The following is a 49,072-nucleotide window of genomic DNA, read 5'->3' as shown; positions in this document are numbered from 1 at the left end:
GCCTGCTTGTCTGGATCGCCGCGTTCGGCGGCGACGCCGCGCGCCGGCGCGATCGCGCCGCGGCCGGTGTCGCCGGCTTGCTGATGACATCGATGCACATGACGTTGCTGGGGGTGCTGCTCGCACTGGCCTCCCGCCCGCTGTACGGCGGCCATGGCGACGTGCTCACGCTGTCCGGCCTGTCGCCCCTGCAGGACCAGCACCTGGGTGGCGTGCTGATGCTGGTGTTCGGCGGCGTGTCCTACCTGGCCGGCGCACTGGTGCTGCTGGCGGGCCTGCTGCGCGACCGGCGCGGGGTGGTGGCCAATGGGTGAGCACGCACCGGCAAACCGGCCCGGCCGGCTGCGGCGGTTCTGGCGCTGGCTGGTCGGCGACGCGTGGCTTCAGTCGCTCGCGCGGCTGGCCGTGGTCGGGCTGGCGGTAGCGGTGGCGGCGCTGCTGTTCGTTTCCGCCGGCTTCGTACCCATCGCAGCCAGCCAGCCGCATTGGCCGATCACCCGCTTCCTGCTGCACTTCGCGATGATCCGCTCGGTCCAGACCCACGCGCTTGCGGTCAACGAGCCGCCGCCGGAGGAGCGTCCGCTCAGCCGGGACGCGATGGTGCTCAAGGGTGCCGGCCATTACGCCAGCGGCTGCCTCGCCTGCCACGGTGCGCCCGGCCACCCCCGCGCCGAGGTCGTGCGGCACATGGAGCCGGCGCCGCCGTACCTGCCCCCCAGGATCGACCGGTGGAGCGACGAAGAGTTGTTCTGGATCGCCAGGCACGGGATCAAATACACCGCGATGCCGGCGTGGCCGTCGCACCAGCGCGACGACGAGGTGTGGGCGATGGTCGCCTTCCTGCGGGAGCTGCCGGGGTTGGAGCCCCAGGCGTTCCGGCAGCTGGCCTACGGCGCTGGCGCCGCCCGGATGCCGACCGGGGGCGCATCGCTCGACCAGCTCGAGCGCGGTACCGGAGCCACCGGTGGAGCCGCTTCGCGCCTGGAGACGGTGGTGGCGGACTGCGCGCGTTGCCATGGTCGGGACGGTAACGGCCGCGGCACGGGCGCCTTCCCGGCGCTGGCCGGCCAGAGCGAGCACTACCTGCTCGCGAGCCTGCAGGCGTACGCGGCAGGCGAGCGGCACAGCGGCGTGATGCAGCCGGTGGCCGCCGGGCTGGATGCAAGCGAGATGCGTGCGCTGGCGGGGTACTACGCCAGGTTGGCGGGTGCGCGCGGGGATGGGGCACTCGCGGTGGATGGGGGGGCGATCGCGGCTGAAGCCGCTCCTACAGGTGGTCGTGGGGCCGGGGATGCGCGGCGACCGGGAATCGAGGCGTCGGCGGCGCGGGGGGAGCGGTTGGCGCGACAGGGCGATGCGGCTGCGCGGATCCCCTCGTGCGTGGAATGCCACGGGCCGGGCGACGACGCCCGCAATCCGCGCTATCCACGCCTGGCCGGCCTGCACCCCGATTACATCGCCCTGCAGCTGCAGCTGTTCCGGAAGGAGCAGCGCGGCGGCACCGGCTACGCACACATCATGCGGACCGTGGCCCGGTCGCTGGAACCGCAGGACACCCGCGACCTGGCGGCGTGGTACGGCTCGCTGCCGGCGGGCGCGGCAAGCGCCCGGTCCTCGTCGTCGTCAGTAACTGCCACGGCAACGTCGTCGCCGCCGTCGCGATCCCAGGGCGAGTTGGCGACCGAACCGCTTCGCTCCTCCGACCGGAATCCGTAGGAGCGACGTAAGTCGCGATCGCAACCCCGCTCGCCTTCGCGCGGGGCACCCGGCACGGCTGTCAGTGGCATCGCGACTTACGTCGCTCCTACGCGCGAGCTCCGGGCCGATCGTGCACCGCGAGGCGGGCCGATCGCGCACGGCGACGCCGGGCCGATCGACGGGGTGACCGCGGGCCTATCGCGCTTGGCGATGGCGGGCCGAACACCCGGGCGAGCGTGTCAGAATGCCGGCTTTCCGGCTCCAGAATCCCCCGCCATGCGCCTGTCGCAATTCCATCTCCACACCAGCAAGGAAATCCCCGCCGACGCCGAGATTGTCAGCCACAAGCTGATGCTCAAGGCCGGCATGATCCGCAAGCTCGCCTCCGGCCTGTACACCTGGACCCCGCTGGGCCTGCGCGTGCTGCGCAAGGTCGAGCGCGCGGTGCGCGAGGAGATGGACGCCGCCGGTGCGATCGAAATGCTGATGCCGTCGGTGCAGCCGCGCGAGCTGTGGGAAGAAACCGGGCGCTGGGAGAAATTCGGCGGTCAGTTGCTGAAAATCCAGGACCGCAAGGACGCCTGGTATTGCTACGGCCCGACCCACGAAGAGGTCGTAACCGATTTCGCCCGCAACGAGCTGGCCAGTTACAAGCAGTTGCCGGTGTGTTTCTACCAGATCCAGACCAAGTTCCGCGACGAGATCCGCCCGCGCTTCGGCGTGATGCGCTCGCGCGAGTTCCTGATGAAGGACGCGTATTCGTTCCACCTCAGCGACGAAGACCTGGACCGGCAGTACCGGGTGATGTACGACGCCTACAGCCGCATTTTCACCCGGCTCGGGCTGGGTTTCCGCGCGGTATTCGCCGATACCGGCGCGATCGGCGGCAGCGCCTCGCATGAATTCCACGTCCTGGCCGACTCGGGCGAGGACGCGATCGCCTATGCCATCGATGGAAACGGTGCGGAAGGTTCCGGCTACGCCGCCAACGTGGAATTGGCCGAGGCGCTCGCCCCGGGCCAGCGTGCCGCCGCCACCGAAACCATGCGCAAGGTGGAAACCCCGACCCAGAAAACCTGCGAGGCCGTGGCCGGGCTGCTGGGGGTCGATCTGCAGCGCACGGTGAAATCGGTCGCGCTGATGACCGCCGACGCCGCGGCGCCGGCGTTCGTGCTGGCGCTGGTGCGCGGCGACCACGTCGTCAACGAGATCAAGCTGGGCAAGCTGGACGGCATGGCAGGTTACCGCGCCGCCACCGAGGCCGAGATTCTCGAGCACCTCGGCAGCACGCCCGGCTTCCTCGGCCCGGTTGCGCCCAAGCGGGCGATCACGGTCATCGCCGACCGCAGCGTCGCGGCAATGGCCGATTTCGTGGTCGGTGCCAACGAGCCGGGTTTCCACCTGGCCGGCGTCAACTGGGGCCGGGACCTGCCAGAGCCGGAACGGGTGGCCGATATCCGCAACGTGGTCGCAGGCGACCGGTCGCCCGACGGCAGCGGCACCCTCGGCATCGCGCGCGGCATCGAGGTGGGGCATATCTTCCAGCTCGGCCGACAGTACGCGGCGGCGATGGGTTGCACCGTGCTGGACGATTCCGGCAAGGCCGCCACGCCGACCATGGGCTGCTACGGCATCGGCGTCTCGCGCATCGTCGCGGCCGCCATCGAACAGAACCACGACGACAACGGCATCGCCTGGCCGGAGGCGATGGCGCCGTGGCAGGTCGCGGTGTGCGTGATCAATCCCAAGAAGGACGCCGCCGTGTCCGACGCGGCCGCGGCGCTCTACCGCGAACTCGCCGACGCGGGGCTGGACGTCGTGCTCGACGACCGTGGCCTGCGCCCCGGCGCGATGTTTGCCGATATCGAGCTGATCGGTATTCCGCACCGCGTGGTGGTTTCCGAACGCGGCCTGGCTGCCGGCACGTTCGAATACCGCCACCGGCGCGCCAGCGAGGCGGAAAACCTCGAGCGGGCGGCGCTGGAGCAGCGCCTCGGGCTCGCCGGCCAGGCCTGATTGCCGGGGCCCGGTTCCGGCCCCGGTTGTTTCAATCCCGAAACAGGCGCAAACCCCTGATTCGGCATATTCATTTCATTTACTCTCAACGCGATCGTCATTACCATGCGCGGGCAACCGGCCGAACCGGCCGGGTATTCCACCCCCGGGAGACCCGCATGGCGATCGATATCAACACCCTTTCCGCGCGTGAGCTTGAAACCCTCATCAGCAAGGCGAAGAAGCGCAAGACCACGCTGAGCAAGCGCAAGCNCCCCCGGGAGACCCGCATGGCGATCGATATCAACACCCTTTCCGCGCGTGAGCTTGAAACCCTCATCAGCAAGGCGAAGAAGCGCAAGACCACGCTGAGCAAGCGCAAGCCGATCACCCAGGTCCGGCGGAAACTCGCCCAGCTGGCCAAGAACGAGGGTTACACCCTCAATGAGCTGTTCGGGGCCGGCGGTGGCGCCACCGCGGCATCCGGCGCCACCCGCGCGCCGCGCGGCACCGCCACCAAGAAGCCGCGCAAGTCGCTCGGCAAGGTCGCCCCTAAGTACCGGGATCCGTCCAACCCGGAAAACACCTGGACCGGACGCGGCAAGCAGCCCCGCTGGCTGGCCGCCTACACCAGCGAAGGCCGTGACCTGCAGGACTTCCTGATCAAGTAATCGCCGGCACGCGCCTGGCAAAACAGAAAACGCCGGCATCACGCCGGCGTTTTTTTTCGCACTTCCCGGCGACGCCTACAGGTTCCGCCGTGACGGCAGCAGCAGGTTGCCGAACAGCAGGCCGGCGATCAGCGCCAGCAGGATATTGAGCACCGCCAGCACCGCGATCTGTCCGGCGTTCACGTCCTGCTGCTGGATCAGGTTCAGCAGCCCGCGCAGGCTGGCGCTGCCCGGCACCAGCAGGATGATGCCGGGGACCCGCACGATCGCGCCCGGACGCTGGAACCACCGCGCGTAGCCATTGCCCGCCGCGGTCATCACCAGTGCGGCGAGGAATATCCCCGCCCCCGCGCCCCAGGCGGCGCCGGCAAACCGCGAGATCAGGTAACCGGCCGCGGCCGACAGAATCACCGCGGGGTAATCGCGCAACGCGGCGCGGAACAGCACCGCGAACGCGAGCGAGGCCGCCGCCAGTGCCAGCCATTCCATCCAGGCCGGCTGTGGCCGCAGCGCGCGCACCTCCGGCGCCAAGCCGATGAGGTTGGCGACATAGAGTGCGATCGCCGTGCCCAATGCGAGTTTCAGCACCGTCATGATCGCGCCGGCAAACCGCGCGGTGCCCGACACCAGGTGCTGGCTGGCCAGTTCGTTCATGGCGTTGGTCAGCGACAGGCCCGGGAGCAGCACGATCAGCGAACAGATGATCACGGTGTTCTGGTTCAACGGCGCGACGAAACTGGCCACCAGCACCGCCACGAGCGACGCGACCAGGGCCAGCACCGCGTCGGACGCCTCGCGCAGGCGCGGGCGGGTCTCGCCCAGCTGGGTCAGCACGCCGATCAGCACACCGTTGAAGCCGGCGATCGCGATGTCCAGCCACGGCAACCGCAGCAGCCCGCCGATCGCCGCCGCGACCAGCCCGAAGCCCAGCACCTGCATCACCCGCCAGCGCGCGGTCGGCGGCCGGTCGAGCGCGGCCATCGCCTCGAAGGCGTGGGCGAGATCGAGCTCGCCGGCGATCACCGCCTCGGCAATGCGGTCGGTCTCTGCCAGCTTGTAGAGGTCGTTGTCGCCGGGGGGCAGGCGGACCACGCGAGTGGTGTCGCTGGCGCCTGGCAACCGCTGCGGGTCACTGAAGCTCAGGATCAGCGCGGTCGGGCTGGACCACGGTTCGCACTCCAGCCGCAGGCGGTCGGCCACCATCAGCAGCGCCGCCTCCAGCCGCTGGGCGGTCGTGCCGTACAGGTGCAGGCGTTCGGCCAGCTCGACCATGAAGGCGATCCGGTCGGCGTAGCTGGCATTGGTGAGCGGTATCGGGCCGGAGGCAACGCCGGGCGCGACCAGCGGCGGGGACAGGGACGGGCTCGTCATCGGCAAAGCATCGCATGCGACGGTGGCGTGTCGACACGCTTCGCACAGGCGGCTGTATCCTGCGGCGACGAGGCCCCATGACCGCATCCGCCCCGCAACCACCACGCATCGAATCCGACGCCCGCGAGCCCGGCCGCCTGCTGCTGCGCGGGCATTGGACGCTGGAGCACGCCGGCACGCTGACCGAGTGCCTGAAATCCACCTCCGCCGACGTCACCGCGCTTGATGCGCGTGGGGTCGAACGGCTGGATTCGCTCGGCGCGCTGCAGCTGCTGCGGTTCTGCGAACTGCGCGGCCTGGGCATGGACTGCGTGACGTTCCGCGACGACCACCAGGCACTCGTCGCCGCGATCGACGACGTCGCCGACGGGCGCCCGCCGCGCAAGCGCGAGTACGGCGTGGCGGCGGCGCTGGCCCGCCTCGGCTTCGCGGTCACCGACAACTGGAAGGAATTCCTCGCCCTGCTGGGCTTCTTTGGCGAGGTGCTGGCCAAGCTGCTGCGCATGGCGAAGGAGCCGTCGCGCTTCCGGCCGACGTCCACCGTCTTCCACATGGAGCAGGTCGGCCTGGACGCGGTGCCGCTGGTGGCGCTGCTGTGCTACCTGGTCGGCGCGGTGGTCGCGTTCCTGGGCGCCAACGTGCTGCGCGACTTCGGCGCAACCATCTTCGTGGTCGAGCTCGTCAGCATCGCGTTCCTTCGCGAGTTCGGCGTGCTGCTGACCGCGATCATCCTCGCCGGCCGCACCGCCAGCGCGTTCACTGCGCAGATCGGCGCGATGGTCAGTCGCGAGGAGGTCGACGCGATGCGCACGCTGGGGCTGGATCCGGTGGACCAGCTGGTGATCCCGCGCGTGCTCGCGCTGGTGGTGATGCTGCCGCTGCTGACATTCATCGCCAACATCTTCGGCCTGCTCGGCGGCCTCACCGTCGGTGCCTACGGGCTGGACATCCCGCCGCAGCAATACCTCGGGCGGATGCAGGACACCATGGAGCTGCGCCACTTCTGGGTCGGGCTGGCCAAGGCGCCGGTGTTCGCGCTGGTAATCAGCCTGATCGGCTGCCTTGAGGGCCTGCAGGTCAAGGGCACCGCGCAGTCGGTCGGCGAGCGCACAACCTCGAGCGTGGTGCAGGCGATCTCGCTGGTGATCATCCTCGATGCCTTCGCGGCGATCTGGTTCATGGAGATGGACATCTGATGGCCGCCGACGCACCCGACATGCCCGCCGACCCGGTCGCACCGGTGGTGCGCGTGCGCGGGCTGGTCAACCGGTTCGGTGAGCAGGTCGTGCACGACGGGCTGGACCTGGACCTGATGCGCGGCGAGATCCTCGGCGTCGTTGGCGGCTCGGGCACCGGCAAGTCGGTGCTGATGCGGTCGATCCTCGGCCTGCGGCGACCGAACGAGGGCGAGATCGAGGTGCTGGGCGTCGACGCGCGCAGCGACGACGAGGACGACCGGCGGCTGATAGAACGCAGCACCGGCGTGCTGTTCCAGGACGGCGCGCTGTTTTCGTCGCTGACCGTTGGCGAGAACGTGCAGGTGCCGCTGAAGGAGCACTACCCCGAGCTGGCCGACTCGCTCCGCTACGAACTGGCGCTGCTCAAGGTCAAGCTGGCCGGGCTGCCTGCCGACGCGCTGGACAAGCTGCCCTCGCAATTGTCGGGCGGCATGCGCAAGCGCGCCGGCGTGGCGCGCGCGCTGGCACTGGACCCGCCGCTGCTGTTCCTGGACGAGCCCACCGCCGGCCTCGACCCGATCGGCGCCGCTGCGTTCGACCGCCTGATCCGCACCCTGCAGGAGGCGCTCGGACTGACCGTGTTCCTCATCACGCACGATCTCGACACGCTTTACGCTATCTGTGACCGGGTCGCGGTGCTGGCCGACCGCAAGGTGATCGCCTGCGCCCCGCTGGCCGAGGTCGAACAGCTCGACCACCCGTGGGTGCAGGAGTACTTCCACGGACCGCGCGCGAGAGCGGCCCAGACGGCGCGCGACCGCAACACGCAGGAGGCCGGCGCGCCTGCGCGCGCGGACCAGGCCGCAAACCCGGGCGCCGACCCGACGATCGAGGCAAGCCACTGATGGAAACCAAGGCCAACTACGTCCTGATCGGTGCATTCACGATCGTGGTCTCGCTGTTCCTGCTGCTGTTCGCGCTGTGGGCGGCCAAGTACTCCTCCGAAAAAAGCTGGCAGGAGTACATGGTGGTCTTCAACGAGCCGGTAACCGGCCTCAGCGAAGGCAGCAGCGTGCAGTACAACGGCATCTCGGTCGGCACCGTGCAGAAGCTCAGCCTCGCGCCCGACGACCCGCGCCGGGTCCGCGCGCTGCTGCGGCTGCAGGCCCGCGCGCCGGTCAAGACCGACACCCGCGCCAAGATGTCGATGACCGGCATCACCGGCAGCCCGATCATCCAGCTCACCGGCGGCGAGCCGTCCAGCCCGATGCTGGTCGACGTCGACCAGCGCCCGATCCCGGTCATCCAGACCGAGCCGTCGGCGCTGCAGAACATTGCCGACACCGCCAACCGGCTGGTCGCCCGGCTCGACCAGGTGCTGAGCGAGGAGAACGTCGAGCGTGTGGCGCAGACCCTGGAGAACATCGAAACGCTCACCGGCTCGATCGCCGACCAGCGCGAGGACCTGCGCGCGCTGGTGGTCAACGCGCGCGAATCCAGCGCCCACCTGAAGGCGACCCTGGCGCGCACCGAGAAGATCACCGCCGACGTCGACCGCGAACTCGTGCAGAAGCTGCCCGGGCTGGTCGACAAGCTCGACCACACCCTGGGCGAGCTCGACTCGGCCGCGGCGGGCGCCAACGGCCTGGTCAACGAGAACCGCGCGGCGATCAACAGCTTCGCCAACGACGGCCTGGCACAGCTGGGGCCGACGCTCGGCGAGCTGCGCGCGCTGGTGCGCGACCTGCGTCGGATCAGCGACCGCCTCGACAACAACCCCGCCGGTTACCTGCTCGGCCGCGACGCACCGAAGGAGTTCGAGCCCGAATGAACGATCCCGCCTCCGCCCACGTCCGCCATCGTCCGCACCGCGCGGCAGCGCCGGCACGCTTGCTCCCGACGCGCGCCACCGCCGTGGCCCTGCGCTGGTCGACGCTGCTCGCGGCTACCCTGCTCGCCGGCTGCTCCCTGCTGGGCGGTGGCGGGAAGGAGCGCGCCACCATCTATGCACCCGACCCGCGCGTCGAGGCGACCACTGGCTGGCCCAGCGTCGACTGGCAGCTGTCACTGTCGCGCGCCACCGCCTCGCAGATGAACGACAGCCTGCGAATCGCGGTGCGGCCCGCGCCCAACGAGCTGCAGGTGTACAAGGGCGCCGCATGGGCCAAGACGCCCTCGGACATGCTCGAGGACGCCGTGCTGCGGGCGCTGGAGGATTCCGAACGCATCCCCGCCGTCGCCCGCCAGGGCAGCGGCATCAGCGCCGACTACAAGCTGGTGCTCGACCTGCGGCGGTTCGAGTCCGACTACACCGGCGGCACCGGCGGATCCGTGCCGGCCGCGACGATCGAGGTCAACGCGAAACTGCTGCACGCCCCCGACCAGGAAGTCGTCGCGGCACGGACCTTCCTGCAGGCCGTGCCGGCCGCCAGCGTCGGCGTCGGCGACGTCGTCACCGCATTCGAGTCGGGGTTGGGCGCAGTGGCCGGCGACGTCGCCGGCTGGGTCCTCACCAGCGGCAACGCGCACGCCGCCGAGCATCCCTAGGTTCTCCGGGCAGCACGGCCCGCGGCGCTTTGCGGGACTGCGACGACTCCCCCCATGACGGGCGGGGCCATCAAGGAACGGTAGGAGCGACGTAAGTCGCGACCCACTGACGGCTGGCACCACCAGCGGTCGACGCGCTCTACGTGGCCGGAGCGCGAATTCCGTCCAATCACGACCACGCTCCGTGACCCGCATCGCGACTTACGTCGCTCCTACAAGACCCCGGGGCCGGCGGTTCGGCCAATGCTGCGAAACGTCAGGTTGATCCTTCCGCCGACCGGGCGCGCCGTACGCGGCAGCGCATGCCGGTAATTCCGCTGCGTGGCGCCCGCCATCACCAGCAGGCTGCCGGACGGAAGCTCGAGCGCGAGCTTGCGGTCCGGCTCGCGCCGGTGCTTCAGGACGAATCGCCGAGTCGCGCCCAGGCTGACCGAAGCGATCACCGGCGCCGGCCCCAGCTCGGGTTCGTCGTCGCTGTGCCAGCCCATCGCATCGCGACCATCGCGGTAAAGGTTGGCCAGCACGCTGTTGAAGCCGGTGCCGAGCTCGCGTTCGAGGCGGTCCCGCAGGCCGGACAGCGCCGCCGACCACGGGCGTGGCTCGAACCGCACCCCCGAGTACCGGTACGTCGCATCCGGATCGCCGATCCAGCAGCTCAACCGCGGGCTGTCGACCTCGCGGCCGAACAGCCGGATCCGGTGGACTTCCCACGGAATCGCCGCGCGCAACTCTGCGAACAGCGCCGCCGCCTCCCCGGCCGGCAGCCACTCCGGGTCGAACCCGAGTTCCGCACCCTCCAGCGGCAGTGGTTGCAGCGCCATGCGGCGACGCTAGCACGCCGTTTCCCCAGCTCCTGTAGGAGCGGCTTCAGCCGCGATCGTGGGACCGTCCGACCGCGTCACCGGCTCGATCGCGGCTGAAGCCGCTCCTACAACGCGCCAGCATCCCGCGCCCATTTGGCGCCCCGCCCCAAACCCGCGACAATCCACGGTCAGCAAGCAGGAGCCCGCCATGACCGACCCGACCACCGCCCCCGAGACCGAACGCGACGTGATGGAGTACGACGTCGTCATCGTCGGCGCCGGCCCGGCGGGACTGTCGGCGGCCATCCGGTTCAAACAGCTATCTGCGGAAACGACGGTCTGCGTCATCGAGAAGTCCTCGACCATCGGCGCCCATATCCTGTCGGGCGCGGTGATCGAGACCGGTCCGCTCGATGCCCTGCTGCCCGGCTGGCGCGACAACCCGCCGCCGATCTGCGTGCCGGCGACCGAGGACGAGTTCTGGCTGCTGTCGAAGGACGGCGGCCGCAAGCTGCCGGTGCCGCCGGGGATGGACAACCACGGCAACGTGATCGTCAGCCTCGGGGCGATGTGCGCCTGGCTGGCACCCCAGGCCGAGGCGCTGGGCGTGGAGATCTACCCCGGCTTCGCCGCCGACGAGACCCTGCACGACGACGCTGGCAAGGTCATCGGCGTGCGCATCGGCGACATGGGCGTGGCGAAGGACGGCTCGCACAAGCCCGGCTACACCCAGGGCATCGACATCCGCGCGAAGGTCACCGTGCTCGCCGAGGGCGCGCGTGGCCACCTGACCAAGCGGCTGGTGAAGCGGTTCGAACTCGACGCCGACAGCGACCCGCAGGGGTACTCGATCGGCATCAAGGAGCTCTGGCAGGTGCCGGAGGACCGCGTCAGCCCAGGCAAGATCGTGCACAGCTTCGGCTGGCCGGCCGACAACAGCACCTACGGCGGCAGCTTCGTCTACCACCTCGACAAGGGCCGGATCGCGCTGGGCTACGTCAGTGGCCTCGACTACAAGGACCCGCGCTACAAGCCGTGGGAGGCCTTCCAGCAGTGGAAGAACCACCCGATGGTCAAGCCGCTGCTCGAAGGCGGCGAGATCGTCTCGGCCGGCGCACGCGCGATCGTTACCGGCGGCTGGCAGTCGCTGCCCAGGGTCGAGATGCCCGGCGCGATCCTGATCGGCGACACCGCCGGCCTGCTCAACGTGCCCAAGGTGAAAGGCACGCACCAGGCGATCCGCAGCGGCATGCTCGCCGCCGAGCACCTGATCGCGACCTCGCTCGACCCCGCCGGTTTTGACGCGCGACTGCGCAGTTCCGACGCCATGGCCGAGCTGCGCAAGGTCCGCAACATCAAGCCCGGTTTCAAAAAGGGCCTGTGGCTGGGGATGCTCAACGCTGCGTGGGAAACCATCACCGGCGGCCGTTCGCCATGGACGCTCAAGAACACACCCGACTGGTGCAGCCTTGAGAAAATCGGCGAGTACGAGTCACCCGAACGCGACTACGTCGAACGCACCCTCGCCCCGCGCGACCGCCTTGCCGGCGTTTACTTCGCCGCGACCGAACACGACGAGGACCAGCCCGTCCACCTCAAGGTCGCCGACACCGACATCTGCGTGACCCGCTGCACCGAGGAATACGACAACCCCTGCACCCGCTTCTGCCCCGCCGGCGTCTACGAGATCGTCGAGGACGAAGCCGAGGGCCGGCGCCTGCAGATCAATGCCGCCAACTGCGTGCACTGCAAGACCTGCGACATCAAGGACCCGTACGAGATCATCACCTGGGTGACGCCGGAAGGCGGCTCGGGACCGAATTACCAGAACCTCTGACGCAAATGGAAAGGCCGCCCCAAGGCGGCCTTTCCAGTTCGGGATCGTCGTAACGGAAGCGGTCAGTCAGCCCCGAACAGATCGCGGCTGTAGACGATCGCGGCCACGTCCCGGATCTCGTCGGTGATGCGGTTGGCGACGATGACGTCAGCTTCGTGCTTGAAACGGGCAAGGTCGTTGACCACCCGCGACTTGTAGAACTCCGCGTCCTGCAACACCGGCTCGTACACGATCACCTCGATGCCCTTGGCCTTGATCCGCTTCATCACCCCCTGGATGCTGGAGGCGCGGAAGTTGTCGGAGCCGGCCTTCATCACAAGCCGGTAGATGCCAACAACCTTCGGATCGCGGCGGATGACTTCCTCGGCGATGAAGTCCTTGCGGGTGGTGTTGGAGTCGACAATCGCCCGCATCAGGTTCTGCGGCACGTCCCGATAGTTGGCAAGTAGCTGTTTGGTGTCCTTGGGCAGGCAATACCCGCCGTAGCCGAACGACGGGTTGTTGTAGTGGTTTCCGACCCGCGGATCGAGCCCCACGCCCTCGATGATCTGGCGCGTATCCAGCGCGTGGCGCGCGGCATAGGTGTCCAGTTCGTTGAAGAAGGCCACCCGCATCGCCAGGTAGGTGTTGGCGAAGAGCTTGATCGCCTCGGCCTCGGTCGAATCGGTGAACAACACCGGGACGTCCTGCTTGATCGCGCCCTGTTGCAACAGCTCCGCGAAGGTCTCGGCGCGCGCCGAGCGCTCGCCGACGATGATGCGCGACGGGTACAGGTTGTCATGCAGCGCCCGGCCCTCGCGCAGGAACTCGGGCGAGAAAATGATGTTGTCGACGCCGAAGCGCTGGCGCGCCTCGGCAGTGAAACCCACCGGTACCGTCGATTTGATGACCATCGTCGCCGCCGGATTGATCGCCAGTACGTCCTTGATGACGGATTCGACGGAGCTCGTGTTGAAGTGATTGGTGGCCGGGTCGTAGTCGGTCGGTGTTGCGATGACGACGAATGCCGCGCCCTCGTAAGCCTCGCGCGGGTTCAAGGTGGCGCGCAGGTGGAGCGGCTGCTCGGCCAGAAAGCGCCCGATATCGACATCTTCGACGGGCGACTCACGACCGTTTACCCGGGCGACCCTTCCTGGATCGATGTCCAGTACAACGACCTCGTCGCGCTGCGCCAGTAGCACGGCGTTGGACAGGCCGACATAGCCGGCGCCGACAATGGCGACTTTCATCGACAGGTTTCGCGAAGGCTCTATACGCTGACCTTAATGCGGCGATCCTTCATAAATGTGTCAGATCGCCAAGAGTGGCCACTGTAACTCAGGTGGTCCAAAGCCAGGCGCCTCGCTGGTTGACCGGCGGACTCTTCCCGTCCCTACCAATGTGGCGAGAGGAAGGACTGAGGCCATAAGATTTGCCTGGTATCCGACAATCTGGCCGGTCCCGGAAGCGCACCCCGTCGTTGACAGATGCCAGCACCCGCCCGGGATTGCCCCGTGCCGGCTGCACATCAGCATCAACAGGGAGCCACGTCCATGCGTAAGACAATCCTGAGCACGACCGCCACCGTCGCTTTGGCGGTCGCCTCGCTAGGGGCACCGGGCAGCGTCAATGCGGCCACTACGCGCACCAACTACGTCCATTCGACGGGGGTGTGCCAACCCTCCACACCCCTCGAGCTGGGGGGGCTACGGTTCCGTCCGCTGGGCATTTTCAACAACAGCTCACAAGCATCTACGTGTCGTGCACGCTCGAGACGGAGTTCGTCGGCGACGACGACACCACAGACATCCGGGTCTGGTTCGACAACCAAGGATCAACAGAGCAAACCGTGCAGTGCACTGCATCGGCGGTCGGCGCGGATTGGGGGCCACGTCCGTGGCGGGCGAGGTCATCCTGGCTCCGGACATTGAAGATACGATCACCTTCTCAGATTTGGATCGCGTTAGCACCTCGTACAGCGCATTCGGTATCTCATGTCTAGTTCCGCCCAAAGTGGAGATGGGCCTGATTCGAATTTTCGAAGAAGACGCGGGCGATGGCCTCTGATCGCCCGGTAGTCCGTCGAACAGGCGCAGCAGTGCTGGGGGCTGTGGCCATGATCGTCGGCTTGGCGGGCATTTACCTGTTGCCAACTGCCGGTCCGCGCGGGACGACCTCGGCTTCACGCGGATTGCCAATTGCCAGCACTGAAAACCGCGTGGCTGCACTGGAAGCTAGAGTGGAGCAGCTTTCCCTTCGCCTAGAACGGCTCTCCCGCTCGGGTTCGCCCGGGCGTGTGCCCTATGCGCTGTCCCCTGCTCCATACGAGGAGCCGGCGCCCGCCTCGGAGCATGCACACGCGCTGCGGCAAGCGGAACAGGAACTGTCCGCGCTGCTCAACGCCGAGGGCGTCGACCCGCGCTGGTCGACCGCCACAGAACAAGCCCTCCAACGCATCGGCAGATCCGACGCGATCCTCGCGATCGAGGCGCGGCCACCGGAGCGACAAATGGTCGACTGCCGCCACACCCGGTGCCGGATCGAGTTCGATTTCGCCGACCGGGCCGACGCCGAGGACTGGACGCTGGCCTACCTCACCAGCCTCGGCGGTACGTTGCCGCGCAGCCAGTACTTCGTGTCGAACACGCCCGGCGGCCGCACCCGCATCACGCTGTACGGCCAGCGCTGACCGGCGCGCCGGCGGGCCCGACGCGGGCGGATGCCCGGCCGGCGTGGCGGAAGGCGAGCATCCGCTGCGCATCCTGTGCGGCCACGCCGGAGACGTGGCCCAACGCGCCCAGTGGCCCTAGGTCGTCGACCTCCAACCCCGCCCGCCGCGCCGCCTCCGCATACGCGGGCAGCGGCCGCCACATGACCGGGAACCCCTGCCATCCGCCCGGCGCACGCTCGCCGACGTTGACGTTGGCGTACAGCACGCCGTCCGGCGCCAGGTGGCGGGCGGTGAACGCCAGCGCCTCGTCCAGGCGCGCATCGTCCATGTGGATGAGCACCGAGAACGCCCAGGCGACGTCGAAGGCATGCCCCAGCGCGAGGCCGGCCAAGCCGTCGACGGCCAGCAGCGTCGCCTCCTTGCCGGCCAGCCCGTGCTGGGCGAGCTCCGCGCGGGCTTCTGCGATGGCCTCCGCGCGCACGTCGATGCCCACGTAGCGACCCGCATCGAGGTAGCCGATCAGCGGGATGCCGCCGCGCAGCGTGCCGCAACCCAGGTCCAGCAGGCGGTGGGACGGCTGCAGGCCGCGCGCGCGCAGGAACTCGATCTGGAACCGGCGCTTCATTTGCCAAAGGGCCGGTGAGCCGACGAGTTTGTGCCTCTGTTCGGGGGTCTCGTCCATGGGTTCGCTCAGTCCGAATGCGGCGAGAGCTTACACTCGCAAACCCGATTGGACGCGCGGAAGGTCGCTTGCACAGAACGCTGGATATCCATGCCGAGCTGCGACGTCCCGTGCTGCTGGAGGGGTTGACCAGAGCGGTGCGGGAAACGCCCGCCGAGCGGCCGGTGCTCGCGTGCAGGGCCGAAGCGGGAGGCTGGCGTTACCGGCCCACGGATCCACTGCGCCCACTCTTCCAGATGCCGTCATGGGAGGTGCAGGAAGACGCCAACTGGCGTTGGCACCATCAGTCGTTGGCGCTTGTCAGCCTGTACACAGCGCTCCATCTGGACAGCGGCGATAAGCGAAGTCTCCACTTCGTCGATGAGATCGTCGCCGCATGGGCCAGCGAGTCCAACGATCCCGCTTTCACGTGGGGGGAGCACACCACGCCGTTGCGGCTTGAACGACTGGTTCGGGCATTCGGCTCCCTCTTTTCGCGACTTCCGGACGCAGCGAAGGTGCGGTGGGTGGCGCTGGTGGAGGACCACGTGGATCGCCTGCTCGGCGATGTAGCCGTCTCCCACCACAACCACGCACTCGACCAGATCTACGCACTGACCCTCGCCAAGCGCTACCTGCCGTTCCTGGATATCCCCGAGGACGTGCTGGCCGTGCGGCTGGAGGTCGAGCGCTGCCACCTGCTCTCGCGCGAGGGCGTGGTCACGGAGAACTCGCCCGGCTACCAGTCCTGGATCCCCGCGCGCATCGCCGAGTGCCAGCGCCTGCTGACGGGGGCCACCGACACCGCCCTGCCGGCGCAATCGGATGAATTCACCGCGTGGATCACGCGGCCGGACGGCACCTGGCCGGAGTTCGGCGATACCGCGCCGGGCAAGCCGGTGGAGCCGCTGCATGCAGCGCCCACGGGCCGCCGGGTGTTCACCCATGCCGGCTACGCCGTGCAACGCGATGCGGACAGCCATTTCGCCATCAAGTGCGGGTTCCTCTCGCACGCCCACCGCCATGCCGACGACGGCACATTCCTGTTGCACGCGGGCGGCGAGGACTGGTTCATCGAGGCGGGGATGTTCGGTTACGCCAGGGGCTGGGAGCGCGAGCACGCGCGCAGCCCGCAGGGCCACAACATCAGTTACCGCGCCGGCGCCAACGTCATCCGCAGCACCACCTCGCGCCGGTGGCAGCGCCGGCACACCCGTTGGGGCATGACGGAGACCGACGCCGGCGTGGCGTGCCGCAGTTTCATGTTCGACGACGCCGTGTACGAACGCCGGGTGGCGTTCCTGCCCGGACGCATCGTGCTGTACGACGCGTTCGACGCGCCCGGCACCATCCGCACCCGGTTCCACGTGCCGGCCGACAGGCACGTGCACGTCGAACCCGGCACCGTCACCCTCACCAGTGCGGCTACGGGAAACCGGCTGGTGCTGCGGCACGACCTGCCGCCGCCAGAGGTGGTGGCGGCCCACCACACCGTCGCCTACCTGCAGTACGGGCCGTGCCAAGCGGTGGAATTCGCCTGGCCGGCAACGCGCACTAGCGCGAGCTTCGCGCTTGACCTGCACATAAGACGGCAATGACCCACTTGTCGCGGCTCTAAAGTTCGCTGCAAAGTCTTATCGCTAGTTGACCCCCGCCAGAGGCAATCAACAGCCAAAGTGACTGGAGAGACCTTTAATGAAAGCCCGTCCGAGCGACTTCCGGCCGTGCAGAAGAAACAGAGATTCTTAGGCGGCCGACGCGAGAAGTCGTCTCATTGATAGCCGCCCCCCTGAGGCGCACACTCGTATAACCCTCGGCCGTCCCAGGCACTTCCTTGACTGAAATAATCTCGTAGCCATCTATAGACAGCGTCACCCGCACGCCATCTCGCATCAACCTGATTTCGTCACCGACTAGAGTTACAGACCCGTCGATTTCTAAGTTTGCATGGATAACTGAGGTGCCTGAAGTCAAGTCCACATAGTCCTCAACCTCCACTATCACTTCTGCGTCCGGTGTCTCATGACTGCGCACCCTCCAGTTTCGTCGACTGCGGTCAGAACCACTTAGAGCCACGGACGCGCTGCACGACCTGTCATCCGCTTCTGCGAGGAGTAGAGCGCCGTTAACTTTTCGAGGTTCGCAAGCGCCGGCTTCGCTGGAGAAACAGCCCGGGAGCTGGGATTGCAACTGGTCGGTCCAAGCGCCACTGTGCCTCAGGGCGGACCGGACCCGCCGTGCTTCCCCGTCAATCCGCTCCCCAACTAGAGGATGGCCGTCCAGTGCCAAATATATGGCCCCCAAGTCCCAATCCTTGTTGTGTGTCAGATGGGCACGAGTAGAGGACAGCCCTACCTGAATCCTTCCAAATGCTGTCTCAACGTCGGCTGCCGCTAGCCCAAGGTCACTTGAAAAACAACTCAAAGTTCCTGTACTTACCGGAGCCTGACGGCGATTGGGATTCAGATCCGCGAGTTGGAGGAGAGAGGCGCTACCCCCTGCCAACTTAGTCCCAGCTTCCAAGATTGGCGTCACGGCCGCGTTCTCAGTAGCGAGTACTGCGAGCATGTCCCGCCGCCAGCCGAGGCCACAGCAATCGCCGAATGGCAAGAGCATCTCTCCTGCAGGCCCCGTAACGAACGGAACAACCTCCGCCATATTCTCCAGCTGACCCTTTCCGTAAAGTTCAGAGAACGCCACTTCAAATGTTTCACCGAAGCATCTCTGTCGCATTGCGACAGCAGCCAAGGACTCCATAACGAACACTTGCATATAGCTGAATGACTCAACGTAGACGCCATCAACAAAGGAACCATTGGCGACGGTTCGGCATGAGCTCAGTAAGTTATTGGACAGCGCGCTTTCCTGACAATTGCTGCTCAGAAGCTCGGCGGCATAAGCGTTGCCAATTACGATCGCCCCATGGTTATTGGACCTTCTGACCCAGTGCGCCACATTCGCATGGTAGATGGGATCTTCAATATATGGGTAAAAAACGTCTTCAAATTTCTTACGCACGGCAATCGCGTTGCGGCCTGATTGCCAGTTGTCCGAAACAAAAGCAAAAGCCGCTGCCGCAAAGGGCATATAGCCATTGGCCCAGTTCCCCTTATCCCAATCAGCGACCCCCGCCGACACGGATGGATTAACCAGGGACTCGTCAAAGGTCCTCCAATTGGACCACTTCAGAATGTCATCCAACATAGAAGCAGCGACTCGGGGTGCTTCAGACCTTAACCGAGAGCACCCCACAGGATCTGCGGCGGAGTCGGACGCACAAGCCGCATATGCGCCCATGAAGCTTATAGATATGTGGTAAAGGCGCTTTGACAAGCCTTCCCACGCGAGCACGCCCCTCGGTGCCGCGATACTTTCAAATCTCGATCCGGGTTCCTTCAGCTCAAGTCGCCCTTCCCTATGTTGGGGATTGGCGAGGTAGACCTCAGAGTCGTGAGAGATTACTTCCACGGACTGCGGGCCAGAGGAAAGCTTGCGACAGGTCTCGCTTAGGCAAAACTCGATGCCGTCTTGACCTCGAGAAATTTCCATAGACCAAACACGGGAGGCGCTTTTGGAAGCGTCTATCGAAGCAATCTTTTCGCCCGTAAACTTGAGCGAGAGACCCTCGCCAGCCCTTTGCACCAAGTCCGCCACCTTGAGACCATCCAAGTAGACGGCCGCTACGCTACCGGACGCAGCCTCTGGCACGCCAATCTCCATGTAGGCACGACTCGCGCTATGAAACTTCAAGCTTTCATAAGCGCGAGCCTTGCGGCCAGGATTGGGCATTACGAGCCAATCAAGGCGCGTGGTATGGCCATGATAATCAACACGCGAGCGGCCATAGAAGTCATCAATGTTGGCCAGAGCCTCATTGAGCGCTCCACGCGCCACAGCGTCTTTGGCCTGCACACAGAGTGGATTTGCTGAAAACAGCACGACAAAAAAAAGTGCGACTAACCGCAAATACATTAAAAATCTCTCATGATTATTGACACTACGGAGTCCGCTAGATCCGATGCCTCCACTCTTCCCGCTTCCAGCGTGAGATCGGCAGCGAGGGGCGCTTCATAAGGAGAATCGATGCCCGTGAAGTTGCTGAGCTTGCCCGCGCGGGCCTTGGCGTAGAGGCCCTTGACGTCGCGCTGCTCGGCCACTTCCAGCGGCGTGTCGACGAACACTTCCAGGAACTCGCCGTCCTCGAACATCTCCCGCGCCATGCGCCGCTCGGCGCGGAACGGGGAGATGAAGCTGACCAGCACGATGAGGCCGGCATCGACCATCAGCCGGGCCACCTCCGCAACGCGGCGGATGTTCTCCACGCGGTCCTCGTCGGTGAACCCCAGGTCCTTGTTGAGGCCATGGCGGACGTTGTCGCCGTCGAGGATGTAGGTGTGGTGGCCCTGGGCCAGCAGCTTCTTCTCCACCAGGTTGGCGATGGTGGACTTGCCCGAGCCCGACAGGCCGGTGAACCACACGCAGCGCGGGGTCTGGTGCTTGATGCGCGCGCGCGCGCCCTTGTCCACGTCCACGTGTTGCCAGTGGATGTTGCCCGAGCGACGCAGCGCGAAGTCAATTGTGCCAGCGGCGACAGTTCCGTTGCTCTGGCGATCGATCAGAATGAAGGCGCCAAGGTCACGGTTCTCGTCGTACTGCTCAAACGGCACGGGCTGGTCAAGGTAAAGGTTAATCTGGGCAACTTCGTTCAACTCCAGATGCTTGGCCGCCAACTCTTCTTGAGTGTTAACGTCGACCTTGTGCTTGATCTCTGTGACTTGAGCGCCGACGGTGCGGCTGCCGATTTTCATCCAGTAAGGGCGACCTGGTAACAAAGGTTGCTCGCCGAGCCAGAGCACGTGCGCGGCAAACTGGTCGGCAACCTCAGCCGGATTTGAAGCGGCGACAATCACGTCCCCGCGGCTCGCGTCGATTTCATCGGTCAGGGTCAGGGTGATCGCTTGGCCTTGGACCGCGCGGTCGAGGTCACCATCGGCGGTGACGATCGCTTTGACCTTGGAACGCTGGCCGGCCGGCAATACGGCGATGTCGTCGCCAACGGTCACTGCGCCGGCCACGAGGGTGCCGGCGAAGCCACGGAAATTCTGGTTCGGCCGGCACACCCACTGTACTGGGAGGCGGAAGCCGCGGGTGCCCGTCTCGCGGGCCACTTCTACGGTCTCAAGGTGCTCCAGAAGCGCCGGCCCGTCGTACCACGGAGTTGCATCGGACTTTCCCAGCATGTTGTCGCCCCGCAGGGCCGATAACGGGATAGCAGTGACGTTCGGGATGCCAAGCTGGTCCGCCAGCGCCACGTAGCCGGCGACGATGTCGTCAAAGACTTTTCGGTCATAGTCGACGACGTCCATCTTGTTCACCGCCAACACAACGTGGCGGATCCCCAGCAACGACAGGATGTAGCTGTGGCGGCGGGTCTGGGTCAACAGACCCTTGCGCGCGTCGACGAGCACGATGGCAAGGTCGGCAGTCGAGGCGCCGGTCGCCATATTGCGGGTGTACTGCTCATGCCCGGGACAGTCGGCGACAATGAATTTACGCCGATCAGTCCCGAAGAAGCGGTAGGCGACGTCGATGGTGATGCCCTGCTCGCGCTCGGCAGCCAGACCGTCCACCAGCAGTGCGAAATCGATCTCACCGTTCTGGGTGCCGTGCCGCTTGCTGTCGGCCTCCAGCGCGGCCAGCTGGTCGTCCAACAACAGCTTGGTGTCGTGCAACAGGCGGCCGATCAGGGTGCTCTTGCCGTCATCCACGCTGCCGCAGGTGATAAAGCGCAGCAGGCTCTTCGTCTCATGTTGCTGCAGGTAGGCGGCAACCGCCGCGCGGGCGTTCGTGGTCATGTGGTTCATCAGAAGTAGCCCTCCTGCTTCTTTTTCTCCATGGATGCCGTCGGGTCATGGTCGATCACGCGACCCTGACGCTCGGACGTCGTCGAGATCAGCATCTCGGCGATGATTGCCTCGAGCGTCTCTGCCTCGGACTCGATCGCGCCTGTCAACGGGTAGCAGCCGAGGGTGCGGAAGCGGACCTTCCTCATCTGTGGTTTCTCACCGGCGCGCAGGGGGAGACGGTCGTCGTCGACCATGATCAGTGCGCCGTTGCGTTCGACCACCGGGCGCGGCTTGGCGAAATACAGAGACGGCACCGGAATGTTCTCGCGGAAGATGTAGAGCCAGACGTCCAACTCCGTCCAGTTTGAGATCGGGAACACGCGTACCGACTCGCCCTTGTGGATGCGAGTGTTGTACAAGCTCCAGAGTTCTGGACGCTGGTTCTTCGGATCCCAGCGATGTTGCTCGTTACGGAAGCTGAAGATGCGTTCCTTGGCGCGAGATTTTTCCTCATCGCGGCGGGCACCGCCGACGGCGGCATCGAAGCCCCATTTGTCCAACGCCTGCTTCAGCGCTTGGGTCTTCATAACGTCGGTATGCACCGTGGCACCGTGGCTAACCGGGCCGATGCCCTGTGAAAGGCCATCCGGGTTGGTATGGGTGCGCAGCTCGACGCCGGTTTCCTTCGCGCGGCGGTCACGAAAGGCGATCATCTCGCCGAACTTCCACGTGGTGTCCACATGCAACAGTGGAATCGGCGGCCGTGCAGGGTAGAACGCCTTGACCAGAAGGTGCAGCAACACCGAGCTGTCCTTGCCGACGGAATACATCATCACCGGGTTCTGGAATTCCGATGCCACCTCGCGGAGGATGTGTATGCTTTCGGCTTCGAGGCGGTCGAGGTGGGATAGCGTGTGCGTGTCCAGCATGGAGTGCTTCATTCCTGGCGGGAGGGGGGGGGGCAAGCGTCAAAACGGCCACAGGCGGGAGATCGCCCACAATACCGCGGTTCCGACACAGATTGAGAGCGGGAGGCCGACGCGGATGTAGTCGGTAAACCGGTAGCCACCGGGACCGTAGATCATCAGATTGGTCTGGTAGCCGATGGGAGTAATGAAACCGGCCGAGGCCCCCATCATGACCGCCATGATGAACGGCATCGGATCCGTGCCGAGCTGCCCGGCGGCGGCAAGTCCTATGGGAAACATCAACACGGCGGCAGCGTTGTTGGTCAACATCTCGGTGGCGACGACGGTCGTGATATAGACCAGAATCAGCGTGGTGAGTGGGTCCGCCGCGGACCATTGCCCTAGGGCGCTCGCCACAACGGTTGCCACGCCGCTGCGGTCCAGCGCAGCGCCCAAAGCAAAAGAAGAGCCGATCACCACCAGCAGACGGAGGTCCAGGCTGCGGCGCAGCTCCACGAGACTCACGCAACGGGCTAGCACGACCGCTACCGCTGCCGCGGTGGCGGACAACAGGATGTCCACGCCCAACAACGTATTAGCCACCACCATGAGCCCGAGCGCGCCCAGCACGCCCCAAGCCTTGCGGCGGTCCACGGCACCCGATCCATCTATCTCGTTGACCAGAAGGAAATCGGCCGAACCGCCATACCTTGCAAGGAACGCTGAGTCGGTCTCGACCAGCAGCGTGTCGCCCGCCTGCAGTTCCACCTCGCCGGGCTTCCCGTGCAGTCGTTGCCCACGGCGGGCAATCGCGATCACTGCTGCGTTGTAATGGCTCCGGAAGGCGGCAGCCACCAAGGTGCGCCCTATGGCGGGATGGAATGCCGACAGAACCACTTCCACGAGAGTGCGCTGTCCATCGCCGTGTTCGATCTTGAAGACCTGGTCTGTCGCCGGGCGTATACCTTCGAGCAGGTGCAGCTCACGGATGGCGTGGGTTCCGCAGACGAACACAAGTCGATCGCCTCCCTCCAGCTTCATCCCCGGTGCGACCGCCGGATGCACGTCATTTCCCCGAATCAACTCCAACAGGAACGAATCCTCAAGGTGGCGCAGCCCCGCCTCGCCGATGGTTAGACCGGCGACGGGGCCTTGCGGCTCGACAAGCATCTCCACGGTATATTCGCGCGCATCTGCTCGTGCTTGTTGGAAGGCGGAGCGCCGGTCAGGCAGAAGCCATCGCCCGATAGTCAGCAGGTAGGCCAGGCCAACCGCAGCCGCGACGATACCAACACCAAGGGGGGTGAACATGTTCATAGGCGGCAGGCCCGCCTGCAGCACAAGACCGGCCACGATCAGGTTGGTGCTCGTGCCCAAGAGCGTGCACATGCCGCCAAGAATCGTGGCGTAGTTCATCGGCAGGAGTAGGCGCGACGGCGGCAGCCCGGTGCGTCTGCTCCAGTGCTCCACTGCAGAGGTCATCATTGCGACGATCGGGGTATTGTTGATGAACGCGCTGAGGGGCGCTGCGAGCCCGATCGTCCGTGCCTGCGCATGGAGCAATCCGCGCGGGCGACCAAGGACCCAGTTGCCTATCCAGCGGATGGCGCCCGTGGTTTTAAGCGCGGCCACCAAAACAAACAGCACGGCCACGGTGAGCACGCCCTTGTTCCAGAAGCCCGCCAAGGCTTCCGCCGGACTCAGGACACCGCTTGCCATAAGCACCAGCGCCGCGCTGGCAAGGATCTTGTCTGGCGTGAAGCGCTCCCACAGCAGCAGCCCAAGCGTGGCGGCGATGACTGCAACGGTCAGCCAGCCTTGCCAGCCGATTGCCTCGACCATGTATCACGCACTAGACAGAAAAGAGCAGCATTCTACATCTTCGGAATCAGCCGACGAATCTCACGCCCGTCTGAGCGTGAATTTCTGCTTCTGTCACAGCGGATGCGAGTTCCACCAGCACCAAACCTTCCGCAGTCACGTCCATCACCCCCAGGTCGGTGATGATCCGGCTGACCACGCCGACGCCGGTCAGCGGCAGCGTGCATTCGGGCAGGATCTTGGAATCGCCGGTCTTGGTGGTGTGCTCCATCAGCACGACCACACGCTTGACGCCCGCGACCAGGTCCATCGCCCCGCCCATGCCCTTGACCATCTTCCCGGGCACCATCCAGTTGGCCAGGTCGCCCTTGTCGGTAACTTCCATCGCGCCGAGGATCGCCAGGTCGATGTGGCCGCCGCGGATCATGGCGAAGGAATCATGGCTGCCGAAATAGCTGGCCCCCGCGCGCGCGGTCACCGTCTGCTTGCCGGCGTTGATCAGGTCGGCATCGAGCTCCTCCTCGGTCGGGAACGGGCCGATGCCCAGCAGGCCATTCTCCGACTGCAGCCAGACGTCTACGCCGTCAGGGATGTAGTTCGCCACCAGCGTGGGCAGGCCGATGCCGAGATTGACGTAGGCACCGTCGGTGAGTTCCTGCGCGGCGCGCTGCGCCATCTGCTCGCGGGTCCAGGCCATTACTTGCTCCTCACGGTGCGTTGTTCGATGCGCTTCTCGGGGCTCGGGTTGTGCACGATGCGGTCGACGTAGATGCCGGGCAGGTGCACGTGGTCCGGATCGACCTCGCCGACCTCGACGACCTCTTCGACCTCGGCGATGCAGACCTTGCCCGCCATCGCGCAGGCCGGGTTGAAGTTGCGCGCAGTCTTGCGGAACACCAGGTTGCCGGCCTTGTCGGCCTTCCACGCCTTGACCAGTGCCACGTCGGCGACCAGCGCGGTTTCCATCACGTAGTGCTTGCCGTCGAACTCGCGGGTTTCCTTGCCCTCGGCCACGACCGTGCCGTAGCCGGTCGCGGTAAAGAACGCGGGGATCCCTGCACCGCCGGCACGCAGCCGCTCGGCCAACGTCCCCTGCGGGTTGAACTCGAGCTCAAGCTCGCCCGCAAGGAACTGGCGCTCGAACTCCTTGTTCTCTCCGACATAGGACGAAATCATCTTGCGGATCTGCCGGGTGCCCAGCAGCAGGCCGAGGCCGAAGCCATCTACGCCGGCGTTGTTCGAAATCGCGGTCAGCCCCTTCACGCCCGAGTCGCGCAGTGCCTCAATGAGCGCCTCTGGAATGCCACACAGGCCGAAACCACCGACCGCAAGGGTCTGGTCGTCCGCGACGACGCCGTCCAGCGCCGCCTTCGCATCGGGGTAGAGCTTGCTCTTGGCGCCACCGGCTGACGGCGGCGCAACAGTGGCCTGGGCCATGTCGGACAACTCCTGAACGGGATCGCCCAAGTCTAGCCCGTGGAGCTGGCCGGACCGAAGCGTACGTTCGGGCAATGGCTAGGAGCGACCGTAAACATCCTCGAGCCTGACAATATCGTCCTCGCCGAGGTAACTGCCGGACTGCACTTCGATCAGTTCGACCGGCGCCGTGCCGCGGTTGCGCAACCGGTGGACGCTGCCCAGCGGAATGAAGGTGCTCTCGTTTTCATGCAGGTCGAACACGCGGTCGTCGCAGGTGACCTCGGCCACGCCGGACACGACCACCCAATGTTCGGCCCGTTTGTGGTGCTTCTGCAGGCTGAGCGCGGCACCGGGCTTGACTGTGATGCGCTTGACCTGGAAGCGCTCGCCGACGCCGATCGAGTCGTAGCTTCCCCATGGTCGATGCACCTTGCGGTGCGACAGGTGTTCGGTGCGGCCATCGGCTTTTAGCCGATCCACCACCGCCTTGACCTCCTGCACCCGGTCCTTGCGTGCGACAAGCGTGGCGTCGGGCGTGTCGATGATGACCAGGTCGTCCACCCCTACCGTCGCCACCAGCCGGTGTTCGGCGGCCCGGACAAAGCTGCCCCGGGTGTCGACGGCGATCACGTCGCCCTCGGTGCGGTTGTCGGCCGCGTCACGTTCGGCCACCGACCACAGCGACGACCACGAGCCGATATCGCTCCAACCGCAACTGACCGGCACCACCGCGGCGCGGTCGGTCTTCTCCATCACCGCGTAGTCGATCGAGTCGCTGGGGCTGGCGGCAAATGCATCGGCGTCGACCCGTATGAAGTCCAGATCCGCACCGGCGCCGGCGTATGCCTCCTGCGCGGCCTGCAGGATGGCTGGCGCGTGGATGCCGAGCTCCTCCAGGTAACGCTTGGCACTGAACAGGAACATGCCGGAATTCCATGAGTACCCGCCGTCGGCAAGGTATTGCTCAGCAGTGGCGCGTTCGGGTTTTTCGACGAACCGTTCGATCCGGAACCCGCCGTCGCCCAGCGGCTCGCCACGCCGGATATAGCCATAACCCGTCTCCGCATAGTCCGGAGTAATGCCGAACGCGACCAGCCAGTCATTTCCGGCCAGCTCGGCGGCCTGCTCCACCGCGGCGCGAAAGGCCGCTTCGTCCTCGATAAGGTGGTCGGCCGGCATGACGAGGAGCACGGCGTCCGGGTCTGTTGCCACCGCATGGAGCGCCGCGAGCCCGATCGCCGGCGCGGTATTGCGAGCCACCGGTTCAAGCACGATGCCGCCGCTGCCGACGCCGATCGCCTGCAGTTGCTCGCCGACGGTGAAACGGTGGGCATCGCTACAGACCGTTATCGGCGGCTGCACGTCGGGTAGCCCGAGCGCGCGCAGCACCGTCTCCTGGTACAGCGAGCGCTCGCCCATCAAGGCCAGGAACTGCTTCGGCCGGTCCTGCCGCGACAACGGCCACAGCCGGGTCCCGCTGCCACCACTGAGCACCACCGGATGCAGCATCGTCCACTCCTCGTTGCGGGTGGGGCAAGGATACCCGGCACCCACCCTACCCTGCGCCACCGTCGGGTGTCGGCTAGAATGACCGACCGAAATTCGATGCGCGGCGGCCCCGTCCGTCGCCCCCCTGCAAGGACCCCGCAACTGATGAAGATCCTCGTCGGATACAAGCGCGTGGTGGACTACAACGTCCGCATCCAGGTCAAGCCGGATGGTTCCGGCGTGGTCACCGATGGCGTCAAGCTGTCGGCCAACCCGTTCGACGAGATCGCGCTGGAAGAGGCCCTGCGCTTGCGCGACAAGGGCATCGCCACCGAGGTGGTCGTCGCCACGATCGCGCCCGCCGATGCCCAGGCGCACCTGCGCAATGGCTTGGCGATGGGTGCCAATCGCGCCGTTCACGTCGTCACCGAGGCGGGCCAGGACATCCAGCCGCTGACGGCCGCGCGTACCTTTCTCAAGCTGATCGAGAAGGAGCAGCCGGACCTGGTGATCCTGGGCAAGCAGGCCATTGACGACGACGCAAACCAGACCGGCCAGATGCTGGCGACGATCTGGGGCCGCCCGCAGGCGACCTTTGCGTCCAAGCTCGAGGTTGCCGACGGCAAGGCCACCGTCACCCGCGAGGTCGACGCCGGCCTTGAGACGCTGGAAGTCGACCTGCCGGCCGTGGTCACCTCCGACCTGCGCCTCAACGAGCCCCGCTTCATCAAGCTGCCCGACATCATGAAGGCCAAGAGCAAGCCGCTGGAAGCGATCCCGTTTGCCGACCTCGGCGTGGAGGCCGGCCAAGGCCTTAAGACCACCGCCTACGCACCGCCGCCCAAGCGCAGCAAGGGCGTGATGGTGAAGGACGCGGCCGAACTGGTCGCCGCACTCAAGCAGAAGGGGCTCCTCTGATGTCCAAGGTCCTGATCGTCGCCGAGCACCTCGACGGCAAGCTCAATGCCTCCACCGCCAAGTGCGTGACCGCCGCGCAGGCGCTGTCGCCGGAAGCCATCGACATCGTCGTGCTGGCTGCCGACCCGGCCGCCGTTGCCGCCGAGGCCGCGCAGATCGATGGCGTCGCCCGCGTGCTGACCGTCACCAATGAAGCCAACGCGCGGGCCGTGGCCCAGGTCCTCGCACCGCAAGTGGCTAAGCTCGCCGACGGCTACAGCCACGTGTTCGGCCCCTCCACCACCTTCGGCAAGGACCTGATGCCGTGCGTAGCCGCCCTGCTGGGCGTGCCGCAGGTGAGCGACGTGATGTCGGTCGAAGGCAGCCATACCTTCAAGCGCCCGATCTATGCCGGCAACGCCATCATCACCGTCGAAGCACCTACCGACAGCACCGTGATCGCCACTGTGCGTACGGCGTCGTGGTCGGAGGCCGGCAAGGGTGGCAGCGCGCCGGTGGAAGCCTCGGATGTGCAGGCCGAGCTGCCGACCCACAGTCGTTTCATCGGCCTCGCCGCGGGCTCGTCCGACCGCCCCGACCTGCAGAGCGCCAAGCGCGTGGTGTCCGGCGGCCGCGGCGTCGGCTCGGCCGAGAACTTCAAGATCATCTACGACTTCGCCGACAGGATTGGTGCGGCCGTAGGCGCTTCCCGCGCCGCGGTGGACGCGGGCTACGTGCCCAACGAGATGCAGGTCGGCCAGACCGGCAAGATCATCGCGCCGGAGCTCTACATCGCCGTTGCTATCTCCGGCGCCATCCAGCACCTGACGGGCATCAAGGATGCCGGCACGATCGTCGCCATCAACAAGGACGCAAACTCGGCCATTTTCGAGATCGCCGACATCGGCCTGGTCGGCGACCTGTTCAAGGTGCTGCCGGAGCTCGAGCAGGCGCTGGGCTGAGCGGGGGCACATCGTGAACAAGAAGGTGATGGTGGTCTTCGGGACCCGACCCGAAGCCATCAAGATGGCGCCGGTGGTCTCCGCGCTGAAGGCCGCACCCGGGATCGACACCCTGGTCGCGGTTACGGCCCAGCACCGGCAGATGCTCGACCAGGTCCTGGACCTGTTCGGGATCGTCCCGGACGACGACCTGGACGTCATGGAACCGGGCCAGACGCTGCCGGGTGCCTTCAGCAAGATCCTGCTGGGCATGGGGCGCGTGCTGGAAGCCCGCCGTCCCGACCTGGTGCTGGTGCACGGCGACACCAGCACGACCCTTGCTGCCGCACTGGCGGCGTTCTACGCCAAGGTGCCCGTCGGGCACGTCGAGGCGGGGTTGCGCACGGGGGACATGCAGGCGCCGTGGCCCGAAGAGGCCAATCGCCGGCTCACGGCGCCGCTGACGCGGCTCCACTTCGCCCCGACGAAACGCTCCCGCGACAACCTGCTGGCCGAAGGCATCGCCTCCGACGACGTGCACGTGACCGGCAATACGGTGATCGATGCGCTGCTCTCGGTGGCAGACCGGATCGCGTCCGACACCGACCTTGAACGGTCACTGGCCGCGCGCTTCCCGTTCCTGGACGGGAGCAAGCGCCTGGTGCTGGTGACCGGGCACCGGCGCGAGAATTTCGGCGGCGGATTCGAACAGATGTGCGCCGCGCTTGCCGACCTGGCCGACCGCGGTGACGTGCAGGTGGTCTATCCCGTGCACCTGAATCCCAACGTGCAGGAGCCGGTCCGCAGGATCCTGGGCAGCCGGCCCGGGGTGGTGCTGGTGGAGCCGCAGGAGTACCTGCCGTTCGTCTACCTGATGACCCGCGCGCACCTGATCCTGACCGACTCCGGCGGCGTGCAGGAAGAAGCCCCCTCGCTGGGCAAGCCGGTGCTGGTGATGCGCGACACGACGGAGCGGCCCGAGGCGGTGGATGCCGGGACGGTCCGACTCGTCGGCACCGACCGCCAGCGCATCGTCGCGGAAGCCACGCGCCTGCTGGACGATGCGGACGCCTACGAAACGATGTCGAGGGCCCACAACCCCTACGGCGACGGCCGGGCAGCGGCACGGATTGCCGCCGTGGTGACGCACGCAGGCGGTGTCCGTGAAAACCCGCCCCCGGAGAACGGGCAACGCTAGTTCCCGGCGCCGACGCCTGCTGCGCGTCGGTCAGCGCCAGACCCGTGGCGGCCTGTGCCTATCGGGAAGAAGGCCGCCGCACGTGCCGGCAGGGCAGCGCGCGACGTAGATGGCGCGGCGCGCCCCATCACCGGTTCCGCCCCCCCGGGGACCGGGCCCGGGCTGCCCGCGCCCTATATACTTGAACGATTCTCTTCCCGGAAATCGCAATGGCCCTGTACGACCCCGCCTCGATCAAGCATCGCAAGAAGCTGCTGGATTTCGAGAACAACACCAATATCTCGCTGCGGAACCGCTACGTGTATTTCGCGGTCGACAAGGTCGCCAACAGCTCGATCAAGAACAGCCTGTTCGACATCGAGTACGCGCCGGTCGGGAAGAAGACGGTGACGCTCTACGACAAGCGCAGTTCACCCCTGCTGTCTCCGTACCAGTTGCCGCCGGACCTGCTCCGCGAGGTCCTCAACAGCGGCAACTACTTCCGCTTCGCCTTCGTCCGCAACCCGTACTCCCGCCTGCTGTCGTGCTACCTGGACCGCATCCTGACCGCTTCGAGCAAGCCGCGACGCCAGCTCAACGCCTACCTCAAGGGGCGGGGCGAGCCCACCGAGGACGTGACCTTCGAATCCTTCATCCGGGCGATCTGCGCGCAGGGATCCAATACGCAGAATTCCCATTGGCGCGTCCAGGCCGACGACATCCTGTTCGGCGACGTCGAATTCGACTTCATCGGCAAGTTCGAGCGGCTCTGGCAGGACATGGCCGTCGTCAGCAGCCGGATCTGGGGCGAGTTGCGACCCGAGATGGCCAACAAGGACGTCAACAAGTCGCCCCGGGCCACCAATGCCGGGGGCAAGTTGCGCGAGTTCTACACGCCTGAACTGGCGGCGCTGGTCGCCGACCGCTTCGCGGCCGACTTCGATGCCTTCGAGTACGAGCGGGACATCTTAAGCTATTGAGGGTTGCTCCTCTAAAGCTGAGGGCCGCAGAAAGCGGCCCTCTTGAGATGCTAGTTCGGGATGTAGCTAAGACTAATCTGACCAACCGATGAGTCAGCAATGCGGTCACGGAAGTACTTTTTATTGCGGATCTTTGTCGAAACCCGCCTTCCGTCCTCGGCTACGTAAGCGACGCGTATGCCTCCGGGAACTGACTGCACGTCTCCGCGCTCAAAGCCGGCCCCCGCAAGCGCGTCGGCAAGTTGCGCGTCAATCTCCTGGATGGTTCCCTCAGTAAAGTCAATCGCAAATACCTCGGCTCGCCCCCCGCCCTTCTGGCGCACCTGGCGCTGGTTGGTCACCTCGTGGGGGAATGCCAGGGCCAGGCCCGACAGGAACTGGTCGGCCGGCACGGCCGGCGTGGCGGGCGCGGCCGCATCGGCCGGGGCCTGGGTGTCGGCTGCCTGCGGCGTGGTGTCGGCGGCGGGCTGCTTCTCGCATGCCACGAGGGCGAACGCCATGAGGACAACAGCTGCGGAACGGATCAAGATCATGGTGGACTCTTGGAAAGGGGCGGAGAAAGGTTGAAGGGGAAAACAGATGGTGGGCGGACGTCAGAATTGGAAGTAAATGAAGCTACTCACTTCCAGCGGCATCATGAATAGGAGAAACGCCATTACCGCGCCCATCGCACAGGCGGCGACGGTATGGCGCCACGCAGGCAGGCGGTCGGCCAGGCGGCGGCCCGCCGACAGCCCGACCACGAAAGTATCGATGGCGATGGGCGCGATCAGGAGCGCATACGGAATCGCAGCGCGCGTGAGGCCCGTGTCATGCCGCATCTGGAACACGCCGCGCAGGACCTCGGCGGTGTCGCCGAAATCGGCCGCCCTGAAGGGAATCCAGGTCAGGTAAACGAAGAACTGCGTCACCATCCATGCCAGCGCGATGCCGAGCAATGGAGGGACGAGTCCCGCGGGCAGGAAGCGCTGCCGCAGCTTGCTGAATTCCTTGTGCACCGTGAGGGCGCTGCCATGCAGGCCGCCCCAGACGACGAAGTTCCAGCTGGCGCCGTGCCACAGGCCGCCCAGCAGCATGGTTATCATCAGGTTGCGGCTGCGCTTGGCCTCGCCCCCCCGGTTGCCGCCGAGTGGGATGTACAGGTAGTCCCTGAGCCAGCTCGACAGCGAGATGTGCCAGCGCCGCCAGAACTCGGTGATGCTGGCCGACAGGTAGGGGTAGTTGAAGTTGCGCATGAGCCGGTAGCCGAACATGCGCGCGATTCCGATCGCCATGATCGAGTAACCGGCGAAGTCGAAGTAGATCTGCGCGTAGAACCCCAGCGTCGCCATGGCCAGGGTGTGGTTGTCGAATGCCGCCACGTCCGCGTACACGCGATCCACGAACGGGGAGATGTTGTCGGAGAAGATTGCCTTGTAGATGAAGCCGACCAGGAACAGCTTGGCCCCGACCAGGAAGTCGACGCTTTCGAAACGCTTGGGCGCCTGCAGCTGGGGCAGGAAGTCCGCTGCGCGCACGATGGGGCCGGCCACCAGCTGGGGAAAGAAGGAGATGTAGGTAGCGGTGTCGAGCACGCTGCGTTCGGCGTGGATGTCACGGCGCCACACGTCCACCACGTAGCTGATCGCCTGGAACGTATAGAAGCTGATGCCCACCGGAAGGATGATCGAGAGCACGTGCTCCGACGGCGACAGGCCCAGGCTGCCCAGCAGCAACGCGGCGGAGTCGACGAAGAAGTTGAAGTACTTGAATACGGCCAGGATGCCGAGCATCAGCGCGATGGAGATGCCCATGGCCAGCCGCGGCCTGTAGCCACGCTCGATGGCCAGGCCCGCGACGTGGCTGGTGAGGATGGCGACCCACATCAAGGCGAGAAAGCGCCAGTCCCACCACCCGTAGAACACCTGGCTGGCGGCGAGGAGCCAGACGATGCGGGCACGCTGGCCGCGCAGCAGCGCCCAGTACACGCCGTACACCACGACGAAGAACACCAGGAAGATGCCAGAGGTGAAGATCATCCGTTCGTCCCCGCGACCACGTCGCGCATGTATCGGCGGGCGAACCACCGCGTGAACTTCTCCGCGCCCGACACGCGCATGTGCCGCGCGTCGTTCCAGTCGGGCTTGCGCTGCAATCGCTTGAGCAGGGCCGGGTCGCGGTACTCGATGCACGGCAGGTCATCGACCTGCGCGCAGAACTGGTGGACGTACTGCAGGTCGGCCGTCTCGGTGCTGGGCACGGCGAAGAATGCGGCCGAATCGACCAGGTCCCCCAGCATGGCGCGATACCGGGGCAGCCGGATGTCCTGGATCCACGGCATCGCCTCCACCGGCGCTGCCGGCGCGTCGGCCATGGCCCGAGCGGCCGCCAGCACGTCCGCCATGCCACGCCCGTGCGAGTACCCGCGCTTGCTGGTCTTGAGCGGCTGGTAGCCACGCGCCGGCTTGACGCTGGCAAGCTGCTCGCCGCGGCGCGCCATTCCGATGCCCATGGCATTGACCGCGGCGTGCTCGACGGCCGGCGGCAGCAGCGACGCTATCGATTCAGGCGCCGTCGCGCCGAGCGACCCCACCGCGCGGAGCCCGTCCCAGGTGTTGCCCGGGGTCATGTACGCGTAGGTGCGCCAGGTCCGCAGGTTGCGGACGAAACCGTTGAGCGGCGCGACGTCGTATCCGCGCTGGATCTCCAGCAGCAGCGTCAGGTCCTTGCCGGCCAGGGCCGTCCGGTCCGCTGGCTCCAGCTGGTCCAGCGCGATGCCGAGCAACCAGGAACGTTCGAAGTGGTTGGCGCCGTCCAGGCTCATCTGCACGACCGAAGTCTTGGTGCCGCTGCCACGCGTCAGCAGTCGGCCGAGCATGGCTCCATCCAGGCCGCGCGCGGTATAGCTGCTCCCCTCGACCAGGATGATCCGCCGGACATCGGGATCGCGGGCCGCGTCCGTGAGGTCGATGCCGACCTGCTTGGCAAGGCGCAACGCCCGGCTGCCGGGGTAATAGCCCGTGGCCGATGCGCCAAGCCCGAGGGCGACGACAGCCACCAGTCCGCCCAGGAGCAGGCCCGGCACGAGCAACCGGTTCGTCCGCCCGCCCTCGACGCGGATCGTCGCCAGCAGCAGCAACGCGGCGATGGTCGCCGCAAGCATCCACAGGCTCATCGGACAGCCCCGTCGGTCGCGGTCGCGTTCGCGTCCGCGCTCTCGCCCATGGCACGTGCCAACGGCGCTACGTATTGCTCGCGTACGGCCTGGAACGTGTACCGCGACGCGACGGCGATGAGCTCGGCGCGCAGCGACGCCAACCGCCCCGGATCGCGCAGCATCGCAGCGATGACGCGGCCCGCTTCTTCCCCATCGCGTGCGTATAGCGGGTAGTCCTCACCCAGCACCCCGACGTTGACCTCGTTGGGGAACACGATCGTCGGCAGGCCACAGGCGGCGTACTCCAGCACCTTGGTCGACAGCTCATGGGTCCCGCATTCGAGTTCGGCATGTCGCCACGCCCAGCCGATGTCGAAACCTGGCAGTTCCGCATACAGGTGCTCACGGCTGACCTGGCGGTGCCAGACCAACCCGGGGGTGGACTCAAGCCGTTCGGCGACCTCCGGACGGAACTCCAGGTCATCGGGCACGTGGTGGATCTTGTCGCCGAACACGTGCAGTTCGATGCCCGGGCGGGCGTCCTTCAGCTGCTCGAAGGCACCGAACATCTCGCGGATGCCCCACAGCGGCGCGAACTTGCCGGCATAGACCACGCGCGCGGGACCTTCCGCACGGGGTGCGCCCGCGGCGGCCGACGGCGGGGGAATCATCGGCGGCAGCAATGCGGTCCGTCCGGTGGCCTCGGGGAAGCAGTCGAGCAGGTGGGCCTCGAACTGCGGGGTCTGGCACAGGACGCGGCCGGCATGCGCGATGATCCGCGTGATCCGATCGCGTGACTGCTCGTCAAGCGCCTCGCGTGTCTGCGGCAGGTCCGTGATGTACACCCACAGGCGACCTTCGAAGGCCTCGTGCCGCGTTGCCGCGGAACACAGGTCGAAACCCCGCAGCACGATCGCGTCGAACCGGTCGGCGCGGTCGTGTTCTGCGATCGACTCCAGCGCCGCGTCGACGCCCATGACCGGCGTTTCCACGGTGTCGGGCTCGACGAGCCGCACGTTGTCCAGCGAAAGCAGCGGCTCGATGATGTGCAGCGCGGTGACCGGCGCCTTCAGGAAGAGGGTCACCTCGGCATGGTCGAGGCCCGCCAGCACCTGCACGAGCGACGCGGCCCAGACGGCCGAGCCATCCGTGATGTTGAGGTTGAGGTCGCCGTACACCGCGAACCTGCGACGCTCGGCGCGCCGCGCCCGGGTGGAGAGCGGGCTGGGGCTGGACTGCCCGCGCTCGATCAATGCGATTTCGCGTTCGATCGTTGCCTCGAACCCCGATTGCGCGCGCACGCGTGCGGCCGCGGCCCGCGAGCGCGAAAGGAACAGCTCGGGCTCGTGGTACATCCGGCGCACGCCTTCGGCCAGCACCCGCCAGTCCTCCGGGGGTGCGAGCACGCCTTCGGCGTCATCGACGAACTCCGGAATGGCGGCCACCGCGTTGGTCAGCGGCACCAGGCCGGACGCCATCGCCTCATCCCGCGAAACGCCCTGGCTGTCCATGCGGCTGGGCACCAGGAACAGGCCGAAGTCCTTGTGGAGTTCCGCGATCTGCTGCTGGGTCAGGAAGCCGCGGCGGATCTCGACGTTGGCGAACCCGCGAAGCGGCTCCAACGTCTCGTCGAACAACTCGCCGTCGCCGATGAACAGGAACTCCAGTTCGTTGAAGATCGGGTCGTTCGCCAGGTCCAGCACCGCGCGCACCGCCAGGTCGTTGGCGTAGACGGGCGAGTTGTACGGCCGGATCGACAGGATCCGGGTCCGTTGGCCGGCGTCCTTTTCCCGGTAATCGAACACGTCCGGGTCGATGAAGTTGTGGATGATGCTGTACTGCCACGGCGCCAGGTCGATCCCGACATCGGCCATCGCCTGCCGCGCCAGGTACTCCGACACGAACACCAGGTGGATGTTGGGGTGGCGCATGCCGAAGATGTGGCGCCACATCGCCAGCCGCGTGGCCGTGGCACGTACCGCGCGGTCGCGCGTAGGCCCCTTGGGGTAGTTGAATGCACGCCGGTACCACGGCTGGATCTCGGCGCCATGGACCCAGATGTTCATGCGCACGCGGCCGACCAGGTCCTCCAGCTGGGCCCACATTTCCGGGTACAGCGGGTGGATGTCGATCGATTCGAACTCGTTGTCGTGCACCAGTCCGGCCAGGTGCTCGCCACCCCCGGCGATCACGTCGACGCCCTGGAACTCCTCGAACGACAGCTGGCCCGGGTTCCACCGGAACACCGCGTGCTCCAGGCCGTTGGCCCGGTACGCCTTCACCCGGCGGTGGATGAAGCTGTAGTGGTAGAGGCGTTGCCGGCTGGGATAGCCCTTCGCCAGCAGCAGGCGGGGCGCCTGCTCGATGACGATGCGTCCCTGCGACCGCTCGCGCCGCGCGCCCACCGTCAGGCGGGACAGGTCCAGGCTCCCGGAGCCGGCGATCCGGATGCCCAGGCGGATCCATTCGCAGCCCTCCGGCACGGTGATGCGCTGCGGTGCATTGAACGCCGCCTGGATGGAGCCGATCCGGTGCTTCTCGCCATCCAGGAAGATCACCACCAGCTTGGCCGACACCTTGCCGCGGCCCGACAGCTGGAAACGCAGCTTGCGTCCGGGCGCGATCGAAGAGACGCGCAGGGGTTCCACGCCGTAGACGTAGCTCCACTTGCCTTCCGCCAGCGCCGAGGTGATCGAAACCCCCGACCCGTGGCGCACCTGGATGTCGCCGTGGGCATGGCTCGCCTTGGGGAACAGCTCGGCCAGTCCGGGGATCGGCAGGTTGTCGGCCGTTGAGACCGCCCCGCGCGCGACGTGGCGCTCCACCGCCTCCTCGACCGTGCGCAGCGGGAGGCCCGGGTCCTCGGGCATGCGCGCATCGACGTCTTCAAGGACCGTGCCCGCTCCGTGCTCGCAATAGCCGAACGAGTCGACGGCGAAGCAGCTCCCGCCTTCGAACTGGCCACCTTCGACATGGGCGGCGAGCGCGGCAAGGGAGCCGTGTGGCAATGCACGCAGCGGAACCAGCGCGCGGCGCAAGTGCAGCCGATCGACCTGCGCGAACCGCTGGCCGTCGACAAGGGCGGCCGTGCCGCCTTCGGCGCGCCAGTGGGCGTCCTTGCCGACGCTCGCCCGTCCCGTGTAGCGCAGGGCGTTGACCAGGTCGCCCAGGTAATCGGGGCCGTAGTAGTCATCGGGGCTGAAGCACGCCACGAGCTTGGCGCCGATGGCATCGAACAGGGCCAGCTCGCGCGCCTCGCGATGCGAGTGGACGACCACACCGGGCATCCGCGGGGCGATACCCGGCCGGTAGCCGTCCATGAACACCAGGTGCAGTTCGCGGGCGGTGTAGCGCTGGCGACGGAAGGCGTCCAGTACCGCTTCGTGCTGGCTGCCAGAGCGCACCGCCGCGACCACCGCCACCTTCGGGACGTCCACGCCGTAGGGCCGCCCGAAGACGCGCCCGAGCAATGATGCCAACCGGTGCTCCACCGTGTGCTCGCCCAGCACCTTGCGCAGGGCGGCGACCCGCGTGGCCTCCACGCGGCCGGGGCTGGCGTGCAGCTGCTCCCACTGGCGGCGCAGCTCCACAGGGTCGTCGGCGCACACCACCAGGTCGCCGAACAGTAGGCGCACCGCCCGGGAATAGTTGCTGACCACGATGGTGCCCGACGCCATCAGGTCGAACAGGCGGCGGGCGATCATCGTCTGCGAATCCGGCGCGCTGTTCAGCGTGATGCCGTACCGGTAGCCCTTGTAGGCAACGTCGATGGCATTGAACGGCAGGCTGCCGACGACGCGCTCGCGCAGGCCATCGGGGAAGCCGCTGCCCGCGCTACTGTCACGGTCATAGATGTCGACGGGGACGTAGCCACCCACCACGTCGCACAGCGTCTGCAGCGACTCGTTGCGGCGCGGGTACTGCGGGTACCAGGAGCCGGCGAAACTGCAGGCATTGCGCCGGGCACCGGAAGTGACCGGATTGCGGCGAAGCGGGTCGACGCCGAACGGGAGCAGGAACACGCGGTCATGGCCCAGCGCAGTGCGGTAGCTCTGGATGCAGTCCACGTCCGTGGTCGCAACGTGGTCGAACAGCGCGGCGGTGCGGAAGAAGTGGTCGTAATGGACCGGGTCCTCCTTGTTCCAGAACACGGTGGGGATCCCTTCAGCCCTGCAGAACTGCAGGACGGAGCGAAGCTCGGGGCTCGCCGACTCGACGTGCCCGGTCCATACGCCCTGGTTCGCCTTCCACGCCGATTCCACCAGCAGAACATGGGGCTTGAATTCTTCCAGGTCCGCGCGCCAGCGCTTCCGGGAAAGGGCAAGCATGTGGCAGTGCGACTGGAAATCGGCCCGCGTGAACTCGTCGGCGATGATCACGATCCTCGCCTCGCGCACAGCCGTCGGGCCGACTTGGCGCAACGCCTGAGACCGTGGCGCGACCGCACCCACCGCCGCCACGGCGTCCCGGGCGGGCAAGGATGCGCGCTTGCGGGCGTCATCCAACGCCACCTGCCAATCCAGTGGTAGCGGAACGCCCAGCACGTCGTTGGGCACGCGAGCCGTACCGCGCCGGCGCGCGCCGATGCGGTCCATCGCCTCACGCACCAGGCGCACGGATGCACGGAGGTGCCGGGTAACGCGCCAAGGCTTGCGGACAACGTTGGTGGCCAGGTAGCCGATCTGGAACGGGAGCGACCGCGAAATGCCCTCGATGGCCGCGGCGCTCTGGCGCGCGGCAGCGACGTGCTGCTGGGGCGTGCCGAACATGCGCTCGCCCAACTCGATGCGCCGATGGAGCTCCTTCAACTCATCGGCCACGCCACGGCTTCGCGCCACTGCTTCCGACCCGCGTGCGTCGCTGGCCTGCAGGCGGCCCAACGCGTCGTCAAGCAGCTCCAGCGCGTGGTCACGCGCCAAGCAGGCTGCATCCTTCGCCTCCCGCTCCTGTTCGAGCACTTCCTCGAACTTCGCCACCGAGGACACCATCTCGGACCGCGCACGCTTTTCCAGCCCGACCAGTTCTGCCACCAGCCGGTGCGCCAAGGCCAGCAGCGTTTCCTCTGCCTCTTCCGCCGTACCCGGGAACGGCAGCCGCGCTAACAGCTGGTTGAGCTCACCTGCCAAGGCGTCGATCCGTGCCAGCGTCGTTCGCTGGAGCCTGCGGCCACCGTGCGCGGCGGCGTCGAACGCCCTCACCTGCCGCGACAGCCTGTCCAGCTCAAGTTGCAGGAACGTCGCCACGGCATGGAGATCGCTGGGCTTGAAATGTGCTTCGGTCATCGAACTGCGCCCCCAGCGCCGATCAGCGGCCGATGCCGACGACGTCCACGATCACCTTGTCGGTGGACAGCGACATCGCCCGGAAGCGACCGTGCGCCACGAGAATAGCAATGATGTCAGCGCTGTCCTGGGCCACCTCGGGGGCCTCGAATCGCAGCAGTCGGGCGGCCTCGCCATCCTGGCGCGCAAGCACTTCGGCGTAGGGGTCGACCGCCACGACGCGCCCCGGGTGGCGTCGGGTCAGTTCTTTGGCGATGTCGAGCGCGGGGCTCTCGCGGAAGTCATCGACATCGGCCTTGTAGCTCAGGCCGAAGCACGCCAATACCGCCTGGGTGTCCTCACGCAGCATGGCGTCTAGCTTGTCGACCACCGCGGCGGTCTTCGCGGTATTCACTTCCCGGGCTGTGCGGATCAGGCGGGACTGCGCCGGCGCACTGGAGACAATGAACCACGGGTCGACCGCGATGCAGTGCCCGCCCACCCCCGCACCGGGCGACAGGATGGAAACGCGGGGGTGGCGATTGGCTAGGCGGATGACCTCCCAAGCATCGATCCCCAACGTCTCGCAGATCATCGAGAGCTCGTTGGCGAAAGCGATGTTGGTATCGCGGAAGGCGTTTTCCGTGAGCTTGACCATCTCCGCCGTGCGCGCATCGCTCTCAATGCACGCGCCTTGCACGAATCGCTTGTAGAGCGCGGTGGCCGCGGCGGACGCCGCCGGCGACATGCCGCCGATGATTCGATCGTTGCTTGCCAGTTCCTCCAGCATCTTCCCCGGGATGATCCGCTCGGGGCAGTAGGCGAGGTGCACCTCACCGGGACGCTCGCCATCGCCGAAGTCCAAATCCGGGCGGGCGTCGCGCAGGATCTCGCGCACCCGTTCGGTGGTACCAACCGGCGACGTGGATTCCAACATCACCAGGTTGCCAGAGGCAATCACGGGCGCCAGCCCACGGGCGGCCGCCTCGACATAGCTGATGTCCGGCGCGTGCGTGTGATGGTCGACTGGCGTGGGCACGGCGATGATGAATGCATCGCAGGCTTCCGCGGTGGCGACCGCACGCAGTCGGCCTTGAGCGACAACGGTCGCGACGAGCTCATCCAGATCTCCCTCTTCGATGTGCGCCGAACCCGCATTGACCGCATCCCGCACCCCAGGGTCTACATCCACGCCCAAGACCTCCAGTCCAGAGGCGGCGAACATGGCCGCCGTGGGAAGTCCGATGTAGCCGAGCCCAATGATTCCCAGGGTACGGATCTCGTTGTGGTCCATCGTCATGCCTGAATTTGCCTCGTTTGTCGTTCAACAGCTTCGGACAAAGCATCGGACAGTTGCTCTCCGATCATTGGCCACGAAAATTCGCCCACGGACCTACTTGAAAGGTCCAATCCAGCGTGAAGGGACCCGCGGCGCCACAATGCGCCGAGTTCGAGCAACTTCGCGCGGATGGGGTCTGCGGCATTCTCCACGGTCCAGCCGCGGCGGAACACCCGCACCAAGTCGGTCGACTCGTCCGGCTCACAAGCGGACAGGTGGAGCACCGGCCGACCGGATCCGAAATACTCGAACAGCTTCCCCGGCACTTGCAGCGGCATAGTATTGCCAATATTTACGAGGATGTCCGCACCGCGTTGCCATTGCCGCACGACGTCTCTAGGAACAGGTGGCACCAGTCGCAGACGGCTCCCGAGACGCTCGACATGCGGCTCAACCCGCTGCGCCTGCGGGGACAGCACGGTGAGGCGGACGCCATCGAGAGTGGCCAGCGCCTCAAGCAGCGGCTCCACGGATCGAAAGCTATATAGCTGTCCTGTGTAAAGCAGTTCAAGCGTGCCACCACCGAAATAGGACCGCGTTGGGGCGACGTCGGCGGCAGGCGGGAAGCCCTGTCTCAGCACGATGCACCGGGACTGCTCTAAGCCATACTCTGTGTGAAGCCGGTCCGCATAGGTTTGGGCGGTAACCGCCACCAGACTGCACCGTTCACAGACCAATCGCTCTAGGCGCCGTGCGCGCCTATGCCAGCGCGCGGGCAGGTAGTCAGCCACGATGGGGTCGCCGAGGTCGGCCACCCAAGGGATTCCAGCTTCCTGCGCGAAGCACCCCAACTCCAAGACGCTCGCCGGCTCGTGGGAAGTGATCACCACGTCTGGGCGACAAGTGGCAATCAAGTCTTTCAGTGCCGGCCCGGCAGTGAGGTTCCAGTTTGCCCTGACGTCCGGGAAACTAGCCCATGCCTGCATCCATCCCCAAACCGCGACGATCCGCCCCTTCCAGTTCAACCCATGGAACCCGCGCGGGACAACAACGGCGCCGCCAGTCCGATTTTTTCCCACTATGTTGCGCACCCACCAAAGCAGCCGGCTCCCAGTTACTGCCGAGGTGCGTACTACATCAACACTCGTGCCGTGGGCGCGGCGCAATTCGCCGACTGACGCGGCGCCAACTAACATAGTCGATTCTGAAGCCGAGAGTACGGTGACGCGATGCCCCAAGGCGGCCAACTGATGCGAAAGCTCGTGCCACCGCACCGCTTGGGGCGAACGCGAGGGGGGGAATTCGTAGGCGACGATGAGAATATTCACTTGCTGCTAGTCGACGCGACTGCATCAGGACTACGCGAATCCATCAAGCTACGGTATTCAGCGATAACTTCCGAAGTCGCGCCTACCGCCTTGATCTCACCAGCATGTAACAGGATCGCCCGATTGCAGAGGCGACGTACCAACTTTAGGTTATGTGAGGCAACTACTACGATTCGACTGCCGTCTACCCGACTCTGAAGGCGATCCCGCGCCTTCTTAAGAAACTCTGCGTCACCGGTGCCGATCCATTCGTCAAGGAGCATGATGTCGTGCTGCACCGAAGTGGAAATGGCAAATCCCAGTCGCATCCTTTGCCCTGCAGATAGCGTGCGAAGGCGGTCTACTGCCTTCTCCGCCACTCCAGCGAAATCGAGAATTGATCCGATATGAGGCTGAATGGCACCGATCTGCATTCCCATTGCCGTTGCCCGCAAGTAGATGTTTTCGAGCACCGTCGCATCGGCGTTGAAACCCAGCGAGATATTCATCAACGCTTGCCGACTGCCCTCGATCTCCAACGACCCTTCTGTTGGGCGGTAAGCTCCCGTCAACAGATGGAGCAGGGTTGACTTCCCCGAGCCATTCAAACCAAGCAGTGCAACGCGGTCACCTTCGTCGATACGGAAGGACACGTTGCGAACAATCGTCGCAAACTCCCGCTCTGGCCGCCGCAGTGCCGCTTTCGCAATCGTGGCTATCCACCCTTCGGACAGCTCGGAACGTTGCCGGAAAACGGGTAGCGTCAACGTCATTCCATTTGCGCGAATCGAGGCCATATTAGAGCCACACCGCTATGAATCGCGAATAGCGGCGGTACACATATGCTGCCAGCACGCACCCCCCCACGGTGAGTCCAATGATTACCCAGTACGTGAGTTGTTCTATCGGCTCGCCCAAGACCGGAGCGCGCACGAACTCAATTAGATGAAATGCTGGATTGAGCCGCGCCACAAAACCTCGCCAAGTGTCCGCGGGGGTCAATGAGGCCTGCCAAATGATGGGCGTCAATAGGAAGCCAAAGATAAAAACGGTCGTGGACAACTCGTGGAGATCAGGGAAACGCGCCCCGAGGACCGCCACCACCACTCCCAGCCATAGTACGTTAAGTATAAAAATGGGCAGCGTCACCAAGAGTGACATCACGCCAAGCAACGTAGGGGTGACGAGCGCCACCAAGGGCACCAGAATTACCGCAGTGATAATGAAATAGAACGCCGATTTGGCAAATATACGCAAAACGTAATCGGTGTATCGGATGCGGCCATCCATGATGAACGCGCGGTGCGTAGCCATTGTCGTGGACGCACCCGTGATGACCTGGGTGATCATTTTCCATAGGATATATCCCAACCCGAGATGCACCATAAATGGAAGGGACTCACGACCAAATAGAAGGGAATAGAAGTATCCGATGCCAAAAACGTAGCAGACCGGGGGAAGAAATATCCAGACCAGCCCGAGAGCCGATCGACGGTATTTTGTGACCAGGTCCAGCCAAGAAGAAAAGCCCCAAAAATCAGGATGCCGCACGCTGGCAAGAAGATCGGCGGCAAAGCTTTGCCCATTTGCTGAGGCCGCATTGCTCATCGCGCGTCCAGTCCTGAAAGTGCCTGGCTGAGATCCAGCCGGAGGTCTTCAACATTCTCGACGCCCACACTTAGCCTTACCAAAGCGTCCGATAAACCCAATTTCTCCCGACGTTCGACGGGCACCGAAGCATGAGTCATAATGGTCGGGTGGTTCACCAAACTCTCTACGCCACCAAGCGATTCAGCTAGAGTGAATAGCCTCGTGCGTTCACAAAATCGCGTCGCCGCTTCCAGGCCGCCCTTGAGCACGATCGACACCATGCCGCCGAAGCCCCCCATCTGGCGCTTGGCCAGCTCATGTTGTGGATGTGACTCAAGGCCGGGGTAGATCACCTTTTCGATCGCTGGGTGCCTCTGCAGCCACTCTGCAAGCGCGTGGGCGTTCTCGCAATGGGCGCGCATTCGCAAGTGCAAGGTCTTCAAACCACGCAGAGCGAGGAAACTATCGAAAGGTCCTTGCACTGCACCCGTCGAGTTCTGTAGAAAGGCCAACTGATCAGCCAGCTCTTCGTTTTCGCCGATGACCACCATGCCCCCGACCATGTCAGAGTGACCATTGAGGTACTTGGTCGCTGAATGCATGACAATATCAGCTCCATGTTCGAGCGGACGCTGCAGTATCGGCGAACAGAAAGTATTGTCCGTCACGACAATTAGCCCGTGACGATGAGAAATGCGGCTCACCTTGGCGATGTCCACCAACTTGAGCATTGGATTGGTGGGTGTTTCGATCCAAACCAGTTTCGTTTCAGGCCGGATTGCCGCCTCAAAGGCTGAAAGGTCGTTCAAGTCGACCCAGCTGAAGTCGAGGTTGGCTGTGCGCCGACGGACCCGTTCAAACAGCCGATAGGTGCCGCCGTACACATCGTCCATGGCGATAACGTGGCTGCCTGCATCCAGCAACTCAAGCAGGGCCGAGGTCGCGGCCATACCAGACGCGAAAGCGAAACCGCGGGTACCCCCCTCCAAGCCGGCCACGCACCTTTCGTACGCGAAACGAGTCGGATTGTGGGTCCGAGAGTACTCGAAGCCTTGGTGCTCGCCCGGACTCGATTGGGCATACGTGGACGTCGCGTAGATCGGCGGCATCACTGCACCAGTAGAGGGGTCCGGCGCCTGTCCGGCATGGATGGCCAGGGTGCCCAGACCCGGACGAGGGTTCTTTTCATCAGCGTGCTGCATGTCTCTCCTGTGTGGCCATGGACTGGCCTTCAATGCGAGGCGAACCGAGTATGGTAACAGGGGTGCACGCGCTCTCCGGGTGAACTCTCATCCAGCCGCCGCTTGTGTCAGAGCGGCCTGAGCGCGAGCAGCGGAGGCCGTCCAACTCCACGCCCGCACCGCTTCCGGCCCGAGGTCGAAGCCCTGATCCAGCACCCCGCGTGCCCGGGCCTCGAGCAGGTATGCGAGCTCGGCCGCGATCGCCCCACGTGACGCGGCGCATGTCCGGCCCCGGCGTAACCGGTGGAGCAGCGCCCCCGTCGCATCCATCTCTTGCCCGGCCAGCAAATGCAGTACAGGCCTGCCTGCCCCCAGATACTCGTAGAATTTGCCTGGAACCTGACTCGACTCACGGTTTGCAATGTTGATCAGTACGTCTACCTGACACTGCAGAGCGAGCAAGCGCTGGTGCGGGACCCGACCGAGCAAGCGCACTTGCGCACTATTGTTCCGGGCAATCTTAGCGAGCCATGCGGGAACGGAGCCCGAGGCAACGTGGAGGCGGACACCCGGCACGGTCAACACCGCTTCCACCAACGCACGCGGGTCCCGGAAGCTGTAGAAGCTACCTCCGTAGAGCAACTCCAGCGGGCCATCCAACGCGCGTGCGCAAGGACGCGCTGGAACAAACCCTTCTTCGAAGCCTTGTGTCACTACTGTCACTGGGGTTGAACAGGCATGCCGGCGTTCCAGCAGCTCCCGCGCCTGTTCTGCGGTTACCAGAACGTGGTCCGCCTCGCGCATCACCGTGCTTTCAAGGATGGCGGCTGTGCGGCGCCACCTCGCGGGAGTGTAAGCGGCAAGCACGGGATCCCCCAGGTCCGCGACCCAGCGAAAGCCCCGGCGTTTGGCCTCCAGTCCTAACCGCAGTGTAGTGGCGGGCTCGTGGGATGAAACCACCACATCTGGCTTCAGTTCATCGAGCAACTGGTGGAGCGCCTCTCGCGCCGGCCGCGCCCACTCAGCACGGAGGTCCGGAAACAGGCACCACGAGACAAGAGACTGGAACGACTCCAGGATGCGACCCTTCCAGTTCAGGCGAGGGGGCTCGGCGGCGGATGACGCACTCAAGTGGTCCGAGGGCCCATCTGCGTTCGCCGACAACATGCTCAAGAACATTGATGATGAATGGTCGGTGGTGCGACTGGGCGGGCGCCGAAGCGCAAGCCACCCGAGCAGCCCCCGCACCGGACCCGGGCAAGTACGATGGACATGTACGCTTGGGCTAAGGGCGGGCAGGCCTTCGATAGTCCTGCCAATGTCCGGCGCGAGGATATGCACCTCGTGGCCGAAGGCCGCAAGACGCCCTGTCAGATAGGCCCAGCGCAAGGATTGGGGCGAGGGGCTGGGCGGGAATTCATACGCGATCAGCAGAATCCTGAGCTTCTTCGCGCGACTGCTGCCGCTCCTAAAGGCCCCGGGGGGCGTTGTCGTCATGGCGGGGACTCCGCTACTCCACCCGCCGCCTCAAATAGTTCAGCAGGTCGATCCGCGTGATCAGCCCGAGGAACTTCTCCCCGTCGGCGATGATCGCCACGTGGCCGCGGTCGAACACCGGCAGCAGCGACTCTATCGGCTGGCCGACGTCGATCTTGTCGAGCTTGCTGACCATCGCGGTCGAGACCGGGTCGCGGAACCGGGCTTCGTCGCCGTAGACGTGCAGCAGAACGTCGGACTCGTCGACGATGCCGACCAGCTGGTCGCCTTCCATCACCGGCAGCTGGCTGACGTCGTACAGCTTCATGCGCTGGTAGGCGGTGACCAGCAGGTCCTTCGGGCCGACCACGACGGTGTCGCGCTGGGAGAACGGGCGCAGGATCAAGTCGCGCAGGTCGCCGTGCTGCTCGCGCTCGATGAAGCCGTTGTCGAGCATCCAGTAGTCGTTGTACATCTTCGACAGGTACTTGTTGCCGGTGTCGCAGACCAGCACCAGGACCTTCTTCGGCTCGGTCTGTTCGCGGCAGTAGCGCAGCGCGGCGGCGAGCTGGGTGCCGGTGGAGGAGCCGCCGAGGATGCCCTCTTTCTCCAGCAACTCGCGGGCGGTCAGGAAGCTCTCCTTGTCGGAGATGGCGTAGGCCTTCTTGACCCGGCTGAAGTCGGAGATGGACGGGAGGAAGTCCTCGCCGATGCCCTCGACCATCCAGCTGGCGGACTTCTCGACCAGCTCGCCGCGGTTGATGTAGTCCTCGAGGATCGAGCCGACCGGGTCGGCCAGGATCAGTTCGGTGTGCGGCGAGTGGATGGCGAAGTGGCGCGACAGGCCGGTCATGGTGCCGGAACTGCCGCAGCCGAAGACGATCGCGTCCAGGCCGCCGACCTCGGCCATCTGGGCGAGGATCTCCGGGCCGGTGCCGTGCTCGTGCGCGGCCGGGTTGTCGGGGTTGCCGAACTGGTTGATGAAGTACGCGCCCGGGGTCTCGCGAGCGAGCCGCTCGGCGAGGTCCTGGTAGTAGTCGGGGTGGCCCTTGGCAACGTCGGAGCGGGTCAGCACCACCTGCGCGCCCATCGCCTTGAGGTTGAAGATCTTCTCCCGGCTCATCTTGTCCGGGACGACGAGCACGAGTTTGTAGCCCTTCTGCTGGGCGACCAGTGCGAGGCCCAGGCCGGTGTTGCCGGCGGTGCCCTCCACCAGGGTGTCGCCGGGCTTGATGTCGCCGCGCGCCTCGGCCGCCTCGATCATCTTCAGGCCGATCCGGTCCTTGATCGAGCCGCCGGGGTTCTGCGATTCAAGCTTGAAGTACAGCTCGCAGGGGCCGGTGTCGAGGTGCTGGGCCTTCACGACCGGCGTGTTGCCGATCAGGTCGAGGACGGAGGCATGGATGGGCATTCGGACGGGACGCGCTGGCGCCGGCAAACCGCGGCAGTCCGGAGATTCTACGGGATGGCAGGTGCGCACCGGGCAGCTGGGCGCGCCGTGCGCCGCGGATGCCGGTGGGTGATGAGGCCCCCAAGGGCGGGCGGTGGTGGCCGACGAGGAGGCCACCACCGCCCGCGGCGAACCTCAGTGGTGCTGCGTGTCGTACATACGGACCAGGCGGTCCTTGGCGGCCAGTTTTTCGCGCTTCATGCGCGCCAGCGTGGTGTCGTCGATCGGCAGCACGCCCAGCTCGGCGTCCATGACCTTCTTGTCGAGTCGCTGATGGTGCTGGTAAAGCTGCTTGAACTCGGGGTTTGCCTTGATCAGCGCTTCGATTTCCGGCTGCGGTTGTTCTTCGAACATGAAAGCCTCCTTCAGCACGAATGCAAACGCCCCGACCGGACGGTCGAGGCGTTGCGGGGTGATTCATGCGGTGCCAGGGGACGGACCGTGTCAGGGCGGATCACTCCGGCCCCACCCGCCCCCGGCAGGTCGGTCACCGGTTCGGTGGCGGAATCCTGCTCGGCTGCGTCTCGCGAAACGGGTGTCTGCATGTCGGCCTGGCTCTTCGCCAAGCGGAAATGTCCGCCTGGTAAACCGACCCTACTCCCGGATTCGGGGGGCGGCAAGGGCCGGATCGGCCGGTTCGTGACGGGCGCCGCATTCATCCGCAGCCAAGCGTTGCGCAGCGAGGGTCATCTCCCTAACTCACTGATGAATAACGCGTTTTTTACAACTCAATCGTCCGAGGCTTCTTCGGCCTGGCGCAGCAGTTCGGCTTCCTGGCGGGCCAGTTCGGCTTCGCGGGCCCGCGCGGCCTTGAGGCGCGCCGCCTCGGCGCCACCGATGTCCTTGAGGGCTGATTCGATGTCCTCCATGGCCTCGGCGCTATTGGTGGCCTGCGCGCGCAAGCGGGCGGCCTCTTCGGCCTGGATCCGGGCCTGGATCCGCAGGCGTTCGGCCTCGGCGCGTGCCTCGGCGGCGTCGCGCCGGCTGGCCTCGACGATCAGTTCGCTGCGGGTGCGCTCGAGACGGTCGATCTGGCGGTGCATCGCCTCGGTGCGTGCAGCGACCTCGGCCACCTGCACGCGACGCTCGGCCACGTAGCGGGCCACGTCGTACTGGCTGCTGCGTGCGTCGGCCAGCGTTTCCAGTGCCTGCCGGGCCTGCAGCCGCTCATACGCGGCGAGGGTCGCGGTGTCGGGGTTGGCATCCAGCGCAACCAGTTGCTGGTTGAGCTGCGCCACTACCGCATCGGACTCCTGGGCATGCGCCGGCACAGCCAGCAACACGGCCACCAGCGCCGCGGCGGGGAGGATCTTCGGCATGCGGTTCATCGACCACCTCCCAGGCGGCGCTGCAGTTGGTCCACCTCGGCCTTGCGCTGGGCCAGCTCGGCTTCCGCGAGTGCCTGGCGGCTCAGCGCGTGGGCCAGGTCGGCGTCGGCGTGGGCGGCCGCGGCCAGTCGGCGGGCGTCGTCGTGGCGGCCTTCGGCCATCGCCGCCTGGGCGCG

The 49,072-nt window shown here is 65.9% G+C and carries 39 protein-coding genes and 1 pseudogene; 15 read left to right on the top strand and 25 right to left on the bottom strand.

Going from position 1 to position 49,072, the window contains the following annotated elements; translation table 11 throughout:
- From ACKVMH_RS03820 to ACKVMH_RS03805, 4 genes are all read left to right on the top strand, one after another.
- Window positions 1–314 (top strand): cytochrome c oxidase assembly protein (locus ACKVMH_RS03820; RefSeq protein ID WP_412699289.1); only part of this gene is annotated, 314 nt, incomplete at its 5' end.
- Entirely contained in the window at window positions 307–1,716 is a 1,410-nt protein-coding gene (locus ACKVMH_RS03815) for a c-type cytochrome (RefSeq protein WP_412699288.1), read from the top strand. The genes ACKVMH_RS03820 and ACKVMH_RS03815, both read left to right, overlap by 8 nt.
- A gap of 258 nt (window positions 1,717–1,974) precedes the next feature.
- On the top strand, window positions 1,975–3,714 hold the full coding sequence (locus tag ACKVMH_RS03810; RefSeq protein ID WP_412699287.1) for a proline--tRNA ligase: 1,740 nt from the start codon (window positions 1,975–1,977) through the stop codon (window positions 3,712–3,714).
- Window positions 3,715–3,872: 158 nt separating this feature from the next.
- Complete coding sequence (locus ACKVMH_RS03805) at window positions 3,873–4,364, top strand: H-NS histone family protein (RefSeq protein ID WP_412699286.1); 492 nt, start codon at window positions 3,873–3,875, stop codon at window positions 4,362–4,364.
- A 75-nt stretch (window positions 4,365–4,439) separates the two neighbouring features.
- Here the strand turns inward: ACKVMH_RS03805 and ACKVMH_RS03800 are convergent, their stop codons facing one another.
- A complete protein-coding gene (locus ACKVMH_RS03800; RefSeq protein ID WP_412699292.1) occupies window positions 4,440–5,720 on the bottom strand; it encodes a threonine/serine exporter family protein in 1,281 nt (426 codons plus the stop codon).
- A gap of 92 nt (window positions 5,721–5,812) precedes the next feature.
- Here ACKVMH_RS03800 and ACKVMH_RS03795 point away from each other — a divergent pair, with 92 nt between their 5' ends.
- The 4 genes from ACKVMH_RS03795 to ACKVMH_RS03780 are packed head-to-tail and all read left to right on the top strand — an operon-like array spanning window position 5,813 to window position 9,460.
- Window positions 5,813–6,931, top strand: a complete 1,119-nt coding sequence (locus ACKVMH_RS03795) for an MlaE family ABC transporter permease (RefSeq protein ID WP_412699285.1) — start codon at window positions 5,813–5,815, stop codon at window positions 6,929–6,931.
- Window positions 6,931–7,818 carry an ABC transporter ATP-binding protein gene (locus tag ACKVMH_RS03790; protein WP_412699284.1) on the top strand — a complete coding sequence of 296 codons (888 nt, stop codon included), beginning with the start codon at window positions 6,931–6,933 and terminating at the stop codon, window positions 7,816–7,818. The genes ACKVMH_RS03795 and ACKVMH_RS03790 overlap by 1 nt, the downstream gene beginning before the upstream one ends.
- Window positions 7,818–8,744, top strand: coding sequence for an MlaD family protein (locus ACKVMH_RS03785; protein ID WP_215218795.1), 927 nt, complete (start codon window positions 7,818–7,820; stop codon window positions 8,742–8,744). The genes ACKVMH_RS03790 and ACKVMH_RS03785 overlap by 1 nt, the downstream gene beginning before the upstream one ends.
- Window positions 8,745–8,803: 59 nt before the next feature.
- The gene (locus ACKVMH_RS03780) at window positions 8,804–9,460 is read left to right on the top strand and encodes an ABC-type transport auxiliary lipoprotein family protein (protein ID WP_412699291.1); all 657 of its coding nucleotides are present in this window, start codon (window positions 8,804–8,806) and stop codon (window positions 9,458–9,460) included.
- A 212-nt stretch (window positions 9,461–9,672) separates the two neighbouring features.
- On the opposite strand, the gene ACKVMH_RS03775 is transcribed toward ACKVMH_RS03780, so the two are convergent.
- Window positions 9,673–10,281: an alpha-ketoglutarate-dependent dioxygenase AlkB family protein gene (locus ACKVMH_RS03775; protein ID WP_412699283.1), complete on the bottom strand. Its 609-nt coding sequence runs from the start codon at window positions 10,279–10,281 to the stop codon at window positions 9,673–9,675.
- A 190-nt stretch (window positions 10,282–10,471) separates the two neighbouring features.
- Between ACKVMH_RS03775 and ACKVMH_RS03770 the strand changes: the two genes are divergently transcribed.
- Window positions 10,472–12,100: an electron transfer flavoprotein-ubiquinone oxidoreductase gene (locus ACKVMH_RS03770; protein ID WP_412699282.1), complete on the top strand. Its 1,629-nt coding sequence runs from the start codon at window positions 10,472–10,474 to the stop codon at window positions 12,098–12,100.
- Window positions 12,101–12,162: 62 nt separating this feature from the next.
- Here the strand turns inward: ACKVMH_RS03770 and ACKVMH_RS03765 are convergent, their stop codons facing one another.
- Complete coding sequence (locus ACKVMH_RS03765; RefSeq protein ID WP_412699281.1) at window positions 12,163–13,329, bottom strand: nucleotide sugar dehydrogenase; 1,167 nt, start codon at window positions 13,327–13,329, stop codon at window positions 12,163–12,165.
- An 866-nt stretch (window positions 13,330–14,195) separates the two neighbouring features.
- Between ACKVMH_RS03765 and ACKVMH_RS03760 the strand changes: the two genes are divergently transcribed.
- The gene (locus ACKVMH_RS03760; protein WP_412699280.1) at window positions 14,196–14,768 is read left to right on the top strand and encodes a hypothetical protein; all 573 of its coding nucleotides are present in this window, start codon (window positions 14,196–14,198) and stop codon (window positions 14,766–14,768) included.
- Here ACKVMH_RS03760 and ACKVMH_RS03755 read toward each other — a convergent pair.
- The gene (locus ACKVMH_RS03755; protein WP_412699279.1) at window positions 14,746–15,375 is read right to left on the bottom strand and encodes an SAM-dependent methyltransferase; all 630 of its coding nucleotides are present in this window, start codon (window positions 15,373–15,375) and stop codon (window positions 14,746–14,748) included. The two genes, ACKVMH_RS03760 and ACKVMH_RS03755, sit on opposite strands and share 23 nt — an antisense overlap.
- Before the next feature lie 584 nt (window positions 15,376–15,959).
- Here ACKVMH_RS03755 and ACKVMH_RS03750 point away from each other — a divergent pair.
- Window positions 15,960–17,009: a heparinase II/III domain-containing protein gene (locus ACKVMH_RS03750; RefSeq protein ID WP_412699278.1), complete on the top strand. Its 1,050-nt coding sequence runs from the start codon at window positions 15,960–15,962 to the stop codon at window positions 17,007–17,009.
- Between the two features lie 94 nt (window positions 17,010–17,103).
- Here ACKVMH_RS03750 and ACKVMH_RS03745 read toward each other — a convergent pair whose 3' ends face one another.
- The 7 genes from ACKVMH_RS03745 to ACKVMH_RS03715 form a co-directional block, all read right to left on the bottom strand.
- Window positions 17,104–19,350: a hypothetical protein gene (locus tag ACKVMH_RS03745; RefSeq protein ID WP_412699277.1), complete on the bottom strand. Its 2,247-nt coding sequence runs from the start codon at window positions 19,348–19,350 to the stop codon at window positions 17,104–17,106.
- Between the two features lie 32 nt (window positions 19,351–19,382).
- Window positions 19,383–21,275 carry a sulfate adenylyltransferase subunit CysN gene (gene cysN / locus ACKVMH_RS03740; RefSeq protein WP_412699276.1) on the bottom strand — a complete coding sequence of 631 codons (1,893 nt, stop codon included), beginning with the start codon at window positions 21,273–21,275 and terminating at the stop codon, window positions 19,383–19,385.
- Window positions 21,275–22,186, bottom strand: coding sequence for a sulfate adenylyltransferase subunit CysD (gene cysD / locus ACKVMH_RS03735; protein WP_412699275.1), 912 nt, complete (start codon window positions 22,184–22,186; stop codon window positions 21,275–21,277). Before cysD ends, cysN begins: the two co-directional genes overlap by 1 nt.
- Window positions 22,187–22,225: 39 nt before the next feature.
- Window positions 22,226–24,007, bottom strand: a complete 1,782-nt coding sequence (locus tag ACKVMH_RS03730) for an SLC13 family permease (protein WP_412699274.1) — start codon at window positions 24,005–24,007, stop codon at window positions 22,226–22,228.
- A 46-nt stretch (window positions 24,008–24,053) separates the two neighbouring features.
- Window positions 24,054–24,683, bottom strand: coding sequence for a CoA transferase subunit B (locus tag ACKVMH_RS03725; protein WP_412699273.1), 630 nt, complete (start codon window positions 24,681–24,683; stop codon window positions 24,054–24,056).
- Complete coding sequence (locus tag ACKVMH_RS03720; protein ID WP_412699272.1) at window positions 24,683–25,423, bottom strand: CoA transferase subunit A; 741 nt, start codon at window positions 25,421–25,423, stop codon at window positions 24,683–24,685. Before ACKVMH_RS03720 ends, ACKVMH_RS03725 begins: the two co-directional genes overlap by 1 nt.
- A gap of 78 nt (window positions 25,424–25,501) precedes the next feature.
- Window positions 25,502–26,914 (bottom strand): mannose-1-phosphate guanylyltransferase/mannose-6-phosphate isomerase, encoded by a 1,413-nt coding sequence (locus ACKVMH_RS03715; RefSeq protein WP_412699271.1) that lies wholly within the window; start codon window positions 26,912–26,914, stop codon window positions 25,502–25,504.
- Between the two features lie 144 nt (window positions 26,915–27,058).
- Between ACKVMH_RS03715 and ACKVMH_RS03710 the strand changes: the two genes are divergently transcribed.
- The 4 genes from ACKVMH_RS03710 to ACKVMH_RS03695 all read left to right on the top strand — a co-directional run bounded on the left by ACKVMH_RS03710 (window position 27,059) and on the right by ACKVMH_RS03695 (window position 30,888).
- Entirely contained in the window at window positions 27,059–27,811 is a 753-nt protein-coding gene (locus tag ACKVMH_RS03710) for an electron transfer flavoprotein subunit beta/FixA family protein (RefSeq protein ID WP_412699270.1), read from the top strand.
- Window positions 27,811–28,752, top strand: a complete 942-nt coding sequence (locus ACKVMH_RS03705) for an electron transfer flavoprotein subunit alpha/FixB family protein (RefSeq protein WP_412699269.1) — start codon at window positions 27,811–27,813, stop codon at window positions 28,750–28,752. Before ACKVMH_RS03710 ends, ACKVMH_RS03705 begins: the two co-directional genes overlap by 1 nt.
- A 13-nt stretch (window positions 28,753–28,765) precedes the next feature.
- Window positions 28,766–29,929 (top strand): non-hydrolyzing UDP-N-acetylglucosamine 2-epimerase, encoded by a 1,164-nt coding sequence (wecB, locus tag ACKVMH_RS03700; RefSeq protein WP_412699268.1) that lies wholly within the window; start codon window positions 28,766–28,768, stop codon window positions 29,927–29,929.
- 209 nt (window positions 29,930–30,138) lie between these two features.
- A complete protein-coding gene (locus tag ACKVMH_RS03695) occupies window positions 30,139–30,888 on the top strand; it encodes a sulfotransferase family 2 domain-containing protein (protein WP_412699267.1) in 750 nt (249 codons plus the stop codon).
- 50 nt (window positions 30,889–30,938) lie between these two features.
- On the opposite strand, the gene ACKVMH_RS03690 is transcribed toward ACKVMH_RS03695, so the two are convergent.
- The 14 genes and pseudogenes from ACKVMH_RS03690 to ACKVMH_RS03625 form a co-directional block, all read right to left on the bottom strand.
- Window positions 30,939–31,421, bottom strand: coding sequence for a hypothetical protein (locus ACKVMH_RS03690; RefSeq protein ID WP_412699266.1), 483 nt, complete (start codon window positions 31,419–31,421; stop codon window positions 30,939–30,941).
- A gap of 60 nt (window positions 31,422–31,481) precedes the next feature.
- Window positions 31,482–32,906 carry an MBOAT family O-acyltransferase gene (locus ACKVMH_RS03685; RefSeq protein ID WP_412699265.1) on the bottom strand — a complete coding sequence of 475 codons (1,425 nt, stop codon included), beginning with the start codon at window positions 32,904–32,906 and terminating at the stop codon, window positions 31,482–31,484.
- Window positions 32,903–34,042, bottom strand: a complete 1,140-nt coding sequence (locus ACKVMH_RS03680; RefSeq protein WP_412699264.1) for a hypothetical protein — start codon at window positions 34,040–34,042, stop codon at window positions 32,903–32,905. The genes ACKVMH_RS03685 and ACKVMH_RS03680 overlap by 4 nt, the downstream gene beginning before the upstream one ends.
- Window positions 34,039–39,306, bottom strand: a complete 5,268-nt coding sequence (locus tag ACKVMH_RS03675; RefSeq protein ID WP_412699263.1) for a glycosyltransferase family protein — start codon at window positions 39,304–39,306, stop codon at window positions 34,039–34,041. The genes ACKVMH_RS03680 and ACKVMH_RS03675 overlap by 4 nt, the downstream gene beginning before the upstream one ends.
- Before the next feature lie 22 nt (window positions 39,307–39,328).
- Entirely contained in the window at window positions 39,329–40,585 is a 1,257-nt protein-coding gene (gene wecC / locus ACKVMH_RS03670) for a UDP-N-acetyl-D-mannosamine dehydrogenase (protein WP_412699262.1), read from the bottom strand.
- A complete protein-coding gene (locus ACKVMH_RS03665) occupies window positions 40,582–41,892 on the bottom strand; it encodes a glycosyltransferase (RefSeq protein WP_412699261.1) in 1,311 nt (436 codons plus the stop codon). Before ACKVMH_RS03665 ends, wecC begins: the two co-directional genes overlap by 4 nt.
- Window positions 41,889–42,638, bottom strand: coding sequence for an ABC transporter ATP-binding protein (locus ACKVMH_RS03660; RefSeq protein WP_412699260.1), 750 nt, complete (start codon window positions 42,636–42,638; stop codon window positions 41,889–41,891). The genes ACKVMH_RS03665 and ACKVMH_RS03660 overlap by 4 nt, the downstream gene beginning before the upstream one ends.
- Window positions 42,639–42,669: 31 nt before the next feature.
- Window positions 42,670–43,479 (bottom strand): ABC transporter permease, encoded by an 810-nt coding sequence (locus tag ACKVMH_RS03655; protein WP_412699259.1) that lies wholly within the window; start codon window positions 43,477–43,479, stop codon window positions 42,670–42,672.
- On the bottom strand, window positions 43,476–44,663 hold the full coding sequence (locus ACKVMH_RS03650; protein ID WP_412699258.1) for a cystathionine gamma-synthase: 1,188 nt from the start codon (window positions 44,661–44,663) through the stop codon (window positions 43,476–43,478). Before ACKVMH_RS03650 ends, ACKVMH_RS03655 begins: the two co-directional genes overlap by 4 nt.
- 87 nt (window positions 44,664–44,750) lie before the next feature.
- Window positions 44,751–45,809: a glycosyltransferase gene (locus ACKVMH_RS03645; RefSeq protein WP_412699290.1), complete on the bottom strand. Its 1,059-nt coding sequence runs from the start codon at window positions 45,807–45,809 to the stop codon at window positions 44,751–44,753.
- Between the two features lie 343 nt (window positions 45,810–46,152).
- Complete coding sequence (locus ACKVMH_RS03640) at window positions 46,153–47,529, bottom strand: pyridoxal-phosphate dependent enzyme (RefSeq protein WP_412699257.1); 1,377 nt, start codon at window positions 47,527–47,529, stop codon at window positions 46,153–46,155.
- A gap of 174 nt (window positions 47,530–47,703) precedes the next feature.
- Window positions 47,704–47,922 (bottom strand): YdcH family protein, encoded by a 219-nt coding sequence (locus ACKVMH_RS03635; protein ID WP_215218819.1) that lies wholly within the window; start codon window positions 47,920–47,922, stop codon window positions 47,704–47,706.
- A 374-nt stretch (window positions 47,923–48,296) separates the two neighbouring features.
- Window positions 48,297–48,896 carry a hypothetical protein gene (locus tag ACKVMH_RS03630; RefSeq protein WP_412699256.1) on the bottom strand — a complete coding sequence of 200 codons (600 nt, stop codon included), beginning with the start codon at window positions 48,894–48,896 and terminating at the stop codon, window positions 48,297–48,299.
- Window positions 48,893–49,072 (bottom strand): annotated as a pseudogene (locus ACKVMH_RS03625) (DUF4398 domain-containing protein); the annotation flags it as partial. The pseudogene ACKVMH_RS03625 and the gene ACKVMH_RS03630, both read right to left, overlap by 4 nt.

This window comes from Lysobacter zhanggongensis, from assembly GCF_046638635.1.
Classification (GTDB): domain Bacteria; phylum Pseudomonadota; class Gammaproteobacteria; order Xanthomonadales; family Xanthomonadaceae; genus Novilysobacter; species Novilysobacter luteus.
This window is presented reverse-complemented; position numbering and strand designations above follow the sequence as displayed.

Coding starts and splice junctions, on each gene's coding strand:
- ACKVMH_RS03815 (WP_412699288.1), top strand. CDS start 307: ATGGGTGAGCACGCACCGGCAAACCGGCCCGGCCGGCTGCGGCGGTTC.
- ACKVMH_RS03810 (WP_412699287.1), top strand. CDS start 1,975: ATGCGCCTGTCGCAATTCCATCTCCACACCAGCAAGGAAATCCCCGCC.
- ACKVMH_RS03795 (WP_412699285.1), top strand. CDS start 5,813: ATGACCGCATCCGCCCCGCAACCACCACGCATCGAATCCGACGCCCGC.
- ACKVMH_RS03790 (WP_412699284.1), top strand. CDS start 6,931: ATGGCCGCCGACGCACCCGACATGCCCGCCGACCCGGTCGCACCGGTG.
- ACKVMH_RS03785 (WP_215218795.1), top strand. CDS start 7,818: ATGGAAACCAAGGCCAACTACGTCCTGATCGGTGCATTCACGATCGTG.
- ACKVMH_RS03775 (WP_412699283.1), bottom strand. CDS start 10,281: ATGGCGCTGCAACCACTGCCGCTGGAGGGTGCGGAACTCGGGTTCGAC.
- ACKVMH_RS03770 (WP_412699282.1), top strand. CDS start 10,472: ATGACCGACCCGACCACCGCCCCCGAGACCGAACGCGACGTGATGGAG.
- ACKVMH_RS03765 (WP_412699281.1), bottom strand. CDS start 13,329: ATGAAAGTCGCCATTGTCGGCGCCGGCTATGTCGGCCTGTCCAACGCC.
- ACKVMH_RS03760 (WP_412699280.1), top strand. CDS start 14,196: ATGATCGTCGGCTTGGCGGGCATTTACCTGTTGCCAACTGCCGGTCCG.
- ACKVMH_RS03755 (WP_412699279.1), bottom strand. CDS start 15,375: ATGAAGCGCCGGTTCCAGATCGAGTTCCTGCGCGCGCGCGGCCTGCAG.
- cysN (WP_412699276.1), bottom strand. CDS start 21,275: ATGAACCACATGACCACGAACGCCCGCGCGGCGGTTGCCGCCTACCTG.
- cysD (WP_412699275.1), bottom strand. CDS start 22,186: ATGCTGGACACGCACACGCTATCCCACCTCGACCGCCTCGAAGCCGAA.
- ACKVMH_RS03730 (WP_412699274.1), bottom strand. CDS start 24,007: ATGGTCGAGGCAATCGGCTGGCAAGGCTGGCTGACCGTTGCAGTCATC.
- ACKVMH_RS03725 (WP_412699273.1), bottom strand. CDS start 24,683: ATGGCCTGGACCCGCGAGCAGATGGCGCAGCGCGCCGCGCAGGAACTC.
- ACKVMH_RS03720 (WP_412699272.1), bottom strand. CDS start 25,423: ATGGCCCAGGCCACTGTTGCGCCGCCGTCAGCCGGTGGCGCCAAGAGC.
- ACKVMH_RS03715 (WP_412699271.1), bottom strand. CDS start 26,914: ATGCTGCATCCGGTGGTGCTCAGTGGTGGCAGCGGGACCCGGCTGTGG.
- ACKVMH_RS03710 (WP_412699270.1), top strand. CDS start 27,059: ATGAAGATCCTCGTCGGATACAAGCGCGTGGTGGACTACAACGTCCGC.
- ACKVMH_RS03705 (WP_412699269.1), top strand. CDS start 27,811: ATGTCCAAGGTCCTGATCGTCGCCGAGCACCTCGACGGCAAGCTCAAT.
- ACKVMH_RS03695 (WP_412699267.1), top strand. CDS start 30,139: ATGGCCCTGTACGACCCCGCCTCGATCAAGCATCGCAAGAAGCTGCTG.
- ACKVMH_RS03690 (WP_412699266.1), bottom strand. CDS start 31,421: ATGATCTTGATCCGTTCCGCAGCTGTTGTCCTCATGGCGTTCGCCCTC.
- ACKVMH_RS03685 (WP_412699265.1), bottom strand. CDS start 32,906: ATGATCTTCACCTCTGGCATCTTCCTGGTGTTCTTCGTCGTGGTGTAC.
- ACKVMH_RS03680 (WP_412699264.1), bottom strand. CDS start 34,042: ATGAGCCTGTGGATGCTTGCGGCGACCATCGCCGCGTTGCTGCTGCTG.
- ACKVMH_RS03675 (WP_412699263.1), bottom strand. CDS start 39,306: ATGACCGAAGCACATTTCAAGCCCAGCGATCTCCATGCCGTGGCGACG.
- wecC (WP_412699262.1), bottom strand. CDS start 40,585: ATGACGATGGACCACAACGAGATCCGTACCCTGGGAATCATTGGGCTC.
- ACKVMH_RS03655 (WP_412699259.1), bottom strand. CDS start 43,479: ATGAGCAATGCGGCCTCAGCAAATGGGCAAAGCTTTGCCGCCGATCTT.
- ACKVMH_RS03650 (WP_412699258.1), bottom strand. CDS start 44,663: ATGCAGCACGCTGATGAAAAGAACCCTCGTCCGGGTCTGGGCACCCTG.
- ACKVMH_RS03645 (WP_412699290.1), bottom strand. CDS start 45,809: ATGTTGTCGGCGAACGCAGATGGGCCCTCGGACCACTTGAGTGCGTCA.
- ACKVMH_RS03640 (WP_412699257.1), bottom strand. CDS start 47,529: ATGCCCATCCATGCCTCCGTCCTCGACCTGATCGGCAACACGCCGGTC.
- ACKVMH_RS03635 (WP_215218819.1), bottom strand. CDS start 47,922: ATGTTCGAAGAACAACCGCAGCCGGAAATCGAAGCGCTGATCAAGGCA.
- ACKVMH_RS03630 (WP_412699256.1), bottom strand. CDS start 48,896: ATGAACCGCATGCCGAAGATCCTCCCCGCCGCGGCGCTGGTGGCCGTG.